The sequence below is a fragment of the Streptomyces sp. NPDC088730 genome, assembly GCF_044751215.1.
In the GTDB taxonomy this organism is placed as follows: domain Bacteria; phylum Actinomycetota; class Actinomycetes; order Streptomycetales; family Streptomycetaceae; genus Streptomyces.
In genome coordinates this window covers 360,024-417,694 of the sequence record NZ_JBIVLK010000004.1, presented here as the reverse complement: position 1 = coordinate 417,694, position 57,671 = coordinate 360,024, and the positions used below count along the sequence as shown (strand labels likewise).

The 57,671-nt window shown below is 70.9% G+C and carries 46 protein-coding genes and 1 pseudogene (2 of these 47 cut by a window edge); 29 read left to right on the top strand and 18 right to left on the bottom strand.

Translation table 11 applies throughout. The features are described 5' to 3' along the window. The 4 genes from ACIP89_RS16830 to ACIP89_RS16815 form a co-directional block, all read left to right on the top strand. Positions 1 to 315: the 3' portion of an amidohydrolase family protein gene (locus ACIP89_RS16830; protein WP_401927231.1), read on the top strand. Its footprint begins 1,425 nt before the window's first position; only the last 315 of its 1,740 coding nucleotides appear in the window; its start codon lies off the left edge, out of view; its stop codon occupies positions 313 to 315. Further along, complete coding sequence (locus ACIP89_RS16825; RefSeq protein WP_401927317.1) at positions 312 to 1,775, top strand: aldehyde dehydrogenase family protein; 1,464 nt, start codon at positions 312 to 314, stop codon at positions 1,773 to 1,775. Before ACIP89_RS16830 ends, ACIP89_RS16825 begins: the two co-directional genes overlap by 4 nt. Before the next feature lie 137 nt (positions 1,776 to 1,912). Next, positions 1,913 to 3,271: an MFS transporter gene (locus ACIP89_RS16820; RefSeq protein WP_402115459.1), complete on the top strand. Its 1,359-nt coding sequence runs from the start codon at positions 1,913 to 1,915 to the stop codon at positions 3,269 to 3,271. 113 nt (positions 3,272 to 3,384) lie between these two features. Further along, positions 3,385 to 4,698, top strand: coding sequence for a DUF4157 domain-containing protein (locus tag ACIP89_RS16815; protein ID WP_402115457.1), 1,314 nt, complete (start codon positions 3,385 to 3,387; stop codon positions 4,696 to 4,698). Between the two features lie 9 nt (positions 4,699 to 4,707). Here ACIP89_RS16815 and ACIP89_RS16810 read toward each other — a convergent pair. Continuing rightward, a pseudogene (locus tag ACIP89_RS16810) lies at positions 4,708 to 6,221 on the bottom strand (CehA/McbA family metallohydrolase). Positions 6,222 to 6,463: 242 nt separating this feature from the next. Between ACIP89_RS16810 and ACIP89_RS16805 the strand changes: the two are divergent. Together ACIP89_RS16805 and ACIP89_RS16800 are read left to right on the top strand one after the other, a co-directional pair. Beyond that, positions 6,464 to 7,105, top strand: coding sequence for a DinB family protein (locus tag ACIP89_RS16805; protein WP_402115455.1), 642 nt, complete (start codon positions 6,464 to 6,466; stop codon positions 7,103 to 7,105). Positions 7,106 to 7,213: 108 nt separating this feature from the next. Continuing rightward, complete coding sequence (locus ACIP89_RS16800) at positions 7,214 to 8,059, top strand: LLM class F420-dependent oxidoreductase (protein ID WP_401927220.1); 846 nt, start codon at positions 7,214 to 7,216, stop codon at positions 8,057 to 8,059. 61 nt (positions 8,060 to 8,120) lie between these two features. Here the strand turns inward: ACIP89_RS16800 and ACIP89_RS16795 are convergent, their stop codons facing one another. Together ACIP89_RS16795 and ACIP89_RS16790 are read right to left on the bottom strand one after the other, a co-directional pair. Then, a complete protein-coding gene (locus tag ACIP89_RS16795; protein WP_402115454.1) occupies positions 8,121 to 8,819 on the bottom strand; it encodes a DUF4232 domain-containing protein in 699 nt (232 codons plus the stop codon). A 133-nt stretch (positions 8,820 to 8,952) separates the two neighbouring features. Then, entirely contained in the window at positions 8,953 to 9,612 is a 660-nt protein-coding gene (locus tag ACIP89_RS16790) for a class I SAM-dependent DNA methyltransferase (protein WP_402115453.1), read from the bottom strand. Positions 9,613 to 10,019: 407 nt separating this feature from the next. Here ACIP89_RS16790 and ACIP89_RS16785 point away from each other — a divergent pair, with 407 nt between their 5' ends. Both ACIP89_RS16785 and ACIP89_RS16780 read left to right on the top strand, forming a co-directional pair. Next, positions 10,020 to 11,075: an NlpC/P60 family protein gene (locus tag ACIP89_RS16785; RefSeq protein ID WP_401927213.1), complete on the top strand. Its 1,056-nt coding sequence runs from the start codon at positions 10,020 to 10,022 to the stop codon at positions 11,073 to 11,075. Between the two features lie 163 nt (positions 11,076 to 11,238). Further along, positions 11,239 to 11,895, top strand: coding sequence for a maleylpyruvate isomerase N-terminal domain-containing protein (locus ACIP89_RS16780; RefSeq protein ID WP_402115451.1), 657 nt, complete (start codon positions 11,239 to 11,241; stop codon positions 11,893 to 11,895). 94 nt (positions 11,896 to 11,989) lie between these two features. On the opposite strand, the gene ACIP89_RS16775 is transcribed toward ACIP89_RS16780, so the two are convergent. Continuing rightward, positions 11,990 to 13,534 carry a right-handed parallel beta-helix repeat-containing protein gene (locus tag ACIP89_RS16775; RefSeq protein ID WP_402115450.1) on the bottom strand — a complete coding sequence of 515 codons (1,545 nt, stop codon included), beginning with the start codon at positions 13,532 to 13,534 and terminating at the stop codon, positions 11,990 to 11,992. 288 nt (positions 13,535 to 13,822) lie between these two features. Beyond that, positions 13,823 to 14,500: an HAD family hydrolase gene (locus ACIP89_RS16770; protein ID WP_401927293.1), complete on the bottom strand. Its 678-nt coding sequence runs from the start codon at positions 14,498 to 14,500 to the stop codon at positions 13,823 to 13,825. Positions 14,501 to 14,695: 195 nt separating this feature from the next. On the opposite strand from ACIP89_RS16770, the gene ACIP89_RS16765 reads away from it, so the two are divergent. Next, entirely contained in the window at positions 14,696 to 17,278 is a 2,583-nt protein-coding gene (locus ACIP89_RS16765; protein WP_402115448.1) for a bifunctional FO biosynthesis protein CofGH, read from the top strand. A 161-nt stretch (positions 17,279 to 17,439) separates the two neighbouring features. Here the strand turns inward: ACIP89_RS16765 and ACIP89_RS16760 are convergent, their stop codons facing one another. The 3 genes from ACIP89_RS16760 to eccE all read right to left on the bottom strand — a co-directional run bounded on the left by ACIP89_RS16760 (position 17,440) and on the right by eccE (position 20,868). Next, positions 17,440 to 18,726 (bottom strand): choice-of-anchor A family protein, encoded by a 1,287-nt coding sequence (locus ACIP89_RS16760; RefSeq protein WP_401927204.1) that lies wholly within the window; start codon positions 18,724 to 18,726, stop codon positions 17,440 to 17,442. A gap of 136 nt (positions 18,727 to 18,862) precedes the next feature. After that, positions 18,863 to 19,633, bottom strand: a complete 771-nt coding sequence (locus tag ACIP89_RS16755) for a hypothetical protein (RefSeq protein ID WP_401927201.1) — start codon at positions 19,631 to 19,633, stop codon at positions 18,863 to 18,865. After that, positions 19,630 to 20,868: a type VII secretion protein EccE gene (eccE, locus tag ACIP89_RS16750; protein WP_401927199.1), complete on the bottom strand. Its 1,239-nt coding sequence runs from the start codon at positions 20,866 to 20,868 to the stop codon at positions 19,630 to 19,632. The genes ACIP89_RS16755 and eccE overlap by 4 nt, the downstream gene beginning before the upstream one ends. A gap of 256 nt (positions 20,869 to 21,124) precedes the next feature. Here eccE and eccB point away from each other — a divergent pair, with 256 nt between their 5' ends. The 12 genes from eccB (at position 21,125) to ACIP89_RS16690 (ending at position 32,128) form a co-directional block, all read left to right on the top strand. After that, entirely contained in the window at positions 21,125 to 22,675 is a 1,551-nt protein-coding gene (eccB, locus tag ACIP89_RS16745; RefSeq protein WP_401927197.1) for a type VII secretion protein EccB, read from the top strand. Between the two features lie 185 nt (positions 22,676 to 22,860). Then, positions 22,861 to 23,997: a type VII secretion-associated serine protease mycosin gene (gene mycP, locus ACIP89_RS16740; RefSeq protein ID WP_401927291.1), complete on the top strand. Its 1,137-nt coding sequence runs from the start codon at positions 22,861 to 22,863 to the stop codon at positions 23,995 to 23,997. A gap of 146 nt (positions 23,998 to 24,143) precedes the next feature. Continuing rightward, positions 24,144 to 24,494: a WXG100 family type VII secretion target gene (locus tag ACIP89_RS16735; RefSeq protein WP_401927194.1), complete on the top strand. Its 351-nt coding sequence runs from the start codon at positions 24,144 to 24,146 to the stop codon at positions 24,492 to 24,494. Between the two features lie 54 nt (positions 24,495 to 24,548). After that, positions 24,549 to 24,830: a WXG100 family type VII secretion target gene (locus ACIP89_RS16730; RefSeq protein WP_024491246.1), complete on the top strand. Its 282-nt coding sequence runs from the start codon at positions 24,549 to 24,551 to the stop codon at positions 24,828 to 24,830. 111 nt (positions 24,831 to 24,941) lie between these two features. After that, entirely contained in the window at positions 24,942 to 25,406 is a 465-nt protein-coding gene (locus ACIP89_RS16725; protein WP_401927292.1) for a hypothetical protein, read from the top strand. A gap of 32 nt (positions 25,407 to 25,438) precedes the next feature. Continuing rightward, entirely contained in the window at positions 25,439 to 27,034 is a 1,596-nt protein-coding gene (locus tag ACIP89_RS16720) for a WXG100 family type VII secretion target (protein ID WP_402115446.1), read from the top strand. A 53-nt stretch (positions 27,035 to 27,087) separates the two neighbouring features. Beyond that, the gene (locus ACIP89_RS16715; RefSeq protein WP_402115444.1) at positions 27,088 to 28,347 is read left to right on the top strand and encodes a S8 family serine peptidase; all 1,260 of its coding nucleotides are present in this window, start codon (positions 27,088 to 27,090) and stop codon (positions 28,345 to 28,347) included. A 34-nt stretch (positions 28,348 to 28,381) separates the two neighbouring features. Next, positions 28,382 to 29,134 (top strand): hypothetical protein, encoded by a 753-nt coding sequence (locus ACIP89_RS16710; RefSeq protein WP_402115443.1) that lies wholly within the window; start codon positions 28,382 to 28,384, stop codon positions 29,132 to 29,134. A gap of 16 nt (positions 29,135 to 29,150) precedes the next feature. Next, positions 29,151 to 29,462 carry a hypothetical protein gene (locus ACIP89_RS16705; protein ID WP_401927181.1) on the top strand — a complete coding sequence of 104 codons (312 nt, stop codon included), beginning with the start codon at positions 29,151 to 29,153 and terminating at the stop codon, positions 29,460 to 29,462. A gap of 29 nt (positions 29,463 to 29,491) precedes the next feature. Beyond that, positions 29,492 to 30,232 (top strand): hypothetical protein, encoded by a 741-nt coding sequence (locus tag ACIP89_RS16700; RefSeq protein ID WP_402115442.1) that lies wholly within the window; start codon positions 29,492 to 29,494, stop codon positions 30,230 to 30,232. A gap of 364 nt (positions 30,233 to 30,596) precedes the next feature. Then, entirely contained in the window at positions 30,597 to 31,199 is a 603-nt protein-coding gene (locus ACIP89_RS16695) for a hypothetical protein (protein WP_402115441.1), read from the top strand. A gap of 167 nt (positions 31,200 to 31,366) precedes the next feature. Beyond that, a complete protein-coding gene (locus tag ACIP89_RS16690) occupies positions 31,367 to 32,128 on the top strand; it encodes an SDR family NAD(P)-dependent oxidoreductase (RefSeq protein WP_401927278.1) in 762 nt (253 codons plus the stop codon). A gap of 38 nt (positions 32,129 to 32,166) precedes the next feature. Here the strand turns inward: ACIP89_RS16690 and ACIP89_RS16685 are convergent, their stop codons facing one another. Beyond that, entirely contained in the window at positions 32,167 to 32,775 is a 609-nt protein-coding gene (locus ACIP89_RS16685; protein ID WP_401927276.1) for a TetR/AcrR family transcriptional regulator, read from the bottom strand. Positions 32,776 to 32,889: 114 nt separating this feature from the next. After that, positions 32,890 to 36,855, bottom strand: coding sequence for a type VII secretion protein EccCa (eccCa, locus tag ACIP89_RS16680; protein WP_401927169.1), 3,966 nt, complete (start codon positions 36,853 to 36,855; stop codon positions 32,890 to 32,892). 170 nt (positions 36,856 to 37,025) lie between these two features. On the opposite strand from eccCa, the gene eccD reads away from it, so the two are divergent. Continuing rightward, the gene (gene eccD / locus ACIP89_RS16675; RefSeq protein WP_402115439.1) at positions 37,026 to 38,495 is read left to right on the top strand and encodes a type VII secretion integral membrane protein EccD; all 1,470 of its coding nucleotides are present in this window, start codon (positions 37,026 to 37,028) and stop codon (positions 38,493 to 38,495) included. Between the two features lie 309 nt (positions 38,496 to 38,804). Beyond that, positions 38,805 to 39,788: an aldo/keto reductase gene (locus tag ACIP89_RS16670; RefSeq protein WP_401927594.1), complete on the top strand. Its 984-nt coding sequence runs from the start codon at positions 38,805 to 38,807 to the stop codon at positions 39,786 to 39,788. 156 nt (positions 39,789 to 39,944) lie between these two features. Here the strand turns inward: ACIP89_RS16670 and ACIP89_RS16665 are convergent, their stop codons facing one another. Then, on the bottom strand, positions 39,945 to 40,853 hold the full coding sequence (locus ACIP89_RS16665) for an aminoglycoside phosphotransferase family protein (RefSeq protein ID WP_402115438.1): 909 nt from the start codon (positions 40,851 to 40,853) through the stop codon (positions 39,945 to 39,947). Between the two features lie 60 nt (positions 40,854 to 40,913). Beyond that, the gene (locus ACIP89_RS16660) at positions 40,914 to 41,399 is read right to left on the bottom strand and encodes a DUF5753 domain-containing protein (RefSeq protein ID WP_402115437.1); all 486 of its coding nucleotides are present in this window, start codon (positions 41,397 to 41,399) and stop codon (positions 40,914 to 40,916) included. A gap of 183 nt (positions 41,400 to 41,582) precedes the next feature. Here ACIP89_RS16660 and ACIP89_RS16655 point away from each other — a divergent pair, with 183 nt between their 5' ends. Continuing rightward, positions 41,583 to 42,698 carry an ADP-ribosylglycohydrolase family protein gene (locus tag ACIP89_RS16655; protein ID WP_401927160.1) on the top strand — a complete coding sequence of 372 codons (1,116 nt, stop codon included), beginning with the start codon at positions 41,583 to 41,585 and terminating at the stop codon, positions 42,696 to 42,698. 227 nt (positions 42,699 to 42,925) lie between these two features. On the opposite strand, the gene ACIP89_RS16650 is transcribed toward ACIP89_RS16655, so the two are convergent. Beyond that, positions 42,926 to 44,524 (bottom strand): sodium:solute symporter family protein, encoded by a 1,599-nt coding sequence (locus tag ACIP89_RS16650; RefSeq protein ID WP_402115436.1) that lies wholly within the window; start codon positions 44,522 to 44,524, stop codon positions 42,926 to 42,928. A gap of 356 nt (positions 44,525 to 44,880) precedes the next feature. Continuing rightward, positions 44,881 to 45,663, bottom strand: coding sequence for an SDR family oxidoreductase (locus tag ACIP89_RS16645; RefSeq protein ID WP_402115434.1), 783 nt, complete (start codon positions 45,661 to 45,663; stop codon positions 44,881 to 44,883). A 79-nt stretch (positions 45,664 to 45,742) separates the two neighbouring features. Here ACIP89_RS16645 and ACIP89_RS16640 point away from each other — a divergent pair, with 79 nt between their 5' ends. Next, positions 45,743 to 46,624 (top strand): hypothetical protein, encoded by an 882-nt coding sequence (locus ACIP89_RS16640; RefSeq protein ID WP_402115433.1) that lies wholly within the window; start codon positions 45,743 to 45,745, stop codon positions 46,622 to 46,624. A gap of 183 nt (positions 46,625 to 46,807) precedes the next feature. Here the strand turns inward: ACIP89_RS16640 and ACIP89_RS16635 are convergent, their stop codons facing one another. From ACIP89_RS16635 to ACIP89_RS16625, 3 genes are all read right to left on the bottom strand, one after another. Continuing rightward, the gene (locus tag ACIP89_RS16635; RefSeq protein ID WP_024491268.1) at positions 46,808 to 47,014 is read right to left on the bottom strand and encodes a DUF397 domain-containing protein; all 207 of its coding nucleotides are present in this window, start codon (positions 47,012 to 47,014) and stop codon (positions 46,808 to 46,810) included. A 225-nt stretch (positions 47,015 to 47,239) separates the two neighbouring features. After that, complete coding sequence (locus ACIP89_RS16630; protein ID WP_073737232.1) at positions 47,240 to 48,109, bottom strand: helix-turn-helix transcriptional regulator; 870 nt, start codon at positions 48,107 to 48,109, stop codon at positions 47,240 to 47,242. A gap of 261 nt (positions 48,110 to 48,370) precedes the next feature. Beyond that, positions 48,371 to 49,093: a GPP34 family phosphoprotein gene (locus ACIP89_RS16625; protein WP_024491270.1), complete on the bottom strand. Its 723-nt coding sequence runs from the start codon at positions 49,091 to 49,093 to the stop codon at positions 48,371 to 48,373. Positions 49,094 to 49,287: 194 nt separating this feature from the next. Between ACIP89_RS16625 and ACIP89_RS16620 the strand changes: the two genes are divergently transcribed. The 4 genes from ACIP89_RS16620 (at position 49,288) to ACIP89_RS16605 (ending at position 54,960) form a co-directional block, all read left to right on the top strand. After that, positions 49,288 to 51,840 (top strand): D-alanyl-D-alanine carboxypeptidase, encoded by a 2,553-nt coding sequence (locus tag ACIP89_RS16620; RefSeq protein ID WP_402115544.1) that lies wholly within the window; start codon positions 49,288 to 49,290, stop codon positions 51,838 to 51,840. Between the two features lie 292 nt (positions 51,841 to 52,132). Next, the gene (locus ACIP89_RS16615; protein ID WP_402115431.1) at positions 52,133 to 53,941 is read left to right on the top strand and encodes an MFS transporter; all 1,809 of its coding nucleotides are present in this window, start codon (positions 52,133 to 52,135) and stop codon (positions 53,939 to 53,941) included. A gap of 99 nt (positions 53,942 to 54,040) precedes the next feature. Next, complete coding sequence (locus ACIP89_RS16610) at positions 54,041 to 54,559, top strand: hypothetical protein (protein ID WP_402115430.1); 519 nt, start codon at positions 54,041 to 54,043, stop codon at positions 54,557 to 54,559. Next, positions 54,556 to 54,960 carry a winged helix-turn-helix domain-containing protein gene (locus tag ACIP89_RS16605; protein WP_402115428.1) on the top strand — a complete coding sequence of 135 codons (405 nt, stop codon included), beginning with the start codon at positions 54,556 to 54,558 and terminating at the stop codon, positions 54,958 to 54,960. The genes ACIP89_RS16610 and ACIP89_RS16605 overlap by 4 nt, the downstream gene beginning before the upstream one ends. 298 nt (positions 54,961 to 55,258) lie before the next feature. On the opposite strand, the gene ACIP89_RS16600 is transcribed toward ACIP89_RS16605, so the two are convergent. Beyond that, positions 55,259 to 57,671 carry the 3' portion of an FG-GAP-like repeat-containing protein gene (locus ACIP89_RS16600; RefSeq protein WP_402115427.1) on the bottom strand. It continues 299 nt past the right edge of the window, so the window shows 2,413 of its 2,712 coding nt (coding positions 300–2,712); its start codon lies off the right edge, out of view; its stop codon occupies positions 55,259 to 55,261.

Sequence of the window (57,671 nt, the reverse complement as noted above, 5' to 3'; positions counted from 1 at the left end):
GTACCCCTCGAAGCGGCCGTCAAGATGCTCACCGACGACCCCGCGCGCCTCTTCGGCCTGCGCGACCGGGGCCGGATCGCGGAGGGTTACCACGCCGACCTGGTGCTCTTCGACCCCGAACGCATCGACGCGGGCCCGGCCACCCTCGTCCACGACCTGCCCGGCGACAGTCCCCGGCTCGACTCCAAGGCCCTCGGAATCGTGTCGGTCCGGGTCAACGGGGTGGAGACGCTGCGCGACGACAAGGTGACCGGCGCGGTCCCCGGCACGGTGCTGCGCTCCGGACGCGACACCCGGACGGTGAGCACGCAGTGACCACGACTCCCCAGCGCCTCTTCATCGGCGGCGAGTGGACCGAGCCCGCGAACGGCCACTACGAGGTGATCAACCCGGCCACGGAGGACGTCGTCGGACTGGCCCCGGAGGCGAGCCGGGCGCAGGTGTACGAGGCGGCCGCCGCGGCCCGTGAGGCCTTCGCGAGCTGGTCCCGGAGCCGCCCGGAGGAACGCGCCGCGATCCTCGGCCGCGCCGCGGACCTGATGCAGCGCGACTTCACCGCCAACGCCGCGCTCGCCCAGGCGGAGAGCGGCGCCACCACCGGCACCGCGCGCGGGATGCAGGTGGCGGTGGGCGCCGCCCGGTTCCGGCGGTACGCGAAGGGCGCCCTGGAACCGGCGGAGGAGGCGGTCCCGCCGCAGATCAACGAGGCCGGTCCGATGGGCCGGGCCGGGATCTTCGGGGCGCTCGCGGTCCGCCAGCCGGTCGGCGTCGTCACCTGCATCACCTCGTACAACAACCCCTGGGCCAACCCGGCGGGCAAGATCGCCCCGGCGCTCGCGATGGGCAACACGGTCGTCGTGAAACCCGCGCCGCAGGACCCGCTCTCCGTCTTCCGGATGGCCGAGGCGCTCGCGGAGGCCGGTGTTCCGCCGGGCGTCGTCAACGTGATCAGCGGTTCGGGCGCGGAAGCGGGCGAGGCCGCCGTGGACTCGCCCGACGTCGACATGGTCAGCTTCACCGGCTCCACCTCGGTCGGGCAGCGCATCGCGGAGGTCTGCGGCCGGTCCATGAAGCGGCAGCTGATGGAGCTGGGCGGCAAGGGCGCCGCCGTGGTGCTCGACGACGCCGACCTCGACTCGGCGGTGGCGGGCATCGGCACCACGTTCTCGTTCTACAGCGGTCAGATCTGTACGGCTCCGACCCGCGTCCTGGTCCAGCGGGCGGCGCACGACGCTCTGATCGAGAAGCTCGCGGCCTACGCCGGATACCTGGCGGTCGGTGATCCGACGGCGAAGGGCACGGTCGTCGGCCCGGTCATCTCCGCCGCCCACCGGGACCGCGTCGAGTCGTACGTCGAGCTGGGCCGCAAGGAGGGGGCCAGGATCGTCACGGGCGGCGACCGCCCGGACCCCACCGGCAGCGGCTTCTACGTGGCGCCCACGCTGCTGGCCGACTGCACGCCCGGCATGCGGGTCGTGCGGGAGGAGATCTTCGGCCCGGTCGTGGTGGTCGTGCCCTTCGACGACGAGGAGGAGGGCATCACGCTGGCCAACGACAGCGACTACGGACTGATCGACTACGTCTGGTCCGGCGATGTGGCCCGCGCCTTCCGCGTCGCCCGCAGGCTGCGGGCCGGCGGGGTCGGCGTGAACACGATCGGACGGAACATGGAGGCCCCGTTCGGCGGGTTCAAGCGCAGCGGGGTGGGACGCGACGTCGGCTCGTACGCCCTGCACGCCTACAGCGAGCTCCAGGCGATCGTCTGGCCGGGCTGAACGCCGCCCGCCCCGCACCGGCGGCCGGAGAGGACGCGGCGCGAGAGTATCTCGGTATCAAGTATCTTGACATCGAGATTAATTCGCGGCAGGCTTCCCCGGTCCGCTGAGCCGTGGGGAGATTCGGGGGTGGGGCGGTGCGACGCGCCACGAAGGGCAAGGGCGAGCGGGTTCCGGAGCGCGGGCCGGGGCTGCTGGCGCAGCTGCGCGATCCGCCGGGCGGCCGCGACGCCCGGATCATGCTGCTCGCCCTGTCGGCCGACCGCACCGGATCGGGCCTGTGGGCCGCGTCCTCGGTGCTGTACCTCACCTTCGTGACGCATCTGAGCGCCCAGCAGATCGGGGTCCTGCTGGGCGTGGCCGGGGTGGCGGGCATCGCCGGTTCACCGCTGGCCGGGCGGCTGGCCGGCCGCTTCCCGCTGCGTCGGCTGCTGATCGGCTGCCATCTGCTGCGGCTGGTGACCCTGACCCTGGTGCTGCTGTGCCCCGGGTTCGAGGCGCTGCTGCCCGTCGTAGCCGCGACCTACCTGGGGGACAGGGCGGCCAAGACACTGGAGATGCTGTTCGCCACCCGCGCGGCGGGCGAACGGCGCTCCGCGTACCAGGCGTTGTCGCGCAGCGCGGCCAACGCGGGGTACGGAGTGGGTGCCGGGATCGCGGCCGTCGGGCTGGCCGTGGGCACCACGGGCGCCTGTCGCGCCCTGATCCTCGGCGACGCGCTGTCGTTCGTCGTGGCGGCGGTGCTGGTGTGGCGCACCCGCGAGCTGCGGGAGGCGACGGTCGAGGTGGCACGGTCGACGGCGGCGCCCGAGGCCGCTCGGGCGGCCGCCGCGGGGCGTGCCCCCGGCCGGCCGGCGAGCCCCTGGCGGGACCGCGGCTACCTCGGGTTCGTCCTGCTCGACATCCCGATGAACCTCGACGACTCCGTCCTCGGCGTCGGACTGCCGCTGTGGCTGGTCAACCGCACCTCCGCACCGCACGCCCTCGTACCGGCCTTCCTGGTCATCAACACCGTGCTGGTCGTCGTGCTCCAACTGACCGTGTCCAGAAGGGCCGAGGGCCCGCGCCGGACGGTCCGGACCCTGCTGCTGTACGGCGGCCTGATGTTCCTGTGCTGCGCGCTCCTGGCCGGGGCCGCGCGGTGCGGGACCTGGACGGCGGCGGCGGTCCTGCTCGGCGCGGCGGTGCTCGTCACACTGGCGGAGCTGATGCGCTCCGTGAGCTCGTGGGAGCTGGCCGTCCTGCTGGCGCCCCCGGAGGCGCGGGCCGCCTACCTCGGGGTGGCGGGCATGTCGCAGTCCATCCAGAAGTCCGCCGGACCCCCGCTGCTGACCGGCGTGGTGATGGCCGCCGGACCGGCGGGATGGCTGGTGCTCGGCACGGCGATCGCCGGACTGGCGGTGGCGCAACGCCGGTGCTGCGCGCGGCGGTTCCATACCCTCGCGCCACCCGTCCCGGACCGCGTGCGGACCGCCGCACCGGCCGCGCCGGAGTAGGGCCCGCGGTGTCCGAGGAGTGCAGCGGCGGTGCCCCGTGAGCACCCCGGGGGCCCCTTGGCCGGGCGGGCGCGACGCGGTATCAATGGCAGGGACCGATGGCTGGAGGCACCGTGCACGAGCAGGAACGCCGCACCACCCGCACCAGGCGCCCACGGGGGCAGGACCAGGAGTCGGACCGCCCGCCGGGGCCGGTCGCGGCGCCGGGGTCCCCGGCCGAGCTGGCGGTGCTCCAGCGGACGGTGGGCAACGCGGCCGTCGCACGGATGCTCGCGGACCGGGAACGGGACCGTGACCCGGGCCGGGAACGGGAGCAGCCGGTGCAGCGCTCCGCGGTGCGTGACGTGCTGGGCACGACGGGCCGCCCGCTCGACCAGCCGGTGCGCGAGGACATGGAGGCCAGGTTCGGCACGGACTTCTCCGACGTCCGGCTGCACACGGACGCCACCGCCCAGCGCTCCGCCGCCGAGATCGGCGCCCGCGCGTACACGTCCGGCAGCCACATCGTCCTGGGCGGTGCGACGACCGACGCGCACACCCTGGCCCACGAACTGACCCATGTGGTCCAGCAGCGTTCGGGCCCGGTGGCGGGCACGGACGACGGAACCGGGCTGAAGGTCTCCGACCCCTCCGACCGCTTCGAGCGGGCGGCGGAGGCCAACGCGCACCGCGTCATGTCCGCACCGCACGCGCACGACGCCGCCGGGGCCGGGGTGCAGCGCAGCCGCGCGACCGCGGCACACGACCACGCCGTGCAGCGGGCCCCGGCCACCGGCGGGCCCGCACCGGTCCTCGGCGCGGTCAAGTCCGGTGCGGACGAGGAAGGGCTCTGCGGCAACTTCTCCCGGAGGCGGGACTGGACGATCACCAACCCGCAGCAGGGGGTGATCATCCAGCATGTGACCAGGCAGTTCGCCGTGGAGCGGCACACCGGCCAGGGCTGGTCCGCGATCAGCGGTCCGGCGCTGGACGGCTACGTGCAGAACGGCGGGACGGTCAACGGGGGCGAGTTCCAGTACTGGGAGCTGTGGCGGGTCGCCGCGGACGGCACGGTCAGCGACGGGGGCGACGACACCTTCGGCATGACCTCGCTGCTGGAGAACGACACGCAGGTGCACAACACCACCCGGGGCTCCTTCACCATCAGCGGCAACGCACATTTCTACGCCACGGCGGAGTCCCCGTCGGCCATGGGATTCAGCCGCACCGGAGCGGTCTCCGCGGGCGGCCTGTACAGCCGCACCACCGATCCCCAGGCGGACCTGGCCGCCCTCGGCCTGGTCCCGGCGGCCGGACCGCTCCGGTACACCGTCCAGGCCAGCTGGGACAGCTCGGACAAGCGGACCGCCGCGGCCGCGGCCAAGCCGAGGACCACCGTGTACCGGCCGAACGCGGCGTACAGCCAGGTACGGGAGAGCACGACCTGATCCTGGGCCTCAGCTCTCCAGGAACACCGGATTGGTCAGCGCCGCCAGCGCCCCCCGGGCAGCCCGGGGACGGTCGCCGGATGCCGGACCTCGGCCCGCACGTAGCCGGCGTTCGCGGGCGTCGTACGCCACTGCGCCGTCCCCGTGCCCGACTTCGGGAGCGTCGAGGTGAACAGGGTCCCCTGGTCGGTGACGAAGTGCGCGGTGCAGTCCGGGGCCCCGGTGACCTCCAGTCGTACGGTGACCGGGGCGTCGTCCGCCGGGGCCCGCAGCCGCCCGCCTATCCCGGCGTGGCGCCCGCGCCCGTCCGAGACGCCGAAGGAGAGGCTGACGGCGGACGACTCCGCGATGTAGGAGCGACCGGCCCGGATGCCCGCCACGATCGCCTCGCGGGACAGCTCCTCCGCCAGGACGACGGTCTGCGGGAGCCCGATCCGGTCCGGCTCCCGGTGTGCGTCGCTGTTGCCCATCGCCGGAACCCACGGCTTCGACGAACGGGTGGCCGCTACAAGGGAGTTGTCCCACTCGGCCAGGGCGATCTCGTCCTCCGGGGTGTAGGCCCCGTTCCAGACCTCCACCGCGTCCGCCTCACCGAGGCCGAACTTCCAGTGGCAGCCGATGCAGGTGGCGTGCGGATGGGCGGGCACGACCAGGCCGCCGGCCCGGCGCACGGCTTTCGCGTAGTGCCCGAAACGGTTGTCCCTGGCCCGGTAGCGCCAGTCGACGAACGTGCCCGGTTCGGTGGCGAGCGCGAGCACGTGGCCGTTGCGGGTGGTGATCTCCTCACCCGTCAGGACGAGCAGGTCGTCACCCCACAGTCCGCCCCAAGCGCCGTGCGCGGAGGTGGTGTTGTGCTCGCTGCTGTTGATGAAGTCGAGCCCGGCGGCGCGGGCCCCGGCGGCGATCCCGGCCGGGGTCCGCCCGCCGTCCGAGTGCACGGAGTGCAGGTGGCAGTCCCCCCGGTACCAGGCCCGCCCCCGCCCCTTCGCGCGCCGCGGCGGATACCCGGGGCGCGGGGTGGGCGCCGTGGGCCCGGAACGCAGGGTGACCGTCACCTCGTACGGCAGCCCCTCGGGGGCGACGGTGTAGGGGCCGAGGGCGATGTGCCAGGTCCCGGCCCTCACCGGTCCCGCGAGGTAGCCGGGGGTGGCCTCGTCGCCCCGGATGAAGAAGCCGCCGCGCGCCCCGCCGGACCAGCCCCGGAACCCGGGCCCGCCCAGCTCCGTACCGCGCTCGTCGAAGATGCCGATGTCCAGGGCGTTGCCCTGCGTCCCGGGCGGGACGGGCGTCTTCTCGTACGTGTACGAGACGGCGATCTCCGCGACCCCGCGCGGGACGTCGACCGGCAGGTACACGTAGTCGGGGGACCCGGGCGGCAGGACGCCGCGCACGGTGCTGGACCGGATGCCGCCCTCGTCGGCGGCGGCGAAGCCCACGGTCCCCGACGTCAGGGCGGTGGCGGCCGTCCCGACGAGAAGGCCACGCCTGGCGATCGGGCGGTCCGCGGAACGTGCCGCGGTCATCGGTACCGGAGTCGGTTCGGGCATGGGGCGCTCCCCGGGAGGTGGTGGACGAGACGAGGTCTGCGTACCGGTCCACCGTGGTGGAGGGCGATGAATGCCGGATGAACGAGGCGAGTGGGGGGAGGAGACGGACCGGAGCCGGTCCGGACCGGCCCGCCGCGCCCGGCATCACCACCCGCTCGGTACGGTGACTGCCTACCGCGCCGGAACCGCGGGCCTCGTGGGGATGAGGGAGAAGAGTGATGAGCGGGCAACTCGCCGTTCCCGTCCGGCTGGTGCCGCTCCTGGACCAGTTCGACTTCGGCCGCGAACGACTACTCGGCCGCATCGGCGGCCCGGTGGTGGACAGCGGCAACGGGGTGGAGGTCGAGGCCGCCCCGATGACCGACGCGGAGTACCTCTGGGAGCCGGTGCCCGGCTGCTGGTCGGTCCGCCGCCGGGCGGACGGGCCCGGCGCGCGCGCCACCCAGCTGGTCGGGGCGGGCGACTGGGGCCGGGACTCGGCGGACCCGCCGCACCCGGTGCCACCGCCCTTCACCACGATCGCCTGGCGGCTGTCCCACCTCGCGGAGATGCTGGCCGTCCGCGCCGACCACGCCAACGGCACCCGCACCCTCACCAAGGGCGACCACCGGGTCAGCTCCGACGCCGCCGGGGCGATCGCGGGCTTCTCAGCCGCCGCGGGGGCCTGGCGCGAGGCGCTGCTCGCCGCCGACGACGCCGTGCTCGACCGGGTCGGCCACTGCACGTACCCGCACGGCAGCGACCCGGAGGAGCCGTTCGTCGAGGTCATCTGGTGGGTGAACCAGGAACTGCTGCACCACGGGGCCGAGATCGCCCTGCTCCGTGATCTCTACCGGTACCGGCCACCGCGCACCGGGTAACGGCAGGCGTCCTCGACAGGCCTTCTCGGCAGGCGCCGAAGGCTCGGTTTCGCGGGCCGGACGGCATACCTTGGGGCCGTCACTCGACGACGACGGAGGTGTCCTCGCATGCGGATCGGCACAACGATCTTCCTCACCGACGAGACGATCACACCGGTACGGCTCGCGCGCCAGCTCGAACAGCGCGGGTTCGCCGGGCTCTACCTCCCGGAGCACACCCACATCCCGGTGAGCAGGAAGACCCCGTACCCGCAGGGCGGCGAGCTGCCGCCGGAGTACGGCCGCACCCTGGACCCCTTCGTGGCGCTCGGGCAGGCCGCCGCCGTCACCGAACGGCTGACGCTCGGTACCGGCATCACCCTGATCGCCCAGCACGACCCGATCGACCTGGCCAAGCAGATCGCCACCCTCGACCACCTCTCCGGTGGCCGCTTCACCCTGGGGCTCGGCTTCGGCTGGAACGTGGAGGAGGCCGCCGACCACGGCGTGGACTGGCGCACCCGCCGCGATCTCGGCCGTGACCGGATGGCGCTGATGCGTGCGCTCTGGTCCGCGGAACCGACCGGGTACGAGGGCGAGTTCGGCTCTGTCCAGGCCAGCTACGCGTACCCGAAGCCGTTCCAGCAGCCCCGGGGCCCGGTGGTCGGCCCGCGCACCCTGGTCGGCGGTGCGGCCGGACCGAAGCTGTTCGCGAGCATCGCGGAGTACGCGGACGGCTGGATGCCGATCGGCGGCGGGGGTCTCACGGAGTCGATGCCCCGGCTCCGTGCCGCCTGGGAGTCGGCGGGCCGGGACCCGAAGGACCTGCGGGTGGTCCCGTACGCGGTCCTGCCGGACGCGGGCAAGCTGGCGCACTACGCGGACCTGGGCATCGAGGAGGTCGTGCTCCAACTACCCCCGGCGGGGGAGGCGGAAGTGCTGCGGACGCTGGACGCGTACGCCGAGTTCCTCTAGGGCCTGTCCGGCGGATCATGGCCGGGGGCGCGGCGTTCGGCGCGCCCGCCCCGCGGTCCGTCTACTTGGTCGTGTGCGTGGGGTAGACCTGGACGCCGACGTAGGAGTCCTTGACCTTGCCCGCGCCCTCGGGCCACTTCAGGTCCACGGTGTGGGTCTCGTTCGGGGGTGTCACCAGGATGTCGGTCGGGTCGGTGTGGCTGTCGTCGCTGTTGTCGATGTCGTAGGCGATGTCGAAGACAGCGGCGTCGCCGGGCTTCAGGACGGTGATGCGCGGCTCGGCGTGGCCGCGCTCGACGGGGCTCGCCGTGTTGTCGGAGTCCTTGATGTCGACGCCCGGGAAGCCCGTCGCCGAGCAGGTGGCCGAACCCCGGTTGATCATGGTGACGTTGATCCTGCCGGAGACCTCGTCGGTCGCGGCGTCGGCGGCGTCGATGGCCAGGTCCTCGGTCTTGCAGAACGTGGCCTTGCCGCCGGTCCCCGACGCGCCGTTCGCGGCGTCGGAGCGGGTCTCGACGCCGCCGCCGGAGTCCGGCTTCACGTTGCCCGCCTGCGAGCCGCTCCCCGACTCCGGGCTGTCGTCCGAGGAGGATGAAGAATTCGGGGAGTCCGAGGAGTCCGAGGCGGTCGAAGACGAGGAAGAGGCGGAGGAGTCCTTGGCGGCCGAGGTCTTTCCGGAGCCGTCATTGCCACAGGCGGTGAGCGAGAGGGTGGCGGCGAGCCCGACGGCGGCGATGGCTGCGATGCGGGTGTACTTCATGGTGTTCCCCCAGAAGCGACGCGGTGCGTGTGGTCGTAAATATTTGTATCCCGCACCGAGTTACAGGCGGTCTGCGACGGCGTCCTCGTTCTGTCACAGCGCCGAGAGGCCTCCCCTCGCCCCTTACTGCTCCCTACTCCTCCCGTTCCCCGTGTTCCGCGCGCATCAGCAGGTGTCCCCGGCGGAACCGCTCGCCTTCGAGGGGCTCCCGGAGCATCCGGCCGATCTCGACGAACCCGGCCTCGCGGGCCAGCCGGGCGAGTTCGTCGACCGGCCACCGGTAGGCCGTCGTCACCTTGTGGTCAAACGCCTCCACCGGCCCGTCCCCGGCCTCGAAGAAGGCGAACAGGAGGACGCCGCCCGGGGGCAGTACCCGGCGGAACTCGGCGAAGTACGGCGGGAGTTCCTTCGGCGGGGTGTGGATGACCGAGTACCAGGACACGATGCCGCCCAGCTCCCCGTCGGCCAGATCCAGCGCGTCCATCGAACCGACCTCGAACCGCAGGTCCGGGTACGCCTCGCGGGCAAGGCCGACCATCACCGGCGAGAGGTCGATCCCGAACGCGTCCAGTCCCAGGCCCCGCAGGTGCGCCGTGAGGTACCCGGGGCCGCAGCCCAGTTCGGCGACCGGTCCGGCGGGCCGCGCCCGTACGAGGTCGGCGAAGGCGGCGAGCATCGCGCGGTCCAGCGGGAGGGCGCAGAGGCTGTCACGGGCGAAGTCGGCGTAGACGACGGCCATGGCGTCATAGGCGTCCGCCGTGGCCCGGAGGTAGGAGGAGGGGAGTTCGTTCATGAGGGGCGACCCTAGGGCCTTCTCCGCCGTCCCGCCGCCGGAAGCGGAAGAGGAAACGGAAGAAGAAGCGGAAGGGGAGCCGAAGAGGCGGACGGGTGGAATGCGCTATTCCGTATGCCTGGCGGCCCTTGGGGCGACTTGCCCGAAGTTACGGTACGCGCCGTCAGATCACGGCTACGCGTAGTGGGGTGTGAGCAAAATAAGTACCCCTTGTGGAGAGATTCCACCTGCGTCGATTGAACTGATTACGAGATGGTCACTATGGTTGGCCCTCGAACCTTCGCACGGTTGGTCACCCATCCGGGGTGGCAGCGAAGGAACCGCCGATTCCGCGACGTGTGCGGAGCCGGGGCTTCCCGTCCCCCCATGGCCCGGTAGGCGGCTCCAGGAAGAAGGAGCTCGCCTCCGTGGCGTCCCACCGTCGTCCCAAGAACCCGAGCCGCGCCCGGGTGACCGTGCTCACCGCGACCGCCGCCGCAGCCGTGGCGCTGACCTCCCAGGCCGCTCACGCCGATCCCAAGCCGACCAAGAGCGAGGTCAAGGCCGAGGTCGACAAGCTCTACCACGAGGCCGAGGTCGCCAACGAGCACTACAACGCGGCCAAGGAGAAGCAGGAGAAGCTCGAAAAGCAGGTCGGCGCGCTTCAGGACAAGGTGGCCCGCGGCCAGCAGGAGCTCAACACGCTCCGGGCCGGCCTCGGTTCGCTCGCCGCCGCGCAGTACCGCTCGGGCGGCATCGACCCCTCGGTGCAGCTCTTCCTCGCCTCCGACCCGGACAGCTTCCTCGACCAGGCCTCCGCGCTCGACCAGTTGACGGCCAAGCAGTCCGAGGCGCTGACGAAGATCCAGGGCAAGCAGCGGACCCTCGCGCAGGAGCGCAAGGAGGCCCAGGACAAGCTCGGCGACCTGGCCGACGTCCGCAAGACGCTCGGCTCGAAGAAGAAGCAGCAGCAGGGCAAGCTCGCCGAGGCCCAGAAGGTGCTCAACACCCTGACCGCCGCCGAGCGCGCGAAGATGCGCGAGGACGACGCCCGCGCCAGCAGCGCCGCCAGTGACAAGGTGCGCGCCAGCCGCGGCAGCAGTGAGCGGGTCGAACTCGGCAACGAGGCCCCCGCGTCCGCCCTCGGCGCCGCAGCCCTCCAGGCCGCCAACACGCGTGTGGGCATGCCGTACCAGGCGCGCGCCACCGGCCCCGGCTCCTTCGACTGCTCCGGCCTGACCCAGTGGGCGTACCACCAGGCCGGTGTCGAGATCACCCGCACCACGTTCACCCAGATCAACCAGGGCACGCGCATCTCGACGAGCCAGCTGAAGCCGGGCGACCTGGTCTTCTTCAACGGCAACTCGCACGTCGGGCTCTACGCGGGCGGCGGCAGCGTGCTCCACGCCCCGTATCCGGGCGCCTTCGTCCGCTACGAGTCGATGAGCACCATCGGCTCCATCGTGGGCGCGGTGCGCATCTGATCACGCGTTGACGAGCGCGCTCCCGCGCCCGGCAAGATCTCCTCCTGCCCGTCGGTGACCACAGGTCGCCGACGGGCAGGACGCGTTCATCGGGAGCGTTCACGGTCTGCGGGCGCCGCGGAATCGGCCGCGCCGAGAGGGCGGGCGCTGTTAGCTTGCGGTCGTGGACGACTTCTCACGCTCCTGGACAGCACTGCTCGCGGCGGTGGCCGGACTCGACGACGCGGACTTCGCGCGGCCGTCCGGCTGCACCGGGTGGCTCGTGCGGGATCTGGTGTGCCACCTGGTCATCGACGCCCAGGACATCCTGATCACCCTCGCCACCCCCGCCGCCACCGAGCCGACCCGGAACGCGGTCACGTACTGGGAGGTCGCGGACGCGCCGCCGACCGGTGAGGACCCGCTCGACGCGCTGACCGTCCGGCTGGCCGCCGCGTACGGGGAGCCGTGGCTGCTGAAGTTCCACCTCGACGACGTCGGCTCCGCGGCGGGCCGCGCCGCCGGACTCGCGGCCCCTGACCTCGGGGTGAGCACCCGCGACGAGGTGTACACCGTGGCCGACTACCTCTCCGTGTACGTACTGGAGAGCACGCTGCACCACCTCGACCTGATCGCCCACCTGCCGGACGCGGCCGACCCGCCCGCGGAGGGGCTCGCGCGGGCGCGCGAGCTGCTGACCGCGATCGCGGGCACGGCGTTTCCGCCCTCGTTCTCCGACAAGGACGCCCTGCTGATCGGTACCGGCCGGCGCACTCCGACGGAGTCGGAGGCGGCCGGACTCGGCGGGTTCGGCGGGCGGCTCCCCCTGGTCATCGGCTGACGGGCCGGGCCCTGGTGGGGCGCGGGAGAGCCGACGGCCCGCCGCACGGGGCGCACCGGTCGGGCCGTCGTGCTCCCGGGCCCGGCCACTGCGGTTACGCCCCGGGGCCGGTGGCGCTCCCGGCCGGCGGGGGCGTCGGACCGGCCACGCCCCGGCCCGCGTAGGCACCGGCGTTCGGCGGGTCCGTGACGGCGTTGCCGTACAGATCGCGATCCACACCGGGTACCGGGGTGCCGGCGCCGATCGCGGGCGAGCCCCGGCGCAGCCGCAGTCCGCCGGGGAGGGCGCCGGTGCGGTCGGTCAGCAGGGGGTCGGCGGTGGAGCCGCCGTTGTTGGCGGGAGCACCGGTGACATGCACCAGGGTGTTGTGGGAGAGCGAGACGCCGGTGCTGTCCCTGAGGGCGAACGTCGCGCTGCCCGTGCCCTCCTTGACGACGATGTTGTTGGTCAGCGTCAGGCCGTGGTGGTTGTCCGTGTTCTCGTTGACGACCGTCTGGCTGACGCCCTCGCCGATGTACACGGTGTTGTTGTGCGCCCGTACGTCGTCGAAGGAGCCCGCACACGTCTCGATGCCCCGGTAGTGGTCGTCGCGGCTGACGTTGTACCGGATGACGGCGTCGGAGAGCGTCCCCGTCGCCGTGCAGACCAGGAAGAAGCCGCCCGCGTTGTCATGGCTGACGTTGTACTGGAAGACGGTGCCGAACGTGCCCTCGTCGACGTCGTACGCCATGCCGTCCCGGGTCGTCTCGCCGCCGGACACCTCGTTGTACTGGAAGAGCGTGTGGTCGGCGTTCCAGGGCCACATGCCCGCGTTGTAGCCGGCCGAGCGGCGCTGGAAGCCGTCGAGGCGGTTGTGTTCGACGAGCGCGCCGTCGGTGGCCGTCATGACGATGCCGTCGCCCGCGAGGTCCTTCAGCGTGTTGCCCCGGACGACGACCCGGGTCGACGGCAGGTAGGCGGGCCCGTCCGGGTCGTAGTCGCCGTGCACCGGGCGGTTGTTCCAGGTCGAGCCGAAGTAGATGCCCTCGCGGTCCACGCCGGTGACGGTGTTCCCGGCGACCTCGACGTCGTCGAACCTGGTGGGCGTGGCCGAGCCCGTGACGGAGAACAGGATGCCCGCGGAGCCGGTGGTGCCCTTGGTGTCGTCGCCTCGGATGTCGTGGATGTCGAGACCGGTGAGCCGGTAGTGGGTCCCGGTGCCGTAGTCCTCCAGCTGGACGCGCACGCCGCGCTTGTTGCCGCCGGGGTTGCCCGAGTTGGTGATCGAGAGGTCGCTCGCCTCGACCCACTGGGTGTTCTTCAGCAGCAGCGTCTCGGGGTTGCCGCCGCCGTCGATCACGGGCTTGGCGCCGGTCCCGTAGGCGCCGATGACCATCGGCCTGCCCGGAGCGCCGGAGCCGTCGGGCGCCAGGGTGCCGGTGCAGCGGGTGGAGCGCCTGAGCCGGATCTGGCTGCCGGTTCCGAGCCTGAGCCGGTTGACCCGGTCCAGGCTCTGCCAGGGCGCGGTGACGGAACCGGTCTGCCGGCTCCCGGTGGCGGAGCAGTCGACGTACTGCACCGCACGGCCGGTCGCGGCCGACGCCGGGGCGGAGACGGCCGGCAGCGACAGCGCGGCCGCGGCCACGATCACGGCGGTCACGGAAGCCGCGGTCGGCCTCGTGCGCGGTAGCGGGGGATGCATGGGCTTCCGTTCTCTCGGTACTCGGCGCGGGTGCTTTCGCACAGCACTATGCGGCGAGGGGCCGGAGGTCCGGAAGTGTGCCGTCGGAGGTTTCTGTTTGTTTCTGTCGGATCGCCGGGGTCAGGATGGCGTGAAGTGCGCCCAATCGGCGCGTTCTTCATGGGGGGCGGGCGGGCTCGCGCATAGGGGTCGGATGACTCCTGACGGGAACGGAGCGGCCGCGCGCCCGGAACCGCCGGCTCCGGCCTACAGCGCCCGCAGGGCCCTCGGCCGGGGCGGGTCCGGCACCTTGCCCAGGAGCGCCGGCAGGTCCGTCAGCGCGTCGATGCGGAAGTCCGCGGCGGCGACGACATCGGGATGGTCCGCCCACCAGTACCCGCACGCCCCCCGCCGGAGATGCGCGGTGAGCAGCCCGCACGACTTGGCCGGGAACAGATCGCCGGCCGGGTGGTCACCCACGTACAGCGTCGCCCCCGGCTCCGCGCCCGACACCTCCAGCACCCGGGCGAAGAACTCCGGGTCCGGCTTGGCGACGCCCCACTCGTCCGAGGTGACGACGAGGTCCGCCGGCAGGTCCAGCGCCCGCAGGAGCTCCCCCGCCAGCACCGTCCCGTTGCCCGCGATCACCACCCGTACGCCCAGCGCGCGCAGTTCCGCCAGCACCGGCCGTACGTCCGGGTACAGGTCCGGCTCCGCCAGGTGCTCGCCGCGGCCCGCGGCGGTCCGGGCGAGCGAGGCCTCGTTGATGTCCATGTCGGGGCGCAGCAGGCTCAGCGCGTCGGCGCTGTCCCGCCCCTGGGCGACCGCGGCACCGACCAGCGCACTCAGCGTGTGCGGCGGGACGCCGAGCCAGTCGGCCCAGGAGGCCCAGTAGCGGTCGTCGCGGAGGAGTGTCTCACCGATGTCGAAGACGATCGTTTCCATCACCGTGCCGACCCTACGGGGCGCGGACCGCTGTACGGCCGAGGCGCCAGGGGCGACGGCCGAGCCGGTCGGGATGGCCTTGCCGAGGGGGACCGGGGGCGGTGCTCCGTGCGGCGGACGGGACGCCGGTGGCGGGTGTGGCCTGCGGGAGATCCGGCCGGTCACCGGCCGGCTACCCGCTCGTATCCTCGTTTCATGACCGATCCTCAGAGCGGACGCCCCACCACCAATTCCATGCGCCGTGCCCTCAGGCGGGCCCGCGACGGTGTCGCCCTCGACGTGACAGAGGCCGCCGTCCTCCTCCAGGCGCGCGGCGAGGATCTGACGGATCTCGCCGCCTCCGCCGCCCGGGTCAGGGACGCCGGGCTGGAGGCCGCGGGCCGGCCGGGTGTCATCACGTACTCCCGCAAGGTCTTCATCCCGCTCACCCGGCTCTGCCGTGACAAGTGCCACTACTGCACCTTCGTCACCGTCCCCGGCAAGCTCCGGCGCGAGGGCCACGGCATGTTCCTGTCGCCGGACGAGGTCCTCGCCATCGCCCGCGAGGGCGCGGAGCTGGGCTGCAAGGAAGCGCTGTTCACGCTGGGCGACCGGCCGGAGGACCGCTGGCCGGAGGCGCGGGAGTGGCTGGAGGCCGAGGGGTACGACGACACCCTCGCGTACGTACGCGCCATGGCGATCCGGGTCCTTGAGGAGACCGGGCTGCTGCCCCACCTCAACCCGGGTGTCCTGACCTGGACGGACCTCCAGCGGCTCAAGCCCGTCGCCCCGTCCATGGGCATGATGCTGGAGACCACCGCGACCCGCCTGTGGTCGGAGCCGGGCGGCCCGCACCACGGCTCACCGGACAAGGAGCCGGCCGTACGGCTGCGCGTCCTGGAGGACGCGGGCCGCTCCAACGTGCCGTTCACCACCGGCATCCTGATCGGCATCGGGGAGTCGTACGAGGAGCGCGCCGACTCCCTCTTCGAGCTGCGCAAGACCGCCCGCGCCTACCACGGCATCCAGGAGGTCATCGTCCAGAACTTCCGCGCCAAGCCGGACACCGCGATGCGCGGCATGCCGGACGCGGAGCTGGAGGAGCTGGCCGCCGCCGTCGCCGTCGCCCGGCACATCCTCGGCCCGTCGGCCCGCATCCAGGCCCCGCCGAACCTGGTGGACGCCGAGTACGCGCTGCTGATCGGCGCCGGGATCGACGACTGGGGCGGTGTCTCGCCGCTCACGCCCGACCACGTGAACCCCGAGCGCCCCTGGCCGCACATCGACGAGCTGGCCGCGAAGACCGCGCAGAGCGGCTTCGCGCTGCGGGAACGGCTCACCATCTACCCGGAGTTCATCCAGCGCGGCGAACCCTGGCTGGACCCGCGCCTGCTCCCGCACGTCCGCGCGCTGGCGGACCCGGAGACCGGTCTCGCGAAGGAGGGGGCGATCCCCGCCGGGCTGCCCTGGCAGGAGCCCGACGAGGGCTTCAACGCCTCCGGCCGCACCGACCTGCACCACACCATCGACACCGAGGGCCGCACCGCGGACCGCCGTGACGACTTCGACGAGGTGTACGGGGACTGGGAGGCGCTCCGCGAGGCCGCCGCCCCCGGCATGGTGCCGTCCCGCATCGACGGCGACGTCCGCGGGGCGCTGAGCCAGGCCGCCGACGACCCGACCAGGCTCACCGACGAGCAGGCGCTCGCCCTGCTGCACGCGGACGGGCCGGCGCTGGACGAGCTGTGCCGGATCGCGGACGCGCTGCGCCGGGACGTGGTCGGTGACGACGTCACGTACATCGTCACGCGCAACATCAACTTCACCAACGTCTGCTACACCGGCTGCCGCTTCTGCGCCTTCGCCCAGCGGCGCACCGACGCCGACGCGTACACCCTCTCCCTGGACCAGGTCGCCGACCGGGCCGCGCAGGCGTGGGACGTCGGGGCGGTGGAGGTCTGCATGCAGGGCGGCATCCACCCGGACCTGCCCGGCACCGCGTACTTCGACATCGCGCGGGCGGTGAAGGAGCGCGTGCCCGGCATGCACGTGCACGCGTTCTCGCCGATGGAGGTCGTCAACGGCGCCACCCGCACCGGCATGTCGATCCGCGACTGGCTGGTCGCCGCCGAGGAGGCCGGTCTCGACTCGATCCCCGGCACGGCGGCCGAGATCCTGGACGACGAGGTCCGCTGGGTGCTCACCAAGGGCAAACTGCCCACGGCGACCTGGCTGGAGGTCATCAGGACCGCGCACGAGGTGGGGCTGCGTTCCTCGTCCACGATGATGTACGGCCACGTCGACCAGCCCCGCCACTGGCTCGGCCACCTGCGGACCCTCGCCCGCCTCCAGCAGGAGACCGGCGGCCTCACCGAGTTCGTGACGCTGCCGTTCATCCACACCAACGCGCCCGTCTACCTGGCCGGCATCGCCCGCCCCGGTCCGACCGACCGCGACAACCGCGCGGTGACGGCCATGGCCCGCCTCCTCCTGCACCCGCACATCACCAACATCCAGACCAGCTGGGTGAAGCTGGGCACGGAGGGCGCGGCCGAGATGCTCCGCTCGGGCGCGAACGACCTGGGCGGCACACTGATGGAGGAGACGATCTCCCGGATGGCCGGGTCGAGTTACGGCTCGTACAAGTCCGTGCAGGATCTGGTCGCGGTGGCCGAGGCGGCCGGCCGGCCGGCGAAGCCGCGTACGACGCTGTACGGGGAGGTGCCCGAGGAGCGGGTGGCAGCGGCCGCCGCGTCGGACGGCCACCTGCCCCAGCTGCTGCCGGTGCTGCCCGCCTAGGGGGCGAGAGGCACCGGAGCCGCCGGTCCGGGGTCCGGACCGGCGGCTCGGCGGGCCGCTCAGCCGTGCGGGGCTGCTCAGCCGTGCGGGGCTGCTCAGCCGTGCGGGGCCGCTCAGCCGTGCGGGGCCGCTCGCGCGTCAGCTCGCGGTTGTGCCGCGGATCAGGCGCGCTTCGAGCGGCGGCGGGACGCCACCACCAGTCCGGCGCCCGCGGCGAGCACCACCGCGGTGCCGGCGATCAGCGGGAGGGTGCCGCTGCTGCCGGTCGTGGCCAGGTCGCCCTCCGCGGGGGCCGTGCTGCTCTGCGACGGGGTGGGCGTGCCCGCCGCCTCCGCGGGCTGCGAGGCGGAGCCGGAGGGTGAGCCGGACGGGGAGGCCGAGCCCGCCGGGGTGTCGCCCGGGGAGGGCGTCGTGGAGCCGGACGGGGTGCTGACGACCGGCGGAGTGGCTCCCGGGGTCTCGCTCGGCGCCGGGGTCTCCCCGGTCTCGGGCAGGCAGCCGCTGAACGGGAAGTGATGCGTCTCCGCACCGCCCGAGCCGTGCAGCGAGGCCACCCAGACCGAGCCGTTGACCGGCGCGGCGGTGCCCAGTTCGAGGTGGGCCCGAGGTGCCAGCACGCTGCCGGGCCAGGCGGCCTGGCTGTTCTTGGTGATGGTGCGGGCATCGGGGAAGTTCCACAGCAGGCGGGCGCGGACCTTGCCGTCGGAGGCGCTCTGGAGCTTGTCGTCCAGCACGAAGTCCTGCCCGCCGGACAGGAAGAACCCGGTGGTGCCGGCCGTGGCCATGTCGTAGCTGTCGCCACTGACGTTGACGAGCGAGGTCGCACCCGCCGGGACCTTGACGAACACTTCCTTGGCCTGTTCCAGCTGACCGGCGGTCACCCGGAAGACGTTGCGGGTGGCGTTGGCACCGGTCAGGGTGAGCCGGCTGCCGTCCGCCTTCACCTGGGTGCCGTCGGTCGCGGCTTCCCCGGCCAGCGCGGCGGAGTAGCCGCGGAGCTTGGTGAACTCGGCGTCGAAGTCGATCAGCCCGGCGTCCTTGCGGAAGGAGCCGGAGTGCAGTTCGACGGCACGGTCGGCGACCTTGCCGCCGACGACCGCGTTGCCCTTCATCACGGCGGTGACCGAGCCGCCGTTGAGGAGGTCGCCGCGCACGACGAGCGAGGCCTGTCCGGGCAGGGCGGCGACCTCCGCCGCCGTCAGCTCGTTGGCGACGCTGAACCCGCCGCGGAAGTCGGCGTTGCCGCCCACGGCCACCGCCCCCTCCGCGTCGGGGGAGTGGACGTCGTCACCGAGGACGAACTCGCCGTACTTACCGGCGACTCCGAACGCGTCGGTGGCACATTCCGACGGGCCGGCAGGCGTGGCCTGGGCAGCCGGGACGGATATGAGGCCCAGAGCGAGGCTCCCGCCGAGCACGGTGGCCGCGGTGGCTGCGGATATGCGCATAGTGCGTGGTTCTCCTGCGGGTCGAATGCGAAGAGTGAATGCGAAGGCCTGGTGAAGGCGTCGCACATGATCTCCGCACATCCTCGCGCATTGGTCAAGACCAATGCGCGAGGGGGCACCCGGAGAGCCGGACCGGTCAGTCCAGCCGGCGCGGAACTCCGAGGAGCCCGGCCTCGATGTCGGTCGGCTGGAGCTTGACGAGCTTGCGGTGCTGCGTCGTGCACCACAGCACCATGTCGTCGCCGAGCGAGGGCAGCGCCTCGGCCTGCACCTGCGGCAGCCGCAGAATCCGGCCGAGGACCGCGGCCTCCTCCGGGGAGACCCGCTGGATGCCGACCAGTCCCGCGTTCTCGATCAGCTTCGGCGCCGTCGGACCCAGGAACGGCATCAGCGTCAGCACGGACTGCCAGGGCCCCGTCGCCAGCCGGCTGCGCGGCGGGCGCATGCCGCAGTCCCGTACGACCAGCACGGGGCTGGTGACCGAAGCGCCCTGCGGGCCCACCTGCTTGACGTCGTGCACCGTCATGCACTGCTGACCGCCGCCCGCCGCCTGCGCGAGCCCCGTCCACGCCTGCGGCCTGGCCGTCTCCACGGCGACGCGCGCACCGGTGCCCGCCGTGCGCAGCGCCAGCACCTGCGCCGTCCACACGCTGCCGATGACCACGACGTCGAGCTGGGTGGGGCGGAACAGGCCGAGCACCGCGGGCTGCCCCTTCGCGTCGACACCCGCCACGACCCCGTCGTCGCCGAGCGGCAGCCGCAGCGCGCCGAGCTGCTCCACGGGCAGTACGTGCCGGTCGCGCCGCGGGCCGAGCAGCCCGAACCCGGGCCTGCTCCGCCCGGCCGCCCGAGGGGCTGCCGGAGCCGGACCGCTGGTCCCGGCGGGCGTCGTACGGTGGGTGCTCAACGGGTACCTCCGAGGGGCAGGGTGGCCAGCACACCGGGCAGCTGTTCGCGGTCCAGCCGGACGAGGCTGACCTTCACACCGCGTGCCGCGCGCTCCAGCTGCCGCCGCACGGAGACCAGTTCGTTGCTGCCGCGTGCGGTGAGGCGGACGTGTCCGCTGACGGCCGGTGAGCCGCCGGTCCCGCGCGACACCGCCAGGCTGAACGTGCTGGCCAGCGCCGGCATCGAGGTGAGCAGGGCCACCAGCTGCGCGGTGGGCGCGGCCCCCGCGCCCAGGTGCGGCCAGCGGCCGACCCAGTAGGTCGTGTGCCAGCGGTCGTCGCAGCGCCAGGCGCGGGCCGACTCCGTGGTGCGCCGCAGCGGGGCGTCCGCCCGTACCGCCAGCGCGCTGGCCTGCGGGCTCACACCGGCCGAGGTCGCCAGGGCGGACGTCACCTGCGCCTCCGTCATGACCGAGGCGTCGAACCCCGCCCCCGTGAGCCGGCTCGCCAGCTGGTCCGTGGCCCGCAACAGCGCGCGCTGCGCCCCGCCGATCCCGCCACCGCGGGCCCGCACCGCCTCCGGGCACAGCTCGGGGGCGAGCTTCAGCGCGATCCAGGTCAGCCGGATCGCGGGGGTGCCGGCCTGGGCCTGGAGCGGCGCGTACGACCGGGCCGCCGCGGCCTGCTCCGGCAGGTGCGGTCCGGGCGCGGGCTGCGTGTGCTGGACGACCTGGACGGACTCCAGCCGGATGTCGTCCACCTCCAGGGCGTCGTGCAGCAGGCCGAGCTCCAGCGGCCGGGCGTCCCGGGCCGTCCGCAGCGGTTCGTCGCGCGGCTGGACGAGCAGCAGAGCCGTCAGGAACGTCCCGTCACCCACCATCCCGATGGAGCGCTCACGCTGCCGGTCGGTGTAGGTGTACGTCCGCAGCGCCGCGTCGCACTCGATGACCGGCGCCAGCCCCGGATCCACCCCTTCCGCGGACCACGGCTGCCGGGCGGCCCGCAGCCGTCCGCGCAGCGCCACGACCGCGTTGAGCCACTCCACCACCGGCCGTCCGCGCCGCCGCACGACCGCCAGCAGCACCAGGGCCGCCGCGACCAGACCCAGCGGCACCAGCATGACCCTGTTCGTCACCCACGCGATCAGCATCAGCGCGCCGGCGACCTCTATCAACACCACCTGGTGCAGCCGAACCCCGCCGATGCGTCCTGGCTTCGGGTGCACACTCATCACTGCGGTCGTCGCGCTGCTCATCCCCCGGTATGTCCCTCCGTGTCACGGCACTACGGCGTGTGTGCGGGGACCGGCGCGCTTCGCACACCGGCCCGCGACCGCCAACTGTCCCACGACCGGAGCCGAGGCGTTCGAACGGGGGCTCACGGCGCACGGCCGGACAGGAGCGTTTGGCAGACTCCCCGAATCATGTACCCGCACGGCGGCGGACGAGCGTCGGCGGGCATAGTGGTGGCGGTTCGCGAGGCATCTACAACCACGGGGAGAAGTCGGGCAGATGGCATCACGGCGGGACGAACTCAACGCCTACACCTTCGCGAAGAAGCGGCTGGTCGCCGCCTTTCTGCAGCCGTCCGCAGCCGGTACCGACGAGGGGGCGCCGCGCCCGCTGCGGGCCCTGGTGCCGGGCGTGGTGGTGGGCGCCCTGCTGCTGGCGGGCTTCGGGGCCTGGGGGATCTTCAAGCCCAAGGTGCCCGACGGCTGGGACAAGCCCGGTGCCCACGTCATCGTCGGCAGCGATTCGACGACCCGTTACGTCGTCCTGGAGACCAAGGGTGTCAAGCGCCTGCACCCGGTGCTGAACTTCTCCTCCGCGAAGCTGCTCCTGGACCCGAACGACTCCCCGGTGCTCCAGGTGGACGAGGCCGAGCTGGACAGCGGGAAGCTGCAGCGCGGTCCGATGCTCGGCATCCCGTACGCACCCGACCGGCTGCCCAGCGAGGAGGAAGCCGGCCGCAACAAGCTCTGGGTGGTCTGCGAACAGCCCGGCGCCGGTTCCGGCGGGGCTGTGCAGAAGGCGGTCTTCCTGCTCGCGGACCGGGACGCGGACAAGGTCGGCGGCAAGAAGCAGCTCCGCGGCGGCCAGGCCCTCTACGTCGAGGCGGACGGCGCCGACGGCGCCAGGTACCTGGTGGACGCGGACGGCACGCAGCACGCCATCGGGACCAGCGGCGGCGACAAGCCCTCCGCCCGTGACGAGGTGCTGCGCCGCTCACTGTTCAGCGAGGGCGCACGGCCCCAGAAGGTCACCAAGGACTGGCTCGGCACCCTGCACGCGGGCAAGCCCATCGACTTCCCGAAGCTGCCCGCCAAGGCCGGTACCCCGGCCGGCGTCAACGGCCTGGACCCCCGCCTGAACAAGGTGGGCACGGTGCTCAAGGCCGTGGCCGGTACCGGCATGCAGCAGTACGTCGTTCTGCCGAACGCGGTCGCGCCCGTGTCCGACCTGGTGGCCAGGCTGCTCCTGACGAGCCCGGAGGCCGCGGTGCTGGGCCAGAAGGCACAGGCCACCGAGGTCGGACCGCAGTCCTTCACCTCCTCCCCGGACGAGTTCTACGCGACGTACGGCTGGCCGAGGAACGTACCGACGCAGGCCAACGACACCGCGTCCCCGACCGGAACCGTCTGCAACGTGCTGCACGGCGTCACCGGGGCAGGTGTCCCGAAACTGACCACCTGGGCCGGTTCCGGATACCCCGTCCGCTTCCTGGACGGGGCCACCAGCGCGTACGTCACACCGGGCAGCGGGGTGCTCTACCGGCAGTTCAACGGAGCGTCCCCCACCACCGGCTCACTCTTCCTGGTGACGGACACCGGACTGCGCTACGCCGTACAGACGAACAACGACAGCAGCGCGGATCCCTCGAAGATCGGGGCCACCGGGAAGCCGGTGACCCCGGAGGAGCAGGCCGCCGTGGTCAGCCAGGCCCAGACCAGGCTCGGCTACAAGGACGTCAAGCCGCTGCCGGTGCCGGACAACTGGTCCAACCTGCTGCCCAAGGGCCCCAGGCTCGACACCAACAGCGCCAAACAGCCGCAGAGTTCCTGAGGACGGAGAGGAGGAAGCGCGCGATGACCACTCGCAAGACTCGTAGCACGCGCAACGGATTCCGCTCTTCGGCCGCCGTGCTGCTCCTGACGATCGCGGCGGGCGCCGCCCTGCCGGGACTCGCGGCCGCGGACGACGCCGTCCCGCAGCCGGGTTCCGAGGCCAGCGGTGAGTGCACCTTTCCGATGAAGAAGCAGATCCAGGGCCGGCCCTGGGCGCTTCAGCGGCTGGTCTTCGACCAGCTCTGGCAGGACACCAAGGGCAAGGGCGTCCGGGTCGCGGTGATCGACACCGGTGTCGACGACACGAACCCGCAGCTGAAGTCCGCCGTAGACCGGGCGGCCGGGACCGATCTGCTGCCGGTGCCGAAGGACGGGTCGCAGGACCCGGCCGCGGGCGGCGCGAAGGGCAAGGGCAAGCCGAGCGGTGGTGACGGCACCGTCGACGCCGTCGGCCACGGCACCAAGGTCGCCGGCATCATCGCGGCCCGCCCGCACCCGGGCACGGGGTTCGTCGGCCTCGCCCCGGAGGCGACGATCATCCCCATCCGGCAGAACGACGACAAGGGGACCGGCACCGCCACGACGATGGCCGCGGCGATCCGCCACGCCATCGCGCAGCACGCCCGGGTCATCAACATCTCCCAGGACACCGCCAAGCCCCTGCGAGCCGACTCCGACCTGGCACTCGCGGTGAGGGAGGCGCTGAACAAGGACATCGTCGTGGTCGCGTCCGCCGGTAACGACGGGCTCGCCGGCGCGGTCAAGGTGACGTACCCGGCTGCCTACAAGGGCGTCCTGGCGGTGGCCGCCTCCGACCGCAACGACGAGCGGGCGCCGTTCTCCCAGACCGGCGACTTCGTGGGGGTCGCGGCGCCGGGCGTCGACATGGTCTCCACCGTCCCCAAGGGCGGCCAGTGCGTCGACAACGGCACCAGCTTCTCCGCGCCCTACGTCGCCGGAGTCGCCGCGCTTCTGCGCGCGAAGCACCCGGGCTGGAAGCAGTACCAGGTGGTGGCCCAGATCGAGCAGACCGCCGAACGCGCGGTCAACGGACGTGACGAGTTCGTCGGGTGGGGAGTGGTGGACCCGGTGCGCGCCCTCAACGACGACGAACATCCGGTGAACGCGCCCACTCCTGACCGCGCGGTTTCGAATGGTCCCGCAGGACCGGAACCAATCGCGCTCCAGATGGGTGAAACAAGGAAGGAACGCACCGCCCGGATCTCGATCTACGTGCTGGCTACCACAGGCCTTCTCGTGGCAGTGATCGCGGGCGTCGCGATCGTGTTGCGGGACCGTCGCAGCCGAGTAATTAGGTGAATGTCCAACAAGTCGCGGCAAGACTAAGGCTGTTGGAATGAGTGGCGGCCGCAGCTAAACTGATAATTGACAACTTTGGTCCGATGTACGCGTGGTAGCGACAAGCAAGCAGCCCGCGACATCCGATTCATGGGGGAAGGTGCTTTATGTCAGACAAGCTCAGGCACTCAGCTGATCAGATTGACAGTCTCATCCGCGAGCTCGGCCACATGCACGACACACTCCAGGGCAGGATCACGCACCTCAACGGGGTCATCGACGCCGTGGAAGGTCACTGGAAGGGTGTCGCGGCCAACGCGTACAACGGCCTCCAGACGCAGGTCAACCTCGACGTGCGCGACCTGAAGGATCTCCTCGACTTCACCCAGGAAGCCGTCCGGATGAGCAAGGACGGATTCGACGCGGAGGAAGTCGAGCAGCTCAACAAGTTCAAGGGCATCGACGGCGTCAGCAACACGGGCAGCAACGGAGTCCTGGACCGGTTCCAGGTCTCCTAGCAACCCGCGCTCGCCAGTCCGTCCTCACTTCGCCTCGCATCAGGAGACCGTTCCATGGAGATTACGTACTCAGGGGTCGTAGAAGCCTCGAACCAGGTCAAGTCGACCGCCAACACCATCAAGGGCCAGCTCGACGACCTCAACGGCAAGGTCAAGGCCGTCGTCGCCACCTGGGACGGCGAGACGCAGCGCGCGTTCTACGACCGCCACCGGGGCTGGGACGTCAAGGTCAACCACATGCACGAGACGCTGCTGACGATCTCGACGAGGCTCATGGAAGCCACCGAGGGCTACCGGGCGAACGACCTCGCCCAGTCCCGGCGCTTCCAGGGCTGACCCAAGCTCAGATGAATCACGACGGAACCGGCACGATGTGGATGTGGGATGCGGCCGACGCGTCCCACATCCACGCCTGCGGTTCCGCGGCACTTTAGGGGAGGTGCTTGCATGAGACCTGAACTTCCGGGGGACGGATCACCCGCGCCCGATCTGGCGGCGCCCAGCGAGTCTCTTCAGAGCTTCAAGTCCCTGGTGGACAAGCTGATCACGAAGCTCGACAGCTCACCGGCCGCACACAGCCGCATCACCGAACAGAAGGTCACCGCCGCCTCGTACGGCACCGGTTTCCCGGAGGCCATGGGGCTGTCCAGCGCCTACGACATGGTGCACGCGCGTCTGGAGCAGCTGTCCAAGACGCTCGGTGATCAGCTGGAGGCGATGGGCATCACGGTCGACCTGGCCGACCGCGGCTACGAGAACGTCGACCAGGAACACTCCGAGCGTCTGCGCGCCATCCAGCAGCGCACCGAGATCTACTACAAGAAGCCGGAAACCGGCAAGGATCCCGGAGCGCACGGAGGCGACCAGAGCAGCACCGGCGACGGTTCGTCCAGCGGTACAGACGGCTTGTAACACGTAGAAGCGAACGGGGGACAGGGGTAACCATGGGCGAGAAGCTGCCACCACTCAACGCCTGCTACAACACCAGCAACTTCGAGCACGCGTCGTACCAGGACATGCTCAACATGGTCAGTGGCGTCAACGCCACGGCGATCATGGCTCGCGGCACGGCTCTCATTGACGCACAGACCGAGATCGAGAAGATCGGCACCGAGCTCAAGGAGCATGTCGGCCGCACCACCGGCTGGAAGGGCGCGGGCGGTGATGCCTTCCGTGAGTGGGGCGACGACTTCGCCAAGGAGACCCTGAAGCTGGCCGACTACGCCGGCACCGCGGGCACCTCGCTGCAGACGGCCGGCCAGGCCCTCAGCGAGGTGGCCAAGGTGATCGAGGGCCACCCCGACGCCGTGTCGATGTGCTACGCGGACGAAGCGAAGGAAAAGGCCCGGCTCAAGGCCGTCGAGACGGCGCGGAACGAAGCCATTCCGCAGATGAACAAGCTCGCCTCGTACTACCTGATGGCCCAGCAGTCGATCTCCTCGCAGGAGGAGCCGAACTTCATGCCGCTGCCGGATGCGGCGGTGCCGAAGAGCCCGGTCGACGGCTGGAAGAAGGGCCTCGGCTCTCCGGGAGGCAACTCAGGAACCACGGACTCGGTCGCAGGTACTCCGGGCGGTGACACGTCGAGGGTCGATCACCAGTACAGCACCGTGCGTCCTGATGGCGTCAGCCCGTCCCCGGACGGCACCTCTGTCGTCCACACGCCGCAGCATGTCAACGCGGTGCCCGGGGCTCCTGACAACACGGGCACGAACATCGACACGGTGACGATGCCCCAGACCCCCAACACGGTCCCGCCCACCGGCGGGCCCCTGCCGCAGGGCCCGGGTGGCGGCGGGCACCAGTCGCCTCTTCCGCCCGTGATCCCGCCGCGTACGGGACCGTTCGGTCCCGGTGGCGGCCCGGGGCGTACTTTGCCCACGGGGCCGGGTGGCAAGGGTGACGTGGGACGCGTCCGGCCTCCGACGGGCGCCCCCGACAGGAGCACCGTGTCTCCGACGGGCACCCCCGGCAGGGGTGGAGTCGAAGGCGGTCGGCCTCCCATGGGCACGCCCGGCCGGGGCGGCGTCGAAGGCGTCCGGCCCCCCATGAACACCCGTTCCGACACCGGCATCCACGGTGGTACGCCGGCTCAGGGCGGCCGGGGCGGGGTCGGCCCGGCCCGGGGCACCTCGCGCGGGACGGTCATCGGTGGGGAGAAGCCGTCGACCTCGACCGGCCGCGGAATGATGCAGGGCCGCGCCGGTGGCGCGCCCGGGATCGCCGGGGGCCGGGCCGGGGCCACACGCCCCGGTGGCAACGCGCAGCGCCTGGTCAACGAGCCGGGCGGCACCGTGCGGGCACCACGCGGAACGCAGTCGGGGGCCGGCGGGGAATTCACCCCGGGCGGCACCGGGCTCGTCCGGGAATCGCCGCGAGCAGGCGGAGCGATGGGCTCGATGGGTGGCGCAATGGGCGGGTCCCAGGGCAAACGGCGACGTCCTCAGCGGCGTGACGGCGAGATCCCGGACTATCTTGCCGAGGACGAAGAGACCTGGGGCACGGGAGACGACGGCGTGGTTCCCCCCGTGATCGACTAGTTCCGGTTTCGAAGCAGCGACGCCGGACGGCGGACAGAGAACGAGTGGGTGGCATGAAGTCAACGGTCAGGCGTCACCGCAGGCGAGCCTCGGCGGTGGTGTCAGCGCTGGGTGCACTGCTCCTCCTCGGTGGCGCCATCGCCCCGGCCGCGTCCGCGGACACCATGCGCGATCGCGAGTGGTACCTGGACCGGATGCAGGCCGCTGAGATGTGGAAGGTCAGCACCGGTAAGGGGATCACTGTCGCTGTTCTCGATACCGGTGTGATTCCTTCTGTTTCCGAACTGACAGGAGGAAAGGTCCTCCCGGGGAAGAACTTCGTCGATCCGAAACTGGGTGCGCACATCGACGTGGATGGACACGGCACCGCCATGGCGATGCTCATCGCTGGGAACGGTGTGAATGGTCAGGGCGTGAAGGGTCTCGCACCCGATGCACACATTCTCCCTCTGACCGTTTTTGGATCCACCAGGGAATCGCCTACCAACAGCATTCCGGCGCTAGTCTCAGCAATCCGGTATGCCGCCGACAGTGAAGCCAAGATCATTAACATGTCGTTGGCCTACGAGTACTTCACTCCGGATCAGGACCAGTTGACCCAGATCCAACAGGCAGTGGATTATGCGATTCAGCGCGGAAAGCTGCTTTTTGCCGGAACCGGCAACAGTGGCGACAAAGAGAACAAGTTCGCGTACCCGGCGGCGAGCATCGGGGTCGCCGGCATCGGGGCCGTCGACAAGACATCTTCGGTCACGAAGTACTCGGTGTCAGGGCCTCAAGTGGCGCTCGCCGCGCCGGGTGAGGAAATCCCGATCCTCTGTGGCGGCGGTCAGGCGGGCTACTGCAACAGCGGCGGCACCAGCCAGGCAACCGCCATCGCCTCCGCCTCCGCCGCCCTGATCTGGTCCAAGCACCCGTCCTGGACCGGCAACCAGGTCCTCCGCGTCCTGATGAACACCGCGGGCAAGCCGACCAAGGGCAAGGTCCCCAGCCGCTACATCGGCTACGGCACGGTCCGCCCCCGGCTGGCCGTCCTCGGGGACCCCGGTGACCCGGGCCCCGCTGACGTGAACCCGCTGGTGGCCGCCCGGACCCCGAAGAAGTCCCCGTCGCCCTCGGAGTCCGAGTCGAAGGCCGGCGGTTCCGGCTCCTCGAACGCTTCGAAGCAGCCCGCGTCCTCCGCTGCCTCGGACACCTCGGAAGACGGCAAGGGCGTGGGCGCGATCGTCTGGATCATCGTCGGAGCCGGTGTGGTGGTCGTTGTCGGCGCGGTGCTCCTGCTGCGCCGGAGAACCGCCGGTACCCGGCGCTGACCGTGCACATCTGGAATAACGAGAGGGGATAGACGTGAGCGGCGACATATTTCAAGAGCTGAAGCAGTTCCAAGAATATGCGAACAAGATGCAGCAGCTGATGTCTGAGGTACGCGATCAGATGCCTGAGTACGCCGATGGCGAGGACGCGCAGGGAGCCGTCAGAGTCCGGATGATAGCCGGTGGTGTCCCGGAATCGATCAAGGTCGCATCTGACTGGCAGCGCAGGCAGCCCCCGGAGAATCTCGGTGCGGCTGTTGTCGAGGCATACGGGTCCGCCGTGAGCGAGTGGATGGAGCGGTGGTCGGGCGGCCTTGAGCAGGCGGACTGGGAAGCTCGGGCCCATCAGCTCGACGGCAGCCTCGACCAGCCTGCGTCGGCGGGGGAGCCCCCGGTGTCTCCGGAGACCTTCGAGCGGGATGTGCGATACGTCGTTCCGCGGCCCATCGAGGAAGTGGCCGAAGATGTGCTGACAGCCTTCGACGTGGTCGAGCGGCAGGACCCGGAATCGTCCGTGCAGCCCGAGGCGAGAGGGGGCTCCGCCGCGCACCGGGTCGTGATCACCCTCGGTTCGCAGGGGCTCACCTCTTGCGAGGTGGATCCGGAATGGGCGGTCCAGCAGTCAGTTGTGCGTCTGAATCAAGCACTCGACGAGGCTTTGGCCGAGGCGCGCGCCAAGTCCAGCAGCGCTCAAAGCGGTCGCCAGGACGCCGTTGCGGACCTGAACCTGGGCGGCCTACTGGAAGAGGCCATGGCCATCATGAAGAACCCGCGGAACTTCATCTAGAGAAATCCTGAAAGGGGTGAGAGCTTTGGGAAAAGACCTCAAAGTCATCACTGATGCGATACGTGCTGATGTGACCACGTGGGACGAGCAGGCCAAATCAATAGGTGAGGTGTCTGCTTCCATCAAGGGAATGCAGCATAATCTGACCGAACTTGGACTCTTCGCCCCGATTTTCGTGCAGTACACCAGTGTCATCACCCATCTTTCGGCTCGATGCGACGAAGGAAAAGTCGAAATGACGAAGATCGCCGACGAGTTGGTCAAGAATGCAAAGGCCTACGACGATCAGGAAGTAGACACCACGAAGTCTGTCGAAGGCGCCTACTAGACACCGATTCAGAAAGAACGGAGCTCCTCGTGGGATTCAGCCCCGAGCAATTTCAGGCGATTATCGATAAGCTGAATGCTGGGCTTACGACTATCACGAAACATACGAATGAAATGGGGCCAAGGGTAGAGTCGGCGGTGAACCACTGGTACGTTCCGGACATTGTTGCGCGGGGATGTATCTGGATAGTGAACAAGATTGTTGAAGGGGTCACTTGGATTATTAACAAGCTTGTAGACCTCCTGCAAGGTGCAGTTGCCCCTGTCACCATGTTCTACGATGCCTTGCAATGGCAGGGCGAGGAGGTCCGGGGGAAGGCGTCCGGTGCCGCTTCCTCTACACAGAAATTCAACCTCACTTCCCTCAGGTACTGGGAGGGGGAAGGGGCGACCGCATACACAAATGCGATTTTCCCTCAGTCTGCGGCTTCCGCTCAGGTCGCGTCCAGTTCGAGTACGGTAGCGGGTTGCCTCACAGCCTGCGGGGTGGCGGGACTCGCGTTCTACACCGCAGTAGGAGTATTTATTGCTCAGCTGATCCCGGTCCTGGCCGCCTCGGCTGTTGCGGCTGCTTCTGTGGTGGCTCTTCCCGCTGCCGGAGCTGCTGCCGCGGCAGAAGCAACTCTCGGACCCGCCGTCATCGGGGGGGCTGTGCTCGCAGTGCTGTCCGTGCTTGGTGCTGAGGGCACGACGATGGCTCAGCTCGCGGGCGAGGGTACTGACAAGAGCGCCTTCCCGAACGGGGGGCACTGGCCGGTCGGAACGGTCTGAAGTCTTCGCTCGGCCGTCGACTTCAGCCCCTCCGAAATGGCGAATGGCGCTGTGCTTCTCCTGAGCAGCAGAGGATGTAGACGTGACTGGAACTCGCTTGGCCCTCTGGGGTATTGCGCTGGCGTCATTCGTATGGCTCGCACTACCACTGATCACCCGTGACATGGACGACCTTGCCCCCAGGGGCATGATCGGCATTCTCTGCGCGCTGGTTGTTTTCTGTCCAGTGGTCGCGGTGGTGCTCAAGAACCGTGAGAGGAAACGAGGCTAGCACGCGATATTTCGCCTCAATTCATCTTCTTGGAATTCTCCTCCTGAGCTCGGGCGTGGAGAAGGGGGCAGTACGTGATCGAAAGGAAGCGTCATGTCCGCACCCCTCGGTTCCGCCGAAGGCATATGGATCCCCGCTGAGCGTGCACGTCGAGGCGGGGTCTACCTGGGTGCGTTCCTCGCGTTCTGCGTCGGCCTGCTGATCCTCGAAGCGCTCATCATGTTTGTGGTGCTCGTGCTGATCGAGGGCGAAGGCCTGGGGGCCATGGGCTGGACGGGCGTCTACGGATATCTGGGACTGCCGGTCATTGCGGCAGTGGTGAGCCTGCCGCCGATGTTCGCGATTGTGTGGCGGCATCCGAGCCTGCGCATCGATTCAACCGGCATGAGCAAGGTGTGGCGTCACCGGACCCAGACCGTGCGGTGGGCTGATCTCGACACGGTCCGGTTCAACAGCAGACGGAGCTACCTGATGCTGGTGGTGAAGGCGGGCGCACCTCCCGGGCGGCCGAACGCCGCTGGTGGGCGGAGAACGCTTGTGATGTGTTCGATCGGACACGCTGTCTGGCGCCGGCGCAGGCCAGGTCAAGCGGAATTGATCCTTGACGCGATTAAGTGCTTCGCCCCGGGCAAGTACACCGCTGAGCCCTGGAACCCGGGCAAGGGCCGCGCGAACGGTGGGGGTGCCTCGGCATAGCCGAGGTGGAGGCGGTCCGGGCACCCCGCTTTTGGACTTGCGGGTCCATTTTTGTCGTCGCACAGTGGCAGGGCGCCCGACAGCCGGAGGGCGCCCCGCCCGGTCGAACGCTGCCGGCGGTCCGGCCGTGCGGTTTCGCAGCGGCGAATCAAGCGATGGAGAGACCCATGTCTGTGCGGCTCGCGGGCAAGACCGCCCTTGTCACCGGAGCGACCAGCAACCTCGGGCGTGCGATTGCGGAGGCCTTCGCCGCAGAGGGGGCGTACGTGGCCGTCTCGGGCCGCAGCGCCGAGCGCGGCGCGGAGGTCGTCGAGGGGATCCGTGCACGGGGTGGACGCGCGGAGTTCGTGCGGGCCGATCTGGACGGCAGCGCCGCCGCCTCGCGGGCGCTCGCGCGGGACGCCGCGCGGGTCCTGGGCGGACGTATCGACGTCCTGGTCAACAACGCCGGTATCTACCCCCGCAACACCACGCCGACCGTCGACGAGGAGACCTTCGACCAGGTCTACGGGGTCAACGTGAAGGCTCCGTTCTTCCTGACCGCCGCCGTCGCGCCCGCCATGGTGGAGGCCGGTGGCGGGGTCATCGTCAACCTGGGTTCCTGGATCGCGCGGCTGGGCATTCCCGGCGCCCTCTACAGCTCCACCAAGGGGGCGGTGGAGACCCTGACCCGGGCCTGGGCGGCCGAGTTCGGGCCGCGGGGGGTCAGGGTCAACGCGATCTCCCCGGGCGTCGTCCAGACGCCCGCACCCGGCGAGACCCACCCAGGCGAGATCATGATGAAGGGCACCCCGGCCGGAGGGATGGGCGTCCCCGGCGACATCGCGAACGCCGCCGTCTACCTCGCCAGTGACGAGTCCTCGTTCGTGCACGGCACCGTGCTCGACGTCGACGGCGGCCGCACCACGGTCGCCGTCATCGCCGCCTGAGACGCACGGCACCGGCCCGCGGAGCCAGTTCGCTCAGTTCACGCCGCAGGACCGCCCGCGCGGCGCAGGTCCGCGATCCCCTGGTCGAGCGCGGCGCGCAAGTGCGTGGACCGGCCCGTCGACAGCAGGATCGACACGCCTCCCTGGATCCCGGCCAGCAGCGCGGCGGCCCTCGCCTCGGCATCGACGTCGGCGGGCAGCGCGCCGGCGGCCTGCAGCGCCCGGACGCCCGCCGCGAGGCTCTCCTGCCAGCGGCGCAGCAGCTCGACCACGATCGCCCGCGTCCCGGGGGTCGAGCGCCCGATCTGGTGGAACAGCGAGCCGAGCGGGCACTGGTCGCCCTGCGCCTCGTAGCGCTTGACCACCGCGTCCCGCCACTGTCCCCAGGACTCCCACGAGTCGAGGCGGCCCAGATAGGGCTGCTGGTCCTCCAGCACCTGGTCCGCCTCGAACTGGGCCACGGCGACGAGCAGTTCGTCCTTGCCCGCCGGGAAGTAGTGGAAGAGCTGGCTCTTGCTGGTGCCGGTCCGCGCCATGATGTCGTCCAGGGTCGCCCAGGCGACGCCCCGCTCCCGCAGCACCGCCGCGGCCCCTTCGACGATCCGGCTCCGCGTCGCCTTCCCCTTCGCTGTCAGCTTCCCGGGCACGAGCCACCTCCACGACCGTAATGGACCAGGCAGTCCATTGTAGGTGTGGACGCGGAGGAGGGGGCCGGCCCCTGATCGGGCCGGCCCCCTCCTCCGTACTCGGCAGGGACCCGCTCAGTCCAGGTCCGTCGGCAGCCAGCCCGTCTGGATCAGGGAGGGTGCGCTGCGGCGGGAGACGAACAGGCCGCGGCCCGGGGGCAGCGGGCGGGCCTTCACGTCGCCGAGGAGTTCGCCCTCGCCGGGGTGGCCGGACAGTACGACGCCCTGGGCGCCCAGCTCCTTGAAGCGCTGGATGAACTGCTCGTACGAGGAGCGGCCGGCTCCCGCGCTGTTGCGGGCGATGATGAAGTTCACCCCGGCGTCGCGGGCGTACGGGAGGTTGTCGACCAGCATCGCCATGGGGTTGTTGGAGGACGTGGCGACCAGGTCGTAGTCGTCGACGATGATGAACGCCCGCGGCCCCCGCCACCAGCTGCGGTTGCGCAGCTGCTGCGGGGTCACGTCCGTGCCGGGGATGCGGCTGGTGATGAGGGTGTTCATGTCGTTGAGGTACGACTCGAACGCGTTGTGCGTCGTCGCGTAGCCGACCAGGTACGGCTCCGGCACGCACTCCAGCAGGCTGCGCCGGTAGTCACCGACGCAGATCAGCGCCTCCTCCGGGGTGTACCGCTCGGTGATCTGCTTGATGAGCAGCCGCAGCAGGGCGGTCTTCCCGGACTCCGACTCACCGAAGACCGCGAACAGCGGGTCGGTGTCGAAGTCGACCATGACCGGTGCGAGGTTCATCTCGTCGATGCCGATCGCGATACCACCGCTGGACCGCTCCGGGCCGCTCGGCAGCTCGCGTGCGGACAGCTTCCGGGGCAGCATGCGGACCTGCGGGGCGTGCGGGCCGGGCCAGTTGTCGACCGAGGCGCGGACGAAGGCGCCGGTCCCCTCGGACAGATCGTCGCCGGCGCCCGCGGAGTCGTCGATGCGCGGCAGCGCGCCCATGAAGTGGAGCTTCTCCGCGGTCAGACCCCGGCCGGGTGCGCCCACGGGGACGTTCACCGCGATCTTGCGGTCCAGTTCGGAGTCGGTCGGGTCACCGAGGCGCAGCTCCAGCCGGTTGAGCAGCTGGTCCTTGAGCGCCGCGCGCATCTCCATGTACCGGGCGACGGTGGCGACCAGGTGGATGCCCAGGCCGAGGCCCCGTGCGGCGATGTCCGCGACGACCGGCTCCAGGAACTCGTAGTCCGTCTTGAAGGACTGCCAGCCGTCGATGACCAGGAAGACGTCGCCCCACGGCTCACCCGGCAGCCGGCCGGCCGCGCGGAGCTGGCGGTAGGTGGTGATCGAGTCGATGTTGTTGTCCCGGAAGAACTCCTCGCGCCGGTTGAGGATTCCGGAGACCTCGGCGACCGTACGGCGGATCTTCTCCGGGTCGAGCCGGGAAGCCACCCCGCCGACGTGGGGCAGGCCCTCGATGGCGATCATGCCGCCGCCGCCGAAGTCCATACCGTAGAACTGCACCTCGTGCGGCGTGTGCGTGAGGGCGAAGGAGCCGATGAGGGAGCGCAGCAGGGTGGACTTGCCGGAGCGGGGGCCGCCGACGATCAGCATGTGGCCGGCCGCGCCCGAGAAGTCCCGCACCAGCGGGTCGCGCCGCTGCTCGAAGGGCTTGTCGACCAGGCCGAACGGAACGACCAGGGAGCCGTTCTTGCCGTACTGCGGGGCGTGGAGTCCGCGCTCGGGCGTCACCGCCAGCGGCGGCAGCATCTGGTCGAGGGACGGCGCCTCGGTGAGCGGCGGCAGCCACACCTGGTGGGCGAGGGGCCCCTGGCCCTCCAGACGGCGGGCGATGACGTCGAGAACGGTGTCCGCCAGCGCGTCGGCGGTCCGCTGTCCGGGTGCGAGGGAGACGTCCGGGTCGGGCTCCGGGTAGTGGACCGCCACCGGGGTCGCGGTGAACAGCACCGGGCGCCGGTCGATGGGGAGTTCCCCGGAACCGGCGGTCGGGGTGACGCCCGGCCGGTAGGTGCCCGACACGTAGGCGGCCTTGAAGCGGGTCATCCCCTCCGTGCCGAACTTCAGGAACCCGGAACCGGGGACCGAGGGCAGGTGGTACGCGTCGGGCACACCCAGGGCGGTGCGGGACTCGGCGGCGGAGAACGTACGCAGACCGATCCGGTACGACAGGTAGGTGTCCAGGCCGCGCAGCCGGCCCTCCTCCAGGCGCTGCGAGGCCAGCAGCAGGTGCACGCCCAGGGACCGGCCGATGCGGCCGATCTGGATGAACATGTCGATGAAGTCGGGCTTCGCGGTGAGGAGCTCGCTGAACTCGTCGATCACCAGGACCAGGGACGCCAGCGGCTCCAGCGGGGCGCCCGCGGCGCGCGCCTTCTCGTAGTCGGTGAGGTTCGCGTAGTTGCCCGAGGAGCGCAGGAGCTCCTGGCGGCGCTGCAGCTCACCCGTGATGGAGTCCCGCATGCGGTCGACCAGGGTGAGGTCGTCCGACAGGTTGGTGATGACCGCGGCGACGTGCGGGAGTTCGGACATCCCGGCGAACGTCGCGCCGCCCTTGAAGTCGGCCAGGACGAAGTTGAGCGTCTCGGAGGAGTGGGTGACGGCCAGCCCCAGCACCAGCGTCCGCAGCAGCTCCGACTTGCCGGAGCCGGTCGCTCCCACACACAGCCCGTGCGGCCCCATGCCCTCCTGCGCGGCCTCCTTGAGGTCGAGCATGACGGGCGAGCCGTCCTCACCGATCCCGATCGGTACCCGCAGCCGGTCGGCCGTCGAACGCGGCCGCCAGACGGTCGCGGTGTCGACGGCGGCCGGGTCACCGATGCCCAGCAGGTCCGTGAAGTCCAGGTTGGCGAGCAGCGGCTCGTCGTCCTCCGCGCCGATTCCCATCCGCAGCGGGGCGAGCTGGCGGCCGAGCGCCTCCGCGGTCTCGACCGGCAGCAGGTCGGGCGTGCCGTGGTAGGTGGCCGCCGCCGACTCCAGCCGCAGCCGGCCCGGCCGTACCGCTATGTGCAGACCGCCGCGGGGCTCGTCCAGCTCCTCCGGGACGATCTCCACGACGGTCACGCCCTGGAGCCCCTCCGGCGAGGCGAGCAGCGACTCCGCCGGTACGAAGGTGCCGTCCAGTACGACGACGATGTGCGGCTGGTCCAGGAGCGGCGCCCCCTCGCGGTTGAACCTCGACCGGCCCGACAGGCGGTCTTCCAGCAGCGCCTCGACCTCCATCAGGTTGTCGCCGAACAGCCGCTTCGTGCCGGCTCCGTCGGAGGACCCGGGGACCTGGGTGTGCGGAAGCCACTTCGTCCAGTCCCAGTGGTCCGTCACATCCCGGGACGCCGCGACCGCGACCACGAGGTCGTCGGGTGAGTGCAGCGCGACCAGCCCGGCCACCATCGCGCGGGCGGAATCGCGCACCGAACCGGGGTCGCCCGACACCACGACGTGGTAGAAGGCGCGCAGCGACACCGCCATGGGGAGCCGGTCGAGCGAACCGTGCGCGGCCAGGAACTGGTGCATGGCACCGGCCGACAGCGGCTCCAGCTCGTCGAGCGGCGCGGTGCTCGGCGCCACCAGCGGCGTCCACAGCTGCTGCGGCCCCAGACCGATGCGGACCTGCCCGAAGTCCTTGTCGGCGATCCGCCGCTCCCAGAGTCGGCCGCCCTCGGCGACCAGCGACCACAGCTGGTCCGGATCGGGATGCAGATAGAACTGCGCGTCCCGCTGGACCCGTGCGGTACGACGCACCTTGCGCCGGGTCTGCGCGAGGTACTTCAGGTAGTCCCGGCGGCCCTCGGAGGCCTCGCCCTGGCTGCCCTTGCGGGCCCGCATCACCTGCGCGATCGCCATGGCCACGGTCGACAGCAGCATCATGACGCCCATGATCTTCATGAACGGCTGCGAGCCCGGCATGAAGAAGAACACCACCGACGAGCCCATGCCGAGCATCGGCAGCAGCTGCATCGCCATGCCCTCCTGCTGCCCGCGCGGCAGCTCGGGAGGCGATTCGAGCCGGAGCTCAGCCGTGGACGTCTCGGGTGGCATGGCTCGCGGCTGGCGTTTGACGACAATCTGGGTCACCGGCGAATCAATCCCTCAGTGCGGCCCGGAGAGTTGCGGGCCGGCACCCCCGTGGCAGCGACCTACCTCCGCGCGCCGACAATCCTACGTGTAGACCATGGGAGGGACCCCGATAGGGTGGCGCCCTTGGCCTGGAGCGTGGTGTACAGCGAACGAGGGGGATGCAACAGGTGAGTTCGACCCTGACAACCGGTTTCTGCCGTGTAACGGTCGTGGCGCCGGACAGCCGTATCGATGTCGCCCTGCCGGACGATGTCGCCGTCGCGGACCTCCTTCCGGAGATCCTCCGGCTGACCGGCCAGGTCACACCCCCGGGGGCGCCCCCCGGCTACCACCTGGCCCGCCGCGACGGCACCCTCCTGGACGCCACCCACCCGCTGTCCGTCCAGCGGGTCCTGGACGGTGACGTCCTGCGGCTGAGGCCCTTCGCCGAATCGCTCCCCCCGGCCGTCTTCGACGATGTGTCCGACGCCGTCGCGTCCGCCGTCCGCCGCGACCGCGCGCTCTGGAACGACCAGCTGTTCGGCGTCTCCGGCCTCTTCGGCGGCGCGCTCCTCCTCGTACTGATGGGCTTCGTGCTCTGGTTCGCGGACCCGGTCAAGCACGACATGCACGGACTGCCGGGCATCGTCGCCGCCGCCGTCGGCGTACTGCTCGTCACGCTCGCCGGTATCAGGGCACGGAGTTACGGGGACCGGGCCTCCGCCGTCGCGCTCGGCCTCGCCGCGCTGCCGCATCTGATGATCGCCGGGTCCGGCCTGCTCGCGCTCGACCCCGGCACCGGTATCGGGCGCCTCCAGTTCATGCTGGGCTGCGCCGCGGTGCTCCTCGTCTCCGCCGGACTCGTCGCCGCGATGCCGACCGGTGACGCACCCTTCGTCGCCATCGTCTTCGCCTCCGCGGTCGGCACCCTCGCGACGTTCTGCGCGATCCTCACCGATTCCAGTCCCAGCGAGACCGCCAGTGTCTGCACGGTCGTCGCGATCGGCGCCGTGGCCTTCCTGCCCGGCCTCTCCGCGCGGGTGGCCCACCTGCCGATCGGCTACGCCGCCCCGCGCCCGACGACGGACGCCGACCTCGACAACGAGCCGGGCGTCGTCGCGGACCCCGACCCCGTGGACGCCGAACGCATCGCCGCGCAGGCCCGGCGCGGGCACGAGCTGCTGCTGGGGCTGGTCGGAGGCTGCTGCGTCGTGGTCGTCGCGTCCGCCGCCGTCCTGGGCTTCTCCAGCAACGTCTGGGGCCAGACCCTCGCGCTGGTCGCCGGCCTGGCCATGCTGCTGCGGGCCCGGCTCTTCCGCTACACCGCGCAGGTCGTCGCCGTACTGGGCGCGGGCCTCGCCGCCCTGGGCCTGCTGGTGCTCGGGCTGTCGCTCAACCCGCCGACCGACGCGGTCGTCAAGCTCCTGACCGAACAGGACCGGGGACCGCTCGACATCCGCACCCTGTGGCTCGCCGCCGCCGTCACGGCCGGTGCCGCGCTGATGGTCGGCATCGCGCTGATCATCCCGAAGAAGGGGCTCTCCCCCTTCTGGGGCCGCCTCTCCGACCTGGCCGAGGTGGTCCTCCTCCTCGCGCTCGTTCCCCTCTGCCTGGCCGTACTGGACGTGTACTCCTCGGCACGCGGGATGACGAGCTAGGCATGTTCGAGATGCCGATCTGGGCAGGTCTTGATCGGCATCTCGGGTGGCGCACAGGGTCAGGACGGCGGAGACAGCACACCTGCTCGCCTCCGGGAGCATCTGTCCGGACGCCGCCCACCGCCTGATTCTTCCGCACTGGCGGCATTCGTACAGCGTCGTCCGCCACGACCTGCACCGTCTGGCGGGTAAGTCCGCCCCGGATCGAATGTCCGGATTCTCGGATGCGCAGAAGGAGAACGGATCCGAGGGCCGGGAAGGCAACCACGGAAACCTGAGGGAAAGGCCCTGGATTTGAACTCGTCACTGATTCCGCGGCGTCGGCCGGGAAGCGTCGGCCTTGAAGTCTCCGCGTTAGGACTCGGCTGCATGGGAATGAGCCAGACCTATGGAGTTCCGGACGACAAGGAGTCGATCGCGACGATCCATCGGGCACTCGAACGAGGCTGCTTCTTCTTCGACACCGCGGAGGCGTACGGCCCCTTCGTCAACGAAGAACTGCTGGGCCGCGCGCTTCGTGGCCGCCGGGACGAGGCGGTCATCGCGACGAAGTTCGGGTGGGAGTACGAAGGAACACGACGCGGAGAGCTGAACAGCAAGCCCGAGCACATTCGCACAGTGGTCGACGAATGCCTGGGGCGGCTGGAAACCGACCGGATCGACGTCCTCTATCAGCACCGCGTGGACCTGGAAGTCCCGATCGAGGAGGTGGCCGGCACGGTCGGCGAGCTCATCCAAGAGGGAAAGGTGCTCCACTTCGGCCTGTCGGAGGCCGGTGCGGAGACGATCGCCCGCGCCCACGACGTCTGTCCCGTGGCCCTGCTTCAGACGGAGTACTCGCTCTGGGAGCGCCACATCGAGCAGGAGATTCTTCCGGCGGTCCGGGAGCGGGGAATCGGTCTCGTGGCCTACTCACCTCTGGGGCGTGGGTTCCTGACCGGGACGGCGCTGCCCGCGGAGGAGTATCCGGAGTCGGACTACCGCCGCTACGACCCCCGGTTCCAGGGGGACAACTTCACCGCCAACTCGGCGGCGGCATCGGTGGTGCGCGAAGTTGCCACGAAGCACGGGGCGACGCCGGCCCAGATCGCCCTCGCGTGGCTGCTCCACCGGGGCGAGGACATCGTGCCCATCCCCGGAACCAAGCGCAGGGTCACACTGGAGGAGAACCTCGCGTCCGTGGACGTGGCGCTCGACGCCGAGGACCACCAGCGGCTGGACGAGGCGCTGCCTCCGGAAGCGGTGGCGGGAACCCGCTACCCAGAAGCCGTCATGCATATGAACGGCCGCTGATAGCACTTGAACGAAAAGAAAGAAGAACGGGGAAAATCGGGTTCCGCTGTACCGGCCGCCGGCATCCGCATGCCGCGCCGTCGTCAACGGAATACAGATCAGCCGGACCGGCCGGAGGCAGCGCGGAATCCGCCGCCGCGCCGCAGGGGGAGAGCCTCAGCCGAACCGCTCGTGGTCCTCCAGCACCGCGTCGATCACCCGGAGCTCATGCGCGGCGCCCACCGGGTCCGTACCGATGTCCCCCGTCATGTTCAGCAGCGACTTCCACAGCGACCACCCGCGGGCCCGTGCCCAGGTGCCGGAATCCTGGCCGACGGCCTGCCGGAACGCCTCCCGGCTCTCCCCGGAGAACAGCCCCCACGCGATCACCAGATCGCAGGCGGGGTCACCGACGCCCGAGGTGCCGAAGTCGATGACGGCCGTCAGCTCACCGCCGTCCACGAGCAGGTTGCCGGAGGCGATGTCGCCGTGGAACCAGACCGGTTCCCCCTGCCAGGGCGCGGCGAGCGCCGCCTCCCAGACGGCGCGGGCCCTGCGGGTGTCCACGCGGCCCTCCAGCGCGGCCAGGCAGCGCCGGGTCTCCGCGTCGTAGTGGGCGGGCGAGGCGCCCCGGTACCAGCTGTGCTCCCCGGCGGCCGGCCCGTCGGTCGCGTCGCAGCGCTGGAGGGCGAGGAGGAAGTCCGCCACGGAGCGCGCGAACCGGGGAACGTCGTCGATACGGTCGAGGGCCGCCGTCTCACCGCGCAGCCAGCGGCGGACCGACCACGGATACGGATAGCCCTCGCCCGGAGCGCCCAGGGCCAGCACCGGGGGAACGGCGACCGGCAGCGAAGGAGCGAGGCGCGGCAGCCAGTGGTGCTCCTTCTCCACGGCGGGGACGTAACCGGCCGCCGTGGGCAGCCGCACCGTCATCGCGTCGCCCAGGCGGTACGTCCGGTTGTCCCAGCCGTCCACCGCCACGGGCGTCACCGGAAGACCGCTCCAGTGCGGGAACTGGGCGTCGATCAGGCGTTGCACGAGCGCGGCGTCGATTCCGGCGCGGCCGTCGGGGTGGGGGGATACCATCCGGCGATCATCACGCCGCACGATCGGCCGAAGCAACCGGATTTGGCCCGGGGGCGCGGTTCACGACCCGGTGCTCCCTAGGACACCCCTGATGAACGCGGTGGACTCCGACGGGGGCAGCGCCAGATCCCGATGGCGATCGTAGGACAGCCGGTAGCGCGTCACGGCAGCCGCGTCCTCGATCAACTCGGCGCATCCATTGCCCTCCGTGTAGGCAACGGCACTCACGTCGTCCTGCCACAGCAGTGTCAGGGAGCCGTCCATCAGGTGGTGTGCCCCGACGGCGAAGGGGAGGACCTGGAGGGCGACGGAGGCCGCCTCGCTCATGTCGGCGAGATGGGCCAGCTGTTCGTCCCACGCCTTGGAGTCAGCGACCGGGCGGCGCAGTGCGTACTCGTCCATGATGATCCGCACGGACGGGGTCGGACTGCGGTGCAGCAACTGTTGGCGGCCCATGCGGGCTATCACCCGCTCCTCCACCAACTCGAGCTCGGTGCAGGCCTCCTGGGCGCCGGACAGCAGGGCGCGCGCCGCTTCCCTATCCACATTATGGAACGGTGGCCTTGCCGTCCGAGGTGCACCCAGCCCGGTCATTTGCGAAGCCCCGGGGCGTCCGAGCACATTCCTACGCGTACCCGTATCGCCCCTCAGCCGTCCGTTCCCGTTCGATTACAGTGCTGCGCAGTTACCGCGCGGTCACACCTGGGCGGTCCTACGGGGAGGGGCACGGTGAGCACAGGGACCACGGCTGTCTGGGGCCGTGCCGAACAGCAGGACTTCCGCAGCCGGGTACGGGGAGCGCTGCTCGGCGGCGCCATCGGGGACGCGCTCGGCGCGGGCGTCAGCGGGCTCACGCTGGAGGAGATCCGCGAGGCCCACGGCAGTGACGCCGTCACCGACCTCGTCCCCGCGCACGGCGGACGCGGCCTCGTCACCGCCGTCACCCAGCTCAACCTGTTCACCGTGGACGGGCTGATCCGCGCCCAGGTCCGCCGCGACATCGGCGCCTGGCACCCGCCCACGGATCTGCACCAGGCGTATCTGCGGTGGGCCGCCACCCAGCACGACTGGGGGCCCGACGAGCGCCGCAAGGACAACGGCTGGCTGGCCGCGCAGGAATGGCTCTACGCCCGCCGCGCCCCCACCCGGGAATGCCTCAACGGGCTCGGTGACACCGTCATGGGCACCCTCGACCGGCCCAAGAACCCCGCCGCGCACGACGCGGCGGCGCTCACCCGCTCCGCCCCGTTCGGACTGCTGGTCGGCTGGGAGCCGCAGCTCGTCCTCCAACTGGCCGTCGAGTGCGCCGCCCAGACCCACGGCCACCCCACCGCCCTGCTCTCCTCCGGCGCCCTCGCCGTGATGGTGCACGGGCTGGCACGCGGCGAGACGCTGGACGCTTCCGTGCAGCACGCCCTCGTCCTGCTCGCCGAGCGGCCGGGGCACGAACCCGTCACGGAGGCCCTCCAGCAGGCCCTCGGCACCGTGCGGCAGGGCATACCCGGACCCGCCCTCATCGAGTCCCTGGGCGCCACGGACTCCGCGGAGGAGGTGCTCGCGGTGGCCGTGTACTGCGCGCTGGTGGGCGAGGACGTCCGGCACGGCCTGCGGCTGTCCGTGAACCACGGCGGGCCCTCGGCCGCGACCGGGGCCCTGTGCGGGGCGCTGCTCGGCACGCTGCACGGGGAGACCGCGCTGCCGCCGGCCTGGCTCGCGGAACTGGAGGGCCGGGCGACGCTGCTCGAACTCGCGGACGACTTCGCCATGGAGATGACCCAGGGTCCCGCCCTGCACAGCCCGGCCGCCGTCACGGCGGGCTGGCTGGCGCGCTACCCGCGCGGCTGAGTGCTGAAGGCCGAGGGGCGAAGATGGGGTGCGGGGTGGGGGGGGGGGGGCCCCCCCCCCCCCCCGCCCCCCCCCCCCCCCCCCCCCCCGGGCCCCCCCCCCCCCCCCCCCCCCCCCCCCCCCCCCCCCGGGGTGTCGGGGGCCGGGGGGGGGGGCCCGGGTGGGTCACGGGACGCCGCCGCGTCCCGTGACCCACCCCGCACCCCCGTTCCGTGGAACCGCGCGGGTCAGTCCTTCCCGCCGAGCCCGCCCCGCAGGTTCTCCGTCTCCTCGGTGAGCGCCACGTCCTGGGGGCCGCCCTGGGCCGGCACGCCCGCGGCGCCGCCGGGCCCGTCGCCGTCCGTGTTGATCCGCTCGATGACCGCGTCGCGCTCCGGGGTGTCCTCCGGCTTGATGAAGCCGATGACGATGAAGAGCACCAGCGAGATCGCCAGCGGCAGCGCCACCTGGTACTGCAACGCCACGTTCGTCTTCGTCGAACCGTCGAAGTTGTAGTTGGTGAAGTAGAACGCCAGCAGCCCGGCCGCCCAGCTGACGAGCGCCGCCGTCGGTCCCGACTTACGGAACCGGCGCAGCAGACCCAGCATGAACGGGATCGCGATCGGACCCATCAGACCGGCGACCCACTTGATGACGACGGAGATGATGTCCTTGAACGTCGGCGAGTTGATCTGGGTCGCCAGCGCCATCGACAGGCCCAGGAAGCCGAGCGTGGAGAGGCGCGCGGCCAGCAGTCCGGCGCGGGCGCTCCAGTTGCGGGCGGCCTTGGAGAAGACCGGGGCGATGTCACGGGTGAAGACCGCCGCGATGGCGTTGGCGTCCGAGGAGCACATGGCCATCGTGTGCGAGAAGAAGCCGACCACGACCAGGCCCAGCAGGCCGTGCGGCAGCAGCTGCTCGGTCATCAACGCGTAGCTGTCGGAGGCGTCCGGCTTCTCCGCGTGGACCAGCAGCGGGGCGCACCACATCGGGAAGAACAGGACCGTCGGCCAGACCAGCCACAGGATGGCGGACAGCCGGGCCGAACGGGTCGCGGAGGCGGCGGAGTCCGTGGCCATGTAGCGCTGGGCCTGGTTCCACATGCCGCCGTTGTACTCGAAGGTCTTGATGAACAGGTACGCCAGCAGGAAGGTCACGGTGTACGGACCGGCCGTCGGGTCCGTGTGGCCCTCGGGGAGCTTGTCCCAGACCGTCCACAGCGTGCTGAAGCCGTCCAGCTTGCTCATCGCGGTGACCAGCATCGCGACACCGGCGAACAGCTGGATGACGAACTGCCCCAGCTCGGTGAGCGCGTCGGCCCAGAGGCCGCCGACCGTGCAGTAGACGGCCGTGATGATGCCGGTGATGAAGATGCCCTGGGTCAGCGTGATGCCGGTGAAGACGGAGAGCAGGGTGGCGATGGCGGCCCACTTGGCGCCGACGTCCACGATCTTCAGCAGCAGGCCGGACCAGGCGAGCGCCTGCTGGGTCTGGATGTTGTAGCGGTTCTTGAGGTATTCGAGCGGTGAGGCGACGTGCAGCCGAGAGCGCAGCCGGTTGAGCCGGGGTGCGAAGAGCTTGGCGCCGATGCCGATGCCGATGGCGATCGGCAGCGACCACGTCACGAAGGACGTGACGCCGTACTGGTACGCGATTCCGGCGTAGCCGGTGAACATCACGGCGCTGTAGCCGGACATGTGGTGCGAGATGCCGGACAGCCACCACGGCATCTTGCCGCCGGCCGTGAAGAAGTCGCTGACGTTGTCGACACGCTTGTGGGACCAGAGCCCGATCGCGATCATCACGCCGAAGTAGCCGATGAGCACGACCCAGTCGAGACTGTTCATGTGTCCCCTCCTGGGGTCCGCCTTGTGAACGGGAAACGCACTTCGTCAGTACGGCCGCTCAGCGGGGCCCCCGTGCGGGAGCGGGGACTTCGGGGATTGAACCGCCTGTCCGGTCCCCCGGTCAAGGTCTCTTCTGGTCAGAGATGTGAACGCCGATCAGCAAGTCGAACGATTTTACGGGTTCTTGACTCGCGGGGGCGTTGTCGCGAACGTGACGGCGGCCACACCATGAGCAGGCACTTCGTCAGGCTGTGCAGAGAACGAGGACTCGTCCAGGAACGCCGAAGAACGCAGAGAGACCGCACGGGATGCGGGTCCCGTGCGGCCGAGAAGGAGGGGAACTCTGTACGAGGGGCTCAGCGCATCAGCTCGCCGGCGTTGACCAGCAGGGACTGCCCGGTGATCGCCCGCGCCCGGTCGGAGGCCAGGAACACCGCGGCCTCCGCCACATCGCCGTCCGTGGCCAGCTCCGGAAGCGCCATGCGCTCGGAGAGCCTCGCCAGTACCTCGGCCTCGGGCACGCCCTCCGTGTGGGCGGTGAACCGCACGTAGGCCTGCACCGGCGGCCCCCACATCCAGCCCGGCAGCACCGTGTTCACCCGGATCCGGTGCGGCCCGAACTCCCGGGCCATGGAGTACATCGCGGAGGTCAGCGCGCCCTTGGAGGCCGCGTACGCCGCCTGCCGCACCTGGGACGGTGCGGCCACCGCGGACTGCGTGCCGATGACGACGACCGAGCCGCCGCGCTCCCGCAGGGCGGGCAGACAGGCGCGCGTCATCCGCAGCGTGCCGAGCAGATTGACGTCGATGACCGACTTCCAGGTGTCCAGATCCGCGTCCTCGACGCCGCCGAAGTAGCTGTCCCAGGCGGCGACATGGACGACCGCGTCGATCCGCCCGAACCGCTCGATCGCCAGCGCCGCGAGCGCGTCGCACTGCGCCTCGTCGGTGATGTCGGTGGGCAGGTGCGCGGTGTGGAGTCCCTCGGGATCGATCTCGGCGGCAGACTTGGCGAGATTGGCGGCGGTGCGCGCCCCGAGCACGGCGTTGCCGCCGTCCCGCACGACCGTGGCCGCGATCTGGTGGCCGAGCCCGGCGCCCACCCCGGAAACGATGACGGTCTTCCCCGCGAGCAACATCGGTGCCTCCCGGCCCTGGCAGTTCTTCTGACGGGGCGTCAGAGTAGGTGGCTCCGGCGGAGTACGGAAGGGGAACGGCATGAGCGAGGAATCACGGGACGAGGCGGCGGGCGGGGCGCCGCGGGACAGCGGGACGCGGAGCGACACCTACGCGGAACTGGCCGCGCTGGGACCGTACGGGGTCCGTCCCGGCCACGCGCTGATCACCATGGTGGAACCGCACCCGGGGCACGAGTACGCGTACAACCGCTGGTACGAGGACGATCATTACTACGCGGGCGCGATGGCCATGCCCTGGATGTCGGCCGGGCGGCGCTGGGTCGCCACCCGCGAACTCCAGAAGCTGCGGTACCCGGAGAAGTCCGCGATCGCGACACCGGTCGGCGCCGGCTGCTACCTGTCCACGTACTGGGTGACGGAGGGGCGCTACGACGACCACATGAAGTGGACCGTCGGGATCAACAAGCGGCTGAACCGGGACGGCCGGGTCTACCAGGACCGCACCCATGTCTTCACGGCCTTCCAGGACCACGAGGCGACGGTCTACCGGGACGGCGCCGCGGGCCCCCGCGACTTCCACGCCCTCGACCATCCCTACCGCGGGCTGGTCCTGGAGGTGATCGACGCCGAAGGGCCCCAGCAGCGGTCCGAGTTGCTGGAGTGGCTGCGCTCGCGGCATCTGCCGAAGCGGCTGAGCGGGTCACCCGCGGCGATGGTGACGGTGTTCCGGCCGACGCCGCTGCCGGGCGACCGGATGACGTACGTGAAGCAGGTCGAGGGCGTCGACACCCGGCTGACCCTGCTCTGGTTCCTCCAGGAGGAGCCGGGGCCGTGCTGGGACGAACACTTCACGGGGCTCGACGCGGCGGTCGCGGAATCGGGCCTGGGGCGGGTGGAGCTGGTGGCACCGTTCATCCCGACCGTGCCGGGCACGGACCGCTACGTCGATCAGCTGCGCTGACGTTCATCGGCTGCGCTGGATGGTCGTATCCATGTCCATCGGTAGTGCTTCCCACGGCCTCGCGGTGAGCCCCCTCGGCCAGGACGGCGAACCGGGCGAGAGGGCTACCCGCAGCACCGGGGTCGGCGCGGCGACAAAGCGTGGGAACTCATGCGTGGGAACTCATGCGTGGGAACGCACCGGTCAGGCGTCGAGCGCACCCTTGGCGACGTCGCGCACGAACGCGTTCCAGGCGCCGGGGACGAAACCGATCGAGGGGCCCTCGGGGACCTTCGAGTCACGTACGGCGATAGCGCGCACGAGAGGGGACCTGACTTCGACGCAGGCGCCGTTGCCCCCGGAATACGACGACTTCGTCCACTTGTCCGTAGCACCCTGACGAATGGCCATGTTCACTCCGGTTCAGAGAGTTGTGTGAGTGGCGCCAACGATGTTCAGCTGGCGTGATCGACGCTACTCGTCAAGTCCCTTGCGTGAAGGGGCCGTTCACTCGACCGGATGGTATATGCCATGCGGGTCTTCCATTACGAGGCGGCGGCGGTGTACCGTGCCGCCGCCCCACTCGTCACATCACTTCTTCTCTCTCGGTCCGGGGATTCTCTCTCGGTCCGGGGCTCAGGACGGGTCCAGCCGGGTGTAGCTCTTCGCGATCTCGTCGATGAAGATCCGGGTCTGCTCCACGTTCAGCGCCTGCGCCCGAAGGTGCTCGTACATGACGCTGTACAGCTGGACGTCGTTCGCCTTCTCCAGATAGAGGTCGCTGGTCACTCCCTCGATGTAGACGACGCTGGAATCCGCGGCGTCGGGGAATTCCAGGATGGCGTACTGCCCGTTGATCCCGGGGTGGGCGCCCATGTCGAACGGCAGCACCTGGACGGTCACGTGCGGCAGGTGAGACAGCTCGACCAGGCGTTCCAGCTGCTCGATCATCACCTGCTTGTCGCCGACCAGCCGGCGCAGCGCGGACTCGTCGATCACCGCCCACAGCCGCAGCGGGTGCTCGGGAGAGTTGATCCGGTCCTGGCGGCGCGAGCGGACGCTCACGCGCTTGTCGATATCGGTCTGCGGCGCCTCCGGCAACGCGCCCTTGATCAGCGCCTCTGCGTACTGCCGGGTCTGCAGCAGGCCCGGGATCACCTGCGGTTCGTACACCCGCAGCGATTCGGCATCGGTCTCCAGACCGATGTAGACGCTGTACGGGATGTCACCGAAGGCATGCCACCAGCCCTGCTGGCGGGAGTCCTTGGCCATCTGCATGAGTGAGTCGACGACCCGGACGTCCTCGACCTCGTACACCCCGCAGAGGTCCCGGACATCGCGCTGGCTGATGGAACGGCGGCCGTTCTCCAGGCGGCTGATCTTCGACTGCGAGACCAGCAGTCGCTCCGCCACCTCTTCTGCGGTCATACCCTTGATCTCGCGCAGGCGGCGCAATTCCTGACCCAACCGGCGTCGTCTGACGGTGGGATTGACGTTGGACGGCACGGAAACGGCACCTCCGGCTATGTAGCTGTGCGTATCTACTGCTCAGCAGATTGCCACCCGGGCCCCCGGCCGCGCTGGAAAACGCACACACGCAGCGGCGCGGGGCAGCCGGTGGTACCGGCTGCCCCGCGCTTGGTGCGGCTCCCGGACCGGGTCTTTGGGGGACGTCGGTGCGGCGGTATTCGGTTGTTGCGGTGATGCGGTGTGTAGCAGTGTGCTGCGGTACTGCTGTGCGGGTGCTGCGTCGGCGCTCGTGCCGCCCTAGTGGGCCGCGGTGTGCGCCATGCTGTCGCGACGTGACTGCGACTGTGCTTGCGGTTGCAACGGAACACCGGCCGCCTGGTTGCGGCGCGGCTGTGCGACCGCCCCGTTCTGGACGTCCATGACGGCGTGCGCCACGAGACCGCCCATCGGGTCGTGTCTGATCAGATCCCGGAGCCGGGAGCGCGAAGAGCGCCCCTCGTTCCCGGGGTACAGGTGCTTGCCGAGTCCGACCGCGTGGGCCAGTGCGGCGAGCGCCGCGGTCCGCGGGTCCGGCGGTACGCCGGTGCGGATCGCGCTGTCCAGCCGGGCCTTGATGTCCCGGCTGATTGCCGTGTCCGTCGCCTGGTAGCGAGTTGTCGGCAGCACTCCGCACATCTGGCCCGCCACGGCATGCACCATGCCGCACCGCTCCAGATGAGCGAGGTAAATCTGACGAAGCCCCAGTCGGGGTCCGCCTATCCAGTGGACGGCCCGGACCGGGCTGCCGCGTCTGCGCAGCAGTTCCAGTGCGGAGTCCAGAGTCGGATCTCCTGTCGGCCGTGGCATCACCACGGCGATACGATCCCCGTCAGGGGCTATCCGTCCTGCCAGGGCCAGCTCTACTAGCTGGGCTCCGGCGAGGCCGAGGTCGAGCGACTGCGGCTGCGCTGTGGTACCCGTGGTCGGGTCCAGAGCGAGCAACAGAAGCTCCTCCGGAATTGTTCTGCGGCTCCTGCCCATCCATGCCTCCCCGCGTGGATGAGTGACAGGGTGACCCCTCTCACATCTGTCTGTCGAGGGTGCCTGGGTGCTTTGTACTGGAACCAGTAGGTATGTCGTTCTCGTCTAGCAGCTCAGCCGAGGGTTCACACGGGACACTGGTAGATGGTTCGGACAGCGCGGGGATGTCCCCGTGCCGCATGGAGGAGGCATCGGTGGCGGGCGAGTCCCCCGACAAGTCGGAGCAGCGGAAGTCGTCGGGAACGGCTCGGAGCGAGCACGATCCGCGGCTCTCGGTGTTCCGCGAACCCGCCGCACCGGCGGAGTCCGGCGGCAGGACGGACACGGCGACGGCCGTCTTCGGTACGCAGCGGTCCGAGTCACCGGCCGGTGGCGAGCCCGTGGCCGAGTCCGCCGCGGGTGCGGTGGATGCGGCGAAGACCCCCGGAGGCCCTGGGAGCCCGGTAGAGGCCCCTGAGGCCGCGTCGCGCGCCCCGGAGGCGCCCGAGGGGCCCGCGGAGCCGGAGGAGCGCGCAGGGGGCGCGGAGGGCGCGGAGCCCGCGGAGGGCGACGAGCCCGCTGGGGCGGCCGACGCGGCGGGGGTCGATGCGGCAGTGTCCGATGCGGCGGAGCGGGAGGACGCGGCTGCCGAGCCGGGGAGCGATGCGGCGGAGCCGGAGCCGGAGCCCGCGGAGGGCGATGCGCGGCTGCGTGCGGCGGTTGCCGCCTGGGTGTCGCCGGACGGCGAGGGACCGGACGGCGAGGCTGACGGCGGTTCGACTGCCGGCGGGCCGTCGGCCGAGGAGCCTGCGGCGGAAGCCGATGAGCAGGCCGATGAGCAGGCCGAGAAGCCCGCCGAAGAGCCCGCCGAGGACTCGGCCGGGCGCTCGGACGCGACCGCGGAGAGCGAAGCACGCGTACCCCGGACCCGCGAGGAGTCCGAGGAGAGCCCCAGCTCAGAGCCCGATGGGAACGCCGGGGACGGCGGGGACGACGAGCCCGAGGCCAAGCCCGACGAGGACTCCGACGCGAAGTCCGCCGAAAAGCCGAAGCCCGAGGCGAAGTCCGACGCGAAGTCCGACGAAGACTCAGACGCGAAGTCCGAGGCGAAGTCCGACGCGGAGCCCGGTGTCGATCAGGCGACGGCCGTCTTCAAGGCGCCCAAGCTGCCCCGCGTCGACCAGCCGACGACCACGCTGAAGATCAACCCGCCGTCAGCCGCGAAGCCGAAGCCCGGGTCAGAGGCGGACTCCGCCCGGACGTCCGAGCCCGAGTCCCCCGCCGAGCGGACCAGCAAGTTCGTACCGCTGCGCGCCGACGACGTACGGCCGGCCCCCGCGCCGCGCAGCCCCGAGGCGTCCGCCCCGGAGTCCGGCCCGGACCGGCGGTCCGGGAACACTCCCGCGTGGGGCGCCCAGCTGCCGCCCGGTGACGCGTCGCTCGGTGGTGCCGAGCGGACCAGGCAGCAGCCGATGCCGCCCAGGCCGCCGCTCGACCTGCTGGCCGAGCTGACGAACACCCCGCCGCCGCCGGAGACCCCGGTCCGCACGGCCGTGCGGAGGGTCAAGATCTGGACGCCGCTGGTGCTCCTGCTGCTGATCGCGTTTGCAATCGTGCAGATGGTGCGTCCGCTGCCGGAGCCCGCGCTCGTGATGTCGGCGGAGTCGACGTACACGTTCAAGGGCGCGGACCTGAAGCTCGACTGGCCCTCGCAGGGGCAGTCGGCGGTCAGTGTGGACGGTGTCGGTTCGATCGGCTCCGCGGGAGCGCAGAAGCCGGCGCCGATCGCCAGTGTCGCCAAGATCATGACGGCGTACGTGATACTCCAGGGCCACCCCCTCGCGGGGAAGGATCAGGGCGAGAAGATCACTGTCGACCAGCAGGCGGAGGACGAGTCCAAGGCCGAGGACGAGTCCAAGGTGCCGATCAACAAGGGGCAGCAGTTCACGGAGAGGCAGATGCTGCAGCTCCTGATGATCCCCTCGGGCAACAACGTGGCCCGGCTCCTCGCCCGCTGGGACGCCTCCTCCGAGGCCGCCTTCGTCACCAAGATGAACGACGCGGCCAAGAAGCTGGGCATGAGCCACAGCACGTACACGGACCCGAGCGGTCTGAAGAAGACGACCGTCTCCACCGCCGACGACCAGCTCAAGCTGGCCGCCGCCGTCATGAAGAACGAGGTGTTCCAGGGGATCGTCGACACCCCGCAGATCAAGATCGACGGGATCGACACGACGATCTACAACAACAACACCATCCTGCTGGAGCCGGGTGTGAGCGGTATCAAGACCGGCTCCTCCACCCCGGCCGGCGGCAACCTGGTCTGGTCGGCCAACACCGTCGTGGACGGCAAGAAGCTGTGGATCTACGGTGCGGTCATGGGGCAGCAGGCGGGAACGGGCCAGCCGTACGACAGCCTGGTGATGTCGCTGTCCAACAGCCTCAAGCTGATCAAGGGCGCGCAGGAGGCCGTGGTCTCCGCCAAGGCGGTCCACAAGGGTGATGTCGTCGGATATGTGGACGACGGGTTCGGCGGCCGCACCCCGCTGGTCGCGACCGCGGACCTGAAGGCGATGGGCTGGCAGGGACTCAAGGTGGAGCTCTCCGTGACGGGCAACGGCAAGGAGATCTCGCGCACCATGAAGGCGGGCACGAAGGTCGGCGTGGTGACGGTGGGAACGGGCAGCGGCCGGGTCAGCGCGCCCGTCGCCCTTCAGCAGGATCTGACGGAACCGGGCTTCGGCCAGAAGCTCACCCGCGTCAGCTGACGGCAGAAGCCCACCCGGATCAGCCGGCGCCGGTCAGCTTCTGACCGGACGCGGCGGACGGCGAGGGCGAGAGGGCGAGGACGGACCCCCGGGAGGCGCGGCCCCCTGTGCTCACGTGACGTGGTTCACGCGGGCGCAGGGGGCCCGAACCTTTCCGGCCGACGTCAGAGGCTGCGTGCTAGCGTCCCAGGGGCAACGCGTGTATCCCGGAACGCGTTTTCCGGCACTGACGCCCACGCTGCCAGCAGGCCGGCGGTTCCACCGCGTCCGGGGAAGGACGGGGAGAGTCGCAGTGACCACTGCTGAGCCGACACGGGCGAAGAGCAGCGAAGGCCGGGGACGGGGTCCTGGCGGGGAAACCGTGCCGGAGGGCGCCGGCCGGTTCGACGGTTTCAAGCGGCGTTGCGCACGCCATCCGGTCCTCCTGACGACCGCGGTGGCCGCGGTGGTGCACATCCTCTGGTTCTTCTTCTTCGCGAACAGCGGCGGAGACATCGCGGCCCAGGACGCCTGGGCCGAGTTCGTCGGCCGGCACCCCGGTACCGCGTACAACCTGGCCTGGTACGGGGGGATGCACCCCGTCTCGTACAGCGTCGTGTCGCCGTACCTGATGTCGGTGCTCGGCGTCCGTACGACGATGATGATCGTCGGTACGGTCTCGGCGGGGCTGACCGCGCTGATCCTGGTCAGGGTGCGGGCCGTCCGCAATCCGATCGCGTGCTCGATGGCCGGTGTCTTCGCGTACCTGTGCAACGCGATGTCGGGCCGGGTGACGTTCGGCCTCGGCATGATGTTCGCGGTCGGTGCGGTGGCGGCGGTGTTCTGCTGGCCGTACCGATGGCGGTACAAGCGGTGGGCGAAGGCGGCTGTCGCCGCGCCGCTCGCCGGGCTCGCGACCGCCGGCAGCCCGGTGGCCGGGCTCTTCCTCGGTGTGGTCGCGGCGGCCCTGTTCCTGAACAAGCGCCGCCCCGGTGCGTACGCGCTGGGGCTGGCGCCGGTCGCGGTGGTGGCGCTCTCCGCGTGGCTGTTCCCGTTCTCCGGTACGCAGCCGATGTCGATCGCGACGCTGTCGCTGCCGTTCGTCTTCGCGGCCCTGGTGTTCTTCCTCGTGCCGCGCGACTGGAAGACGGTACGGACGGCGGCCGCGGTCTACGGCATCGGGACGCTGCTGACGTACGTCGTGGACTCGCAGATCGGCTCGAACGTGTCGCGGATGGCGATGCTGTTCGCCGGGGTGGTGCTGCTGGCCGCGCTGCCGTACGCGCAGCCCCGCTCCCGGCGGTGGTACGCGCTGGTCCTCGCGTTCGCCGGGCTGAACTTCTGGATCGGGTTCAAGGGCGTGGACGACATAGTGCGCACCGCCCCCGACGCGTCCTGGGCGCGGTCGCTGGCTCCGCTGGTCAACCAGCTCCAGACGGTCGGTGCCGAACGGGGCCGGGTCGAGGTGGTCCCGCCGAGCAGCCACCGGGAGGCCTCCGCGCTGGCTCCGGTGGTGAACCTGGCCCGTGGCTGGAACCGGCAGGCGGACATGGAGCGCAACCCGCTCTTCTACGACGACACCCTGAACGCCGTGAACTACCGGCAGTGGCTCGACCGCTGGGCCGTGCACTACGTGGTGCTTCCGCAGGGCGATCCCGACTCCAGCGGCGCGGTGCAGGAGACGGAGCTGGTGAGCAAGGGGCTGCCGTACCTGAAGCCGATCTGGTCCAACTCCAACTGGCGGCTCTACTCGGTGGACAGCCCGGTGCCGCTGGCCGACCCGCCGGCGACGGTGGACGAGGCCGGTGCGGGGGAGCTGACCATCCATGTGAAGAAGGCGGGCCGGGTGCTGATCCGCATCCCGTACTCGCGGTGGCTCGCCGTCCTCGACGAGGAGGGCCGCAGCGTGGAGCGGCCCCAGGAGACGGAGGAGTCCAAACGCCGCGAGGACAAGGACATCCCCAGGGACTTCGTCAACGCGAACGGCTGCCTGATCAAGCTGGACGAGGACCAGTACGGCGACGAGTGGACGGAACTGCTGGCACCGCGCGCCGGCGTGTACCGGCTGGGCGCGCCGTACCAGCTGTCGCCGGGGACACCGTGCCCGGAGGAGCTGCGCTGACGGGAGCGGCGTCCACTTTCCACCTCGGAAAGTTCATGCCATCATGGCAAGCGCCAGGCCGTCCGTGTCGGGTGTCCTCGGGAAGGATTCGGTGTGCCCATGTCGTCGTCGCTGGAGAACAAGTCCGCGCTCCCGGAGGGCGGTGGCGGGGCGACGGTGCGTGCCGAGGACGCGCTGAAGGGTGTGGAGCGGGCCAGGGAGCGGGCTCGGCTCAAGGCCGGGCTGGCTCCCGCGTGGTACGGACCGGCCGCGGCGGTGACTCTGGTGCTGCCGAGCGTGGTGCAGGCCTGGAGCCGTGGCAGGGGCGGCTGGGCGACGGCGGCGGCGCTTCTCGTGTCGCTTCTCGGGCTCGCGGCCGTTTTCGTGCTCGTCCGGGCGGCGAGGCGGGCGGCGGGAATACGGGTGACGTGTTCCCTCTCCTCACGGCTGAGCCGGAGCCGGATCGCGCTTCCGGCCGTCCTGGCGGCTGGCCTGGTGGCGGGCGGCTGTTGCTGGGCGTCGGGGGCCGGGGCGGGCACGACCCGGATCACGGCGTTCGCCGTATGGGGGCTCGGGGTGTGGGGCGTATGCCTCGTCCGTAACGCGGCGATCGCTCGCGCGCTGAGAGATCTCGGGTGAAGGACGATCCGCCGGGACAGGAGCGGGCCGCCCTGGACGAGGCCATCCACCACCCGACCCGGCTGGCCGTGGTCGCCTTCCTCTCCGCGTGCGACGAGGCGGACTTCGCCGCCGTCCGCGACGGCTGCCAGGTGTCCGACTCGGTCCTCAGCAAGACCGCGTCGGCGCTGGAGGCCGCCGGCTACCTGCACGTCCGCAAGGGACACGTCGGCAAGCGCCCCCGGACCTGGCTGTCCCTCACCCCCGCCGGCGAACAGGCCCTGGCCGGCCACATCGCGGCGCTCCAGAACATCGTGACGACGGCCCGGACCGCGGCCACGGCCGCCCGGGGAGCGGAGGGGCCGGCGGAGCCGGTGGAACCTGCGGAGCCGGTGGCGCGACCGGTGCCGTCCTCCGAGTGAACGGCTTCTGACACCGGGAGTGCGCGCAGACCGTCGCGAGGCCTGACGTCGCGCGGGCGCCCCCGACGCCGTGCCCCATCAGCGGATACGAGCGGCCCCGGGTCCGTCCGGTCCGTCAGGTCCGTCCGGTCCGTCAGGTCCCTCCGGTCCGTCCGGTCCACGAACGTACGTGGACCGGCACGCGGCGGCACGTCGCGGCGGTACGCGGAGGGGCCGGTGCCCGGCGGTTGTCCGCCGGGCACCGGCCCCTCCGTCAATCGTCCGCGTTGTCAGGGCCTCGGCGTGACGGCCCCGGCCATCACGGTGCCAGCGTCTGGCCGAGGTGGGCCGCTGCCGGGGTGCCGAGGTTGGAGCGGCCGTAGTAGAGGGCGCTCTTGGCGGAGATGCCCGCGCTGCCGCTGTCCAGCTGGAGGAAGACGCCGTCGCCGGCGTTCTCGCCGTCCGCACCGATCGCCAGGTCCGCGCGGCCGTAGCCGGACAGGTCCTGGAGGAGCACGGAGGATCCCAGCCGGTCACCGGACTCCGTGTCACCGGAGACGTCGGGTGTGTCCTGGTTGTAGGTGACCGAGCCGGTACCGGAGATGCCGGCTGAGGTGCCCTTGAAGAGGATCACCGCGCCGGCGTCCACCCGGCTCACGCCGGCACGGGTGATGTCCTCGTTCGGGGATCCGGCCATGACGTCCGCGTACCCGTCGAGGTCGTAGTCGCCGACTGCGACGGAGGCGCCGAGGTCGTCGCCCGTCTCGCCGCCGCCCGGTACATCCGCGGAATCCTGTCCGAGAGTGATCGCGCCGGTCGCGGTGAGGCCGGTCGTCGTGCCCTTGAGCAGGGTGATCGTGCCGCCCTTGGCGGTGGTACCGGACTCGGTCGTGCCGGGCTGGCCGACGACCAGGTCGTCGATGCCGTCGCCGGTGACGTCGCCGGCGGCCAGGGAACGGCCGCCCTTCGCGGAGAGGATCCCGACGCGCTGGAGCCCGCCGGAGGAGCCCTTCAGCCACAGGACACGGGAAATGCCGCTCGGGTCACGGAAGTTGACCGCGGCGTCCGCGTAACCGTCCCGGTTGAAGTCGCCGGTGGCGACGGCCGCGTAGGAGACGGCCGCCGTGTAGGCGGTGGTGTTCAGGTATCCGGACGTGGCGGCGCCGGTGCCGGAGTCGTACGACCACCAGCGGCCGGGCACGCCGGGCGCGACGGAGAAGATGTCGGACTTGCCGTCCGCGTTGAAGTCACCGGTGGCCACGGAGGTGCCGAGTGCCTCACCGGCGGCGCGGGTCGCGGTCGCGGTTCCGTACGACGTGCCGGTGTCGAGCGCGGGGCCGTACAGCACGGAGACCAGGCCCGAGTCGGCGTGGCCGCTGGTGTCGTCCTCGCCGGGCGAGCCGATCACGAGGTCGCCGTATCCGTCACCGTTGACATCGCCGTACGCGTTGGACGCGCCGAAGAAGTCACCGGACTCGCTGCTGCCGGGGACGCCGGGGCTGTTCTGGTCGATGATCCTCCCCGCGGAGGCGACCGGGCCGTCGTCGCCGCCGGGGACGACCGTGAGCGAACCGGCGCCGCTGCCCGTCTGCGGAGTGCCCGCGACCAGGTCGGTCACGCCGTCACCGTCGAAGTCCGAGCGGGTGAGGGCATGCGAGACGCCGGGCGCGGCGGCGAGGGTACGGATCAGCGGCAGCTTGCCGTACAGGGCGTCGCCGGGGCACAGCGTGGCGTTGGTGTCGCGGTGGCCGAAGACCCGGGGCAGCGTGATCGAGTCGCCCTCGGCGACCTTGTTGCCGTCCTGGCCGAGCGGTGAACCGGACACCAGGGTCACGTCGGAGCTCGGGCTGATGCCGTACATGCCGAACTTCCAGGCGACGACCCGGGAAATGGCCTCCAGGCCGGCCCGGGTCGCCTTCATCGTCATGGTGTTGCCGATGTAGGAGATGCCGACCGTGTTGGTGTTGAAGCCGACGTCGTGGGCGCCGATCACCGGGAGGTCCATGCCGCCGCTGCGGCCCTCGAAGATCTGGCCGCAGCGGTCGACGACGAAGTTGTAGCCGATGTCGTAGTAGCCGCGGGCGAAGTGCTCCTGCTGGATGGTGCGCATCCGGGCCCGCGACTGGCTGCAGGGGACACCGTTGTCCTGGTCGACGCCGGTGTGGTGGACGACGGCCGCCTTGATCTCCTGACCGTATCCGGGCGTGCCGTCGTAATCCGTCGAGGCACCCCACTGTGCCTGGGTGATGATCGGCGGCTTGACGACGGTCGAGGGCAGCGGAGCGGGAGCGGTCGGCGACGGAGAGGTCGTCGGGACCGGGGGGTCGGTGGGTGAGTCCGTCGGGACCGCGGGGCCGGTGGGCGAGGGAGTCGGGGTCGCGGGGTCGGTGGGAGGAGAGGTGGCGTCCGCGGGTACGGGCGTGTCGGTGCCCGTGTCCGACGGGGGCGGCGTGGCGTCCCGCGCGTACCCGGCGGGCTTCGCGGCCCCCGCCGGGTCGGTGCCGGGATCGAGGAGTTTCACGTCCATGCCGGACGGGAGCGCGGAGGCGGAGCCGTCGGCGGCGACCACCCGCACCTCGACGCCGTCCGAGGGCCCGGTCCACACCGCGGAGGTGCCGCCGCGGGTCGCCGCGTCCTCGGCCTCCCTGCCGTCGGCGGAGAAGGGGTCGTCCGGCAGTGTCTGCCAGCCCGACCACTTACCGGTCCCGGCCCCCTTCGAACGTATCTGGGCC

What these genes read in the sequence shown, in the direction of transcription:
- ACIP89_RS16805 (WP_402115455.1), top strand. Translation starts at nt 6,464, where the DNA reads ATGAGCGGGCAACTCGCCGTTCCCGTCCGGCTGGTGCCGCTCCTGGAC.
- ACIP89_RS16800 (WP_401927220.1), top strand. Translation starts at nt 7,214, where the DNA reads ATGCGGATCGGCACAACGATCTTCCTCACCGACGAGACGATCACACCG.
- ACIP89_RS16795 (WP_402115454.1), bottom strand. Translation starts at nt 8,819, where the DNA reads ATGAAGTACACCCGCATCGCAGCCATCGCCGCCGTCGGGCTCGCCGCC.
- ACIP89_RS16790 (WP_402115453.1), bottom strand. Translation starts at nt 9,612, where the DNA reads ATGAACGAACTCCCCTCCTCCTACCTCCGGGCCACGGCGGACGCCTAT.
- ACIP89_RS16770 (WP_401927293.1), bottom strand. Translation starts at nt 14,500, where the DNA reads ATGGAAACGATCGTCTTCGACATCGGTGAGACACTCCTCCGCGACGAC.
- ACIP89_RS16765 (WP_402115448.1), top strand. Translation starts at nt 14,696, where the DNA reads ATGACCGATCCTCAGAGCGGACGCCCCACCACCAATTCCATGCGCCGT.
- ACIP89_RS16760 (WP_401927204.1), bottom strand. Translation starts at nt 18,726, where the DNA reads ATGCGCATATCCGCAGCCACCGCGGCCACCGTGCTCGGCGGGAGCCTC.
- eccE (WP_401927199.1), bottom strand. Translation starts at nt 20,868, where the DNA reads ATGAGCAGCGCGACGACCGCAGTGATGAGTGTGCACCCGAAGCCAGGA.
- eccB (WP_401927197.1), top strand. Translation starts at nt 21,125, where the DNA reads ATGGCATCACGGCGGGACGAACTCAACGCCTACACCTTCGCGAAGAAG.
- mycP (WP_401927291.1), top strand. Translation starts at nt 22,861, where the DNA reads ATGAAGAAGCAGATCCAGGGCCGGCCCTGGGCGCTTCAGCGGCTGGTC.
- ACIP89_RS16735 (WP_401927194.1), top strand. Translation starts at nt 24,144, where the DNA reads ATGTCAGACAAGCTCAGGCACTCAGCTGATCAGATTGACAGTCTCATC.
- ACIP89_RS16730 (WP_024491246.1), top strand. Translation starts at nt 24,549, where the DNA reads ATGGAGATTACGTACTCAGGGGTCGTAGAAGCCTCGAACCAGGTCAAG.
- ACIP89_RS16725 (WP_401927292.1), top strand. Translation starts at nt 24,942, where the DNA reads ATGAGACCTGAACTTCCGGGGGACGGATCACCCGCGCCCGATCTGGCG.
- ACIP89_RS16720 (WP_402115446.1), top strand. Translation starts at nt 25,439, where the DNA reads ATGGGCGAGAAGCTGCCACCACTCAACGCCTGCTACAACACCAGCAAC.
- ACIP89_RS16715 (WP_402115444.1), top strand. Translation starts at nt 27,088, where the DNA reads ATGAAGTCAACGGTCAGGCGTCACCGCAGGCGAGCCTCGGCGGTGGTG.
- ACIP89_RS16695 (WP_402115441.1), top strand. Translation starts at nt 30,597, where the DNA reads ATGTCCGCACCCCTCGGTTCCGCCGAAGGCATATGGATCCCCGCTGAG.
- ACIP89_RS16690 (WP_401927278.1), top strand. Translation starts at nt 31,367, where the DNA reads ATGTCTGTGCGGCTCGCGGGCAAGACCGCCCTTGTCACCGGAGCGACC.
- ACIP89_RS16665 (WP_402115438.1), bottom strand. Translation starts at nt 40,853, where the DNA reads ATGGTATCCCCCCACCCCGACGGCCGCGCCGGAATCGACGCCGCGCTC.
- ACIP89_RS16650 (WP_402115436.1), bottom strand. Translation starts at nt 44,524, where the DNA reads ATGAACAGTCTCGACTGGGTCGTGCTCATCGGCTACTTCGGCGTGATG.
- ACIP89_RS16645 (WP_402115434.1), bottom strand. Translation starts at nt 45,663, where the DNA reads ATGTTGCTCGCGGGGAAGACCGTCATCGTTTCCGGGGTGGGCGCCGGG.
- ACIP89_RS16640 (WP_402115433.1), top strand. Translation starts at nt 45,743, where the DNA reads ATGAGCGAGGAATCACGGGACGAGGCGGCGGGCGGGGCGCCGCGGGAC.
- ACIP89_RS16635 (WP_024491268.1), bottom strand. Translation starts at nt 47,014, where the DNA reads ATGGCCATTCGTCAGGGTGCTACGGACAAGTGGACGAAGTCGTCGTAT.
- ACIP89_RS16625 (WP_024491270.1), bottom strand. Translation starts at nt 49,093, where the DNA reads ATGGGCAGGAGCCGCAGAACAATTCCGGAGGAGCTTCTGTTGCTCGCT.
- ACIP89_RS16610 (WP_402115430.1), top strand. Translation starts at nt 54,041, where the DNA reads ATGTCGTCGTCGCTGGAGAACAAGTCCGCGCTCCCGGAGGGCGGTGGC.